The 57,671-nt window shown below is 33.7% G+C and carries 50 protein-coding genes and 1 pseudogene (1 of these 51 only partly in view); 28 read left to right on the top strand and 23 right to left on the bottom strand.

What is annotated here, in order from left to right; all coding sequences use genetic code 11:
• The first annotated feature begins 154 nt into the window (after positions 1-154).
• Positions 155-1,306, top strand: coding sequence for a sensor histidine kinase (locus JE46_RS06155; RefSeq protein WP_031454384.1), 1,152 nt, complete (start codon positions 155-157; stop codon positions 1,304-1,306).
• A 41-nt stretch (positions 1,307-1,347) separates the two neighbouring features.
• Here the strand turns inward: JE46_RS06155 and JE46_RS06150 are convergent, their stop codons facing one another.
• On the bottom strand, positions 1,348-1,737 hold the full coding sequence (locus JE46_RS06150) for an HIT family protein (RefSeq protein WP_031454383.1): 390 nt from the start codon (positions 1,735-1,737) through the stop codon (positions 1,348-1,350).
• A 10-nt stretch (positions 1,738-1,747) separates the two neighbouring features.
• Positions 1,748-2,224: a transcription elongation factor GreA gene (greA, locus tag JE46_RS06145; RefSeq protein ID WP_031454382.1), complete on the bottom strand. Its 477-nt coding sequence runs from the start codon at positions 2,222-2,224 to the stop codon at positions 1,748-1,750.
• Between the two features lie 156 nt (positions 2,225-2,380).
• Between greA and JE46_RS06140 the strand changes: the two genes are divergently transcribed.
• Entirely contained in the window at positions 2,381-2,794 is a 414-nt protein-coding gene (locus tag JE46_RS06140; protein ID WP_031454381.1) for a Rieske (2Fe-2S) protein, read from the top strand.
• 50 nt (positions 2,795-2,844) lie between these two features.
• Here the strand turns inward: JE46_RS06140 and JE46_RS06135 are convergent, their stop codons facing one another.
• The 5 genes from JE46_RS06135 to JE46_RS06115 form a co-directional block, all read right to left on the bottom strand.
• The gene (locus tag JE46_RS06135; RefSeq protein WP_031454380.1) at positions 2,845-5,067 is read right to left on the bottom strand and encodes a TonB-dependent receptor; all 2,223 of its coding nucleotides are present in this window, start codon (positions 5,065-5,067) and stop codon (positions 2,845-2,847) included.
• Positions 5,068-5,323: 256 nt separating this feature from the next.
• Complete coding sequence (arfB, locus tag JE46_RS06130; RefSeq protein WP_031454379.1) at positions 5,324-5,728, bottom strand: alternative ribosome rescue aminoacyl-tRNA hydrolase ArfB; 405 nt, start codon at positions 5,726-5,728, stop codon at positions 5,324-5,326.
• Complete coding sequence (locus tag JE46_RS06125) at positions 5,728-7,842, bottom strand: DUF4301 family protein (protein ID WP_031454378.1); 2,115 nt, start codon at positions 7,840-7,842, stop codon at positions 5,728-5,730. The genes arfB and JE46_RS06125 overlap by 1 nt, the downstream gene beginning before the upstream one ends.
• Entirely contained in the window at positions 7,803-8,426 is a 624-nt protein-coding gene (gene pnuC / locus JE46_RS06120; protein WP_031454377.1) for a nicotinamide riboside transporter PnuC, read from the bottom strand. The genes JE46_RS06125 and pnuC overlap by 40 nt, the downstream gene beginning before the upstream one ends.
• Before the next feature lie 20 nt (positions 8,427-8,446).
• The gene (locus JE46_RS06115) at positions 8,447-9,175 is read right to left on the bottom strand and encodes a geranylgeranylglyceryl/heptaprenylglyceryl phosphate synthase (RefSeq protein WP_031454376.1); all 729 of its coding nucleotides are present in this window, start codon (positions 9,173-9,175) and stop codon (positions 8,447-8,449) included.
• 93 nt (positions 9,176-9,268) lie between these two features.
• Here JE46_RS06115 and JE46_RS06110 point away from each other — a divergent pair, with 93 nt between their 5' ends.
• The 3 genes from JE46_RS06110 (at position 9,269) to JE46_RS06100 (ending at position 10,624) form a co-directional block, all read left to right on the top strand.
• Positions 9,269-9,865: a Crp/Fnr family transcriptional regulator gene (locus JE46_RS06110; RefSeq protein WP_031454375.1), complete on the top strand. Its 597-nt coding sequence runs from the start codon at positions 9,269-9,271 to the stop codon at positions 9,863-9,865.
• 82 nt (positions 9,866-9,947) lie between these two features.
• Positions 9,948-10,235, top strand: a complete 288-nt coding sequence (locus tag JE46_RS06105) for a hypothetical protein (RefSeq protein ID WP_031454374.1) — start codon at positions 9,948-9,950, stop codon at positions 10,233-10,235.
• Positions 10,232-10,624 carry a group III truncated hemoglobin gene (locus JE46_RS06100; protein ID WP_031454373.1) on the top strand — a complete coding sequence of 131 codons (393 nt, stop codon included), beginning with the start codon at positions 10,232-10,234 and terminating at the stop codon, positions 10,622-10,624. Before JE46_RS06105 ends, JE46_RS06100 begins: the two co-directional genes overlap by 4 nt.
• 181 nt (positions 10,625-10,805) lie before the next feature.
• Here the strand turns inward: JE46_RS06100 and JE46_RS06095 are convergent, their stop codons facing one another.
• Entirely contained in the window at positions 10,806-11,456 is a 651-nt protein-coding gene (locus tag JE46_RS06095; RefSeq protein WP_031454372.1) for a 4'-phosphopantetheinyl transferase family protein, read from the bottom strand.
• A gap of 277 nt (positions 11,457-11,733) precedes the next feature.
• On the opposite strand from JE46_RS06095, the gene ahcY reads away from it, so the two are divergent.
• From ahcY to JE46_RS06065, 7 genes and pseudogenes are all read left to right on the top strand, one after another.
• On the top strand, positions 11,734-13,050 hold the full coding sequence (gene ahcY / locus JE46_RS06090; protein WP_031454371.1) for an adenosylhomocysteinase: 1,317 nt from the start codon (positions 11,734-11,736) through the stop codon (positions 13,048-13,050).
• Between the two features lie 230 nt (positions 13,051-13,280).
• Positions 13,281-13,862 (top strand): uracil-DNA glycosylase family protein, encoded by a 582-nt coding sequence (locus JE46_RS06085; RefSeq protein ID WP_031454370.1) that lies wholly within the window; start codon positions 13,281-13,283, stop codon positions 13,860-13,862.
• A gap of 331 nt (positions 13,863-14,193) precedes the next feature.
• Complete coding sequence (locus JE46_RS06080) at positions 14,194-15,273, top strand: WG repeat-containing protein (protein WP_031454369.1); 1,080 nt, start codon at positions 14,194-14,196, stop codon at positions 15,271-15,273.
• A 264-nt stretch (positions 15,274-15,537) separates the two neighbouring features.
• Positions 15,538-16,386, top strand: coding sequence for a bifunctional helix-turn-helix domain-containing protein/methylated-DNA--[protein]-cysteine S-methyltransferase (locus JE46_RS06075; protein ID WP_031454368.1), 849 nt, complete (start codon positions 15,538-15,540; stop codon positions 16,384-16,386).
• 170 nt (positions 16,387-16,556) lie between these two features.
• Complete coding sequence (locus tag JE46_RS06070) at positions 16,557-17,270, top strand: 2OG-Fe(II) oxygenase (RefSeq protein WP_031454367.1); 714 nt, start codon at positions 16,557-16,559, stop codon at positions 17,268-17,270.
• Between the two features lie 201 nt (positions 17,271-17,471).
• A pseudogene (locus JE46_RS24620) lies at positions 17,472-17,663 on the top strand (Ada metal-binding domain-containing protein); the annotation flags it as partial.
• A 39-nt stretch (positions 17,664-17,702) separates the two neighbouring features.
• Positions 17,703-18,311 (top strand): alpha-ketoglutarate-dependent dioxygenase AlkB family protein, encoded by a 609-nt coding sequence (locus JE46_RS06065; RefSeq protein ID WP_031454366.1) that lies wholly within the window; start codon positions 17,703-17,705, stop codon positions 18,309-18,311.
• 276 nt (positions 18,312-18,587) lie between these two features.
• On the opposite strand, the gene JE46_RS06060 is transcribed toward JE46_RS06065, so the two are convergent.
• Positions 18,588-19,874: a UDP-N-acetylmuramoyl-tripeptide--D-alanyl-D-alanine ligase gene (locus JE46_RS06060; RefSeq protein ID WP_031454365.1), complete on the bottom strand. Its 1,287-nt coding sequence runs from the start codon at positions 19,872-19,874 to the stop codon at positions 18,588-18,590.
• Positions 19,875-19,989: 115 nt separating this feature from the next.
• On the bottom strand, positions 19,990-21,675 hold the full coding sequence (gene gldJ, locus JE46_RS06055) for a gliding motility lipoprotein GldJ (RefSeq protein ID WP_031454364.1): 1,686 nt from the start codon (positions 21,673-21,675) through the stop codon (positions 19,990-19,992).
• A gap of 213 nt (positions 21,676-21,888) precedes the next feature.
• Here gldJ and porU point away from each other — a divergent pair, with 213 nt between their 5' ends.
• The 8 genes from porU to JE46_RS06015 all read left to right on the top strand — a co-directional run bounded on the left by porU (position 21,889) and on the right by JE46_RS06015 (position 34,331).
• Positions 21,889-25,731 carry a type IX secretion system sortase PorU gene (porU, locus tag JE46_RS06050; RefSeq protein ID WP_031454363.1) on the top strand — a complete coding sequence of 1,281 codons (3,843 nt, stop codon included), beginning with the start codon at positions 21,889-21,891 and terminating at the stop codon, positions 25,729-25,731.
• 49 nt (positions 25,732-25,780) lie between these two features.
• The gene (gene porV / locus JE46_RS06045; RefSeq protein ID WP_031454362.1) at positions 25,781-26,995 is read left to right on the top strand and encodes a type IX secretion system outer membrane channel protein PorV; all 1,215 of its coding nucleotides are present in this window, start codon (positions 25,781-25,783) and stop codon (positions 26,993-26,995) included.
• A gap of 75 nt (positions 26,996-27,070) precedes the next feature.
• Positions 27,071-27,553 carry a cytidine deaminase gene (gene cdd, locus JE46_RS06040; protein WP_031454361.1) on the top strand — a complete coding sequence of 161 codons (483 nt, stop codon included), beginning with the start codon at positions 27,071-27,073 and terminating at the stop codon, positions 27,551-27,553.
• A gap of 170 nt (positions 27,554-27,723) precedes the next feature.
• Complete coding sequence (gene pdhA / locus JE46_RS06035; RefSeq protein ID WP_031454360.1) at positions 27,724-28,722, top strand: pyruvate dehydrogenase (acetyl-transferring) E1 component subunit alpha; 999 nt, start codon at positions 27,724-27,726, stop codon at positions 28,720-28,722.
• A 6-nt stretch (positions 28,723-28,728) separates the two neighbouring features.
• Positions 28,729-30,354, top strand: coding sequence for a dihydrolipoamide acetyltransferase family protein (locus tag JE46_RS06030; protein WP_031454359.1), 1,626 nt, complete (start codon positions 28,729-28,731; stop codon positions 30,352-30,354).
• 92 nt (positions 30,355-30,446) lie between these two features.
• Positions 30,447-32,294, top strand: coding sequence for a hydrolase/aminopeptidase (locus tag JE46_RS06025; protein ID WP_031454358.1), 1,848 nt, complete (start codon positions 30,447-30,449; stop codon positions 32,292-32,294).
• Between the two features lie 532 nt (positions 32,295-32,826).
• Positions 32,827-33,357, top strand: a complete 531-nt coding sequence (locus JE46_RS06020; protein WP_031454357.1) for a carboxymuconolactone decarboxylase family protein — start codon at positions 32,827-32,829, stop codon at positions 33,355-33,357.
• 95 nt (positions 33,358-33,452) lie between these two features.
• Positions 33,453-34,331, top strand: a complete 879-nt coding sequence (locus JE46_RS06015) for a helix-turn-helix domain-containing protein (protein WP_031454356.1) — start codon at positions 33,453-33,455, stop codon at positions 34,329-34,331.
• 86 nt (positions 34,332-34,417) lie between these two features.
• Here JE46_RS06015 and JE46_RS06010 read toward each other — a convergent pair whose 3' ends face one another.
• The 4 genes from JE46_RS06010 to JE46_RS05995 all read right to left on the bottom strand — a co-directional run bounded on the left by JE46_RS06010 (position 34,418) and on the right by JE46_RS05995 (position 38,273).
• Positions 34,418-35,086 carry a fibrobacter succinogenes major paralogous domain-containing protein gene (locus tag JE46_RS06010; protein WP_051872827.1) on the bottom strand — a complete coding sequence of 223 codons (669 nt, stop codon included), beginning with the start codon at positions 35,084-35,086 and terminating at the stop codon, positions 34,418-34,420.
• Between the two features lie 11 nt (positions 35,087-35,097).
• Complete coding sequence (locus tag JE46_RS06005) at positions 35,098-35,667, bottom strand: hypothetical protein (protein WP_031454354.1); 570 nt, start codon at positions 35,665-35,667, stop codon at positions 35,098-35,100.
• Positions 35,668-35,732: 65 nt separating this feature from the next.
• A complete protein-coding gene (locus JE46_RS06000; protein ID WP_031454353.1) occupies positions 35,733-36,851 on the bottom strand; it encodes a hypothetical protein in 1,119 nt (372 codons plus the stop codon).
• 174 nt (positions 36,852-37,025) lie between these two features.
• Positions 37,026-38,273: a glycosyltransferase gene (locus tag JE46_RS05995; RefSeq protein WP_031454352.1), complete on the bottom strand. Its 1,248-nt coding sequence runs from the start codon at positions 38,271-38,273 to the stop codon at positions 37,026-37,028.
• Between the two features lie 112 nt (positions 38,274-38,385).
• Here JE46_RS05995 and miaE point away from each other — a divergent pair, with 112 nt between their 5' ends.
• Complete coding sequence (gene miaE / locus JE46_RS05990) at positions 38,386-38,967, top strand: tRNA-(ms[2]io[6]A)-hydroxylase (RefSeq protein ID WP_031454351.1); 582 nt, start codon at positions 38,386-38,388, stop codon at positions 38,965-38,967.
• Between the two features lie 60 nt (positions 38,968-39,027).
• A complete protein-coding gene (locus JE46_RS05985; RefSeq protein ID WP_031454350.1) occupies positions 39,028-41,778 on the top strand; it encodes an AsmA family protein in 2,751 nt (916 codons plus the stop codon).
• A 364-nt stretch (positions 41,779-42,142) separates the two neighbouring features.
• On the opposite strand, the gene rpmA is transcribed toward JE46_RS05985, so the two are convergent.
• Together rpmA and rplU are read right to left on the bottom strand one after the other, a co-directional pair.
• Positions 42,143-42,403 (bottom strand): 50S ribosomal protein L27, encoded by a 261-nt coding sequence (gene rpmA, locus JE46_RS05980; RefSeq protein WP_017497241.1) that lies wholly within the window; start codon positions 42,401-42,403, stop codon positions 42,143-42,145.
• Between the two features lie 24 nt (positions 42,404-42,427).
• Complete coding sequence (gene rplU / locus JE46_RS05975) at positions 42,428-42,871, bottom strand: 50S ribosomal protein L21 (RefSeq protein ID WP_025539466.1); 444 nt, start codon at positions 42,869-42,871, stop codon at positions 42,428-42,430.
• A gap of 277 nt (positions 42,872-43,148) precedes the next feature.
• Here rplU and JE46_RS05970 point away from each other — a divergent pair, with 277 nt between their 5' ends.
• The gene (locus JE46_RS05970; protein WP_031454349.1) at positions 43,149-44,471 is read left to right on the top strand and encodes a M16 family metallopeptidase; all 1,323 of its coding nucleotides are present in this window, start codon (positions 43,149-43,151) and stop codon (positions 44,469-44,471) included.
• A gap of 10 nt (positions 44,472-44,481) precedes the next feature.
• Positions 44,482-46,530: an insulinase family protein gene (locus tag JE46_RS05965; RefSeq protein WP_031454348.1), complete on the top strand. Its 2,049-nt coding sequence runs from the start codon at positions 44,482-44,484 to the stop codon at positions 46,528-46,530.
• Positions 46,531-46,718: 188 nt separating this feature from the next.
• Here the strand turns inward: JE46_RS05965 and JE46_RS05960 are convergent, their stop codons facing one another.
• Positions 46,719-47,585: a DMT family transporter gene (locus JE46_RS05960; RefSeq protein ID WP_031454347.1), complete on the bottom strand. Its 867-nt coding sequence runs from the start codon at positions 47,583-47,585 to the stop codon at positions 46,719-46,721.
• A gap of 100 nt (positions 47,586-47,685) precedes the next feature.
• Here JE46_RS05960 and JE46_RS05955 point away from each other — a divergent pair, with 100 nt between their 5' ends.
• Together JE46_RS05955 and JE46_RS05950 are read left to right on the top strand one after the other, a co-directional pair.
• Entirely contained in the window at positions 47,686-48,066 is a 381-nt protein-coding gene (locus JE46_RS05955; protein ID WP_031454346.1) for a heavy-metal-associated domain-containing protein, read from the top strand.
• A 165-nt stretch (positions 48,067-48,231) separates the two neighbouring features.
• Complete coding sequence (locus JE46_RS05950) at positions 48,232-48,693, top strand: VOC family protein (protein ID WP_031454345.1); 462 nt, start codon at positions 48,232-48,234, stop codon at positions 48,691-48,693.
• Positions 48,694-48,754: 61 nt separating this feature from the next.
• Here JE46_RS05950 and gldD read toward each other — a convergent pair whose 3' ends face one another.
• From gldD to mutY, 4 genes are read right to left on the bottom strand one after another with little or no spacing between them, the layout of a single operon-like run.
• Positions 48,755-49,315: a gliding motility lipoprotein GldD gene (gldD, locus tag JE46_RS05945; RefSeq protein WP_031454344.1), complete on the bottom strand. Its 561-nt coding sequence runs from the start codon at positions 49,313-49,315 to the stop codon at positions 48,755-48,757.
• Position 49,316: 1 nt separating this feature from the next.
• The gene (locus JE46_RS05940) at positions 49,317-50,609 is read right to left on the bottom strand and encodes a gliding motility-associated protein GldE (RefSeq protein WP_031454343.1); all 1,293 of its coding nucleotides are present in this window, start codon (positions 50,607-50,609) and stop codon (positions 49,317-49,319) included.
• A 24-nt stretch (positions 50,610-50,633) separates the two neighbouring features.
• Positions 50,634-51,074, bottom strand: coding sequence for a single-stranded DNA-binding protein (locus JE46_RS05935; RefSeq protein WP_031454342.1), 441 nt, complete (start codon positions 51,072-51,074; stop codon positions 50,634-50,636).
• Positions 51,075-51,111: 37 nt separating this feature from the next.
• Positions 51,112-52,158 carry an A/G-specific adenine glycosylase gene (gene mutY, locus JE46_RS05930; RefSeq protein WP_031454341.1) on the bottom strand — a complete coding sequence of 349 codons (1,047 nt, stop codon included), beginning with the start codon at positions 52,156-52,158 and terminating at the stop codon, positions 51,112-51,114.
• Positions 52,159-52,287: 129 nt separating this feature from the next.
• Between mutY and JE46_RS05925 the strand changes: the two genes are divergently transcribed.
• Both JE46_RS05925 and JE46_RS05920 read left to right on the top strand, forming a co-directional pair.
• Positions 52,288-52,590: an HU family DNA-binding protein gene (locus tag JE46_RS05925; protein ID WP_255347995.1), complete on the top strand. Its 303-nt coding sequence runs from the start codon at positions 52,288-52,290 to the stop codon at positions 52,588-52,590.
• A gap of 397 nt (positions 52,591-52,987) precedes the next feature.
• Entirely contained in the window at positions 52,988-54,532 is a 1,545-nt protein-coding gene (locus JE46_RS05920) for an Rne/Rng family ribonuclease (protein ID WP_031454340.1), read from the top strand.
• A gap of 382 nt (positions 54,533-54,914) precedes the next feature.
• Here JE46_RS05920 and pbpC read toward each other — a convergent pair whose 3' ends face one another.
• Together pbpC and JE46_RS05910 are read right to left on the bottom strand one after the other, a co-directional pair.
• Entirely contained in the window at positions 54,915-57,290 is a 2,376-nt protein-coding gene (gene pbpC / locus JE46_RS05915) for a penicillin-binding protein 1C (RefSeq protein ID WP_031454339.1), read from the bottom strand.
• 68 nt (positions 57,291-57,358) lie between these two features.
• Positions 57,359-57,671, bottom strand: the 3' portion of a protein-coding gene (locus JE46_RS05910) for a transposase (RefSeq protein ID WP_035136430.1). 278 nt of this gene lie beyond the right edge of the window; the window shows 313 of its 591 coding nt (coding positions 279-591); its start codon lies off the right edge, out of view; its stop codon occupies positions 57,359-57,361.

Here is a 57,671-nt window from a genome sequence, read left to right as displayed (position 1 = left end):
TGTTTTTTAACTGAATCCCCTTTCAGCAAATACAAAAGTATAGAAATCGTTTATGCCAAAGAAATAGTTTTAGGCTTAAAAACAAAAATCTTTAAACATTCACAAAATATTAAATGTGTTTATTTCGTTATATTTATAGCTCAAAAATTACCCTATGCATTTTTCTGAAAGCAGAAATACGACCCGTTGGATTATTATTTTTATTTCCTTTTCAATCATTTCACTGATACTTTGGAATACCTATACCTTTTTTCAAATATTCAAAAACGAAGAGCGATTAAAAATGAATATTTTGGCCAATGCGCAAAAAACCATTATCAACGCCGATGAATATGCTGACCTTGATTTGCCTCTGGAAATCACAAACAGTAATTCTTCAGTTCCGGTAATGTTGGTGATGTATGATAAAGTGATAAATTCCAAGAATGTTCCTGATGAAATCCTAAATGACAAAGAAAAATTTAAGTCCTATTTAAATAAATTAAAAAATGAAAATGAGCCTATTATTTTTGAATACGCTCCGGGAAAACACCAAGAATTGTATTACGGAAATTCGGCATTACTCAATAAACTTAAATATTATCCTATTGCCCTATTATTGATCATCTTTTTGTTTGCGGCTTTGATTTATAATTTTTACAAAAGTACCAAAATGGCTACCCAAAACAAACTCTGGGCGGGAATGGCAAAAGAAACGGCACATCAAATTGGCACGCCTTTATCGTCTCTAATTGGATGGGTAGAGATATTAAAAACAGAAGAGATTGATCAAACCATTACATCCGAAATAGAAAAAGATGTAGAAAGATTACAAACTATTACAGATCGTTTTTCTAAAATTGGTTCTGTCCCAGTCTTGGAAAATCTGGATGTTGTTTCAGAAACTTTAAACACTTTTGAGTATTTACAATCTCGTTTTTCTAAGCAGGTTGCGTTTTCGTATCAAACTCCTGAAAAACCTATTTTTGCGCTGATAAATCCAATACTTCATAGCTGGACTATTGAGAATCTGATAAAAAATGCTATCGACGCTATGAAAGGAAAAGGAACTTTAGATCTCCAAATTGAACAGGATAATCATCATGTAAAAATAAACATAAAGGATTCCGGAACCGGCATCTCTAAAAACCAATTTAAAACTATTTTTGAACCTGGTTTTACGACCAAAAAACGTGGCTGGGGGCTTGGGCTTTCTTTAACTAAAAGAATTGTCGAAGAATATCATAGCGGAAAAATCAAGGTATTGAATTCTGAAATTGGTAAAGGAACTACATTTCAGATTTCACTAAATAAAAAAGTGCAGTAACTATGAACTACTGCACTTCTTTAATTTTTATTTCTTTTTGATTACAAATTTGCCTGAATACTTTTTGCCAAAGCTTCAAATTCATCTTTAGAAAGTGAAACTTTATTCAGAAAGCGCATTTCGTCCATTTCATTTAGCGGAATAAGATGTACGTGCGCATGAGGAACTTCTAAACCAACAACTGCAATACCCACTCTTTTGCAGGGAACTGTTTTTTCTAAAGCAATTGCAATCTTCTTAGAAAATTTCATTAGGCCCAGATACAATTCATCCTCTATGTCAAAAATCTTATCTATTTCTTGTTTTGGTATACAAAGAGTGTGTCCTTTTGCATTTGGATTTACATCTAAAAATGCAAGAAAATTATCGTCTTCGGCAATTTTGTAGGCCGGAATTTCTCCGTTGACTATTTTTGTGAATATTGAACTCATTGTTTTAGGTTTAATCTCTGGAAATTTCAAGGATTTCAAATTTCAAAACACCATTTGGTACTGTAATTTCAGCTACTTCTCCAACAGATTTCCCAAGTAAACCTTTTCCGATAGGAGATGTCACTGAGATTTTGCCGGTTTTTAAATCGGCTTCACTTTCTGCAACAAGCGTATATTTCATTTCCATTCCGTTGCTTTGATTTTTGATTTTTACATTCGATAAAACCAATGCTTTCGAAACATCTAATTGTGATTCATCAATTAATCGGGCATTAGAATACACTTCTTCGAGTTTAGAAATTCTCATTTCCAACAAACCTTGTGCTTCTTTTGCTGCATCATATTCGGCATTTTCAGATAAATCTCCCTTATCTCTTGCTTCAGCTATATCCTGAGATGCTTTTGGACGCATCACACTTTTTAAGTGTTCCAACTCCTCTTTTAATTTTTTTAACCCTTCTGCTGTATAATAAGATACTTTACTCATAACTTCATCGTTTATATAAATACAAAAAATCCCATCGGGACGGGATTTTCTTATTACAAATATACTATTATTTTTTACAGTACATAATTATATGTTAATGATATAGAATTCAAAAGCAAATAAATTATTTTTGTCTGACTAATTCCCTTTAAAACAATGAAAAAACTCTCGCTTTTTATACTATTTGTTTCTGTACTTTTTTCGTGTAGTGATAATGATATAAATAATAAAAATCCTTATATCCCAAAATATCCTGTGAATTTTACAATAGATATGAATTTACCATCATACTCTAATCTTAAATACCCCAGTAACGGCGTTATTATTTCAAGTTATGGTGCAAAAGGTGTTATTATTTTTAATACAGGAAGCGGTTACAATGCTTTTGATGCAGCGTGTCCTAATCAGGCTTTAACTTCTTGTAATGCTATGACTATTAAAGGCATTAATGCAGTTTGTTCCTGTGATGATTCAGAATACAGCTTGTTTACAGGTTTAGGCGGAAAAGAATATCCTTTGATACAATATCGTGTTGAAGTAAGCGGAACTATAATTCATGTTTATAACTAAAATATAAAAGCCTGAAAGTTTTAAATTTTCAGGCTTTTATATTTTAGTTATTAAAATTTCAATGTCAATCCGACTAAGAAGTTAGTTCCTGCCTGCGGATAATAACCTACACCCTCCATAGTCTTAACTGCCGGAGGATTAGAGTAATCATCATCGAAGGTGTAGAAAAACCCATTGCTTTCGTACTTTAAATTAAAGATATTATTAACTAAAGCCGATATCATTATTGATTTGAAAACTTTATTTGTTTTGAATTCAAACGATGCATTAAAATCATTTACAAAATAACTGTCCAGTTTTGAAAGTTCTGAATCTATATTTCCCATAAATTGTTCACCCACAAATTTAGATAATAACGATAATTGCAAGCTTTTAACTGGCATAAAAGTCAAACGATTCCCGGCAATTATATTAGGAGAAAAAGCGATATTGGTTTCTCCCAAATTTTGCAAAACACCATCTCTTGTAAAATAAAAGTCTTTATTTTTGTTTTGACTTAAAGTAACATTAGGCTGCAAAAACCATTTTTCTGAAAGCTTTAGTGTTGCATCAATCTCAATTCCGGCTCTGTAACTGTCACCACTATTGGCACGAAGAGGAGAACCGACATCGTTTAATTCTCCCGTTAAAACCAACTGGTCTTTGTATCCCATATAATAGAAATTGGTATTGAGTTGAAAGTAGTCTGAATTGAATCTCCAACCTAACTCAAAATCATTTAATTTTTCCGGTCTTACATTTCCGCCTTCATAATCAGTTCTGTTGGGTTCCCGATTGGCTTTGGCATAGGAAAAATAAAGTGTGTTTTTTTGATTGATTTCAAAATTCAAACCTGCTTTTGGATTAAGGAAACTAAAACTGTCATCTACCAGTCCGGTTTCCATGCTATTGGCTTTGTACTGAACTGTTCTGTACTGCAAATCACCGTATAAACTCAACTTTTTAAACAATTGATAATTGACTTTTAAAAAAATATTACCATCAACTTTTGTCGAAAAATCATTGTAATAATGGTCTCCCAGCTCAGATTGCGATGCATATCTTGCCCATATTACTTTTCCGAAATGGCTTCCTTCATATTTATTCCAGCCTTCTCCCAAAATAACATCCAGTTTTTCATCTTTATACTTTAATGAAAATGTTGTACCGTAAAAATCATTGTCCAGCCATTTTTGGCGAATCAAATCGGTAGTTGTTACGGTTCCAACTGGCGTTAGACCATAATCACCCATACCGGCATCTTCTTTATAATTTTCATAATAGCCCTTTCCTTTGGTATAATGAAAAGCTAAATTGGTACTCCATTTATCCGTAAATGATTCGTTCCAGTGCAATTGATAATGGTCCTGATTATAATTGTCGGTTTCATTATCATAAAAACGGTTTTTACCTTTCTCATCTGTAAACATACCCGCTGAGTTAAACCTACGGTTTTCCTTTAAAGTTACGGCATCAATTCCGTTCCAGGATTGATATGTCTTTTCAGTTCCGCCAAAAACTAATGCTTTAATTAAAGTTGTTTTACCAACATAGGTTCCCTGTAAGAAATACGATTTTAAATCAGAACTCGCTCTGTCAACGTATCCATCAGATTTAATAGTTGATAAGCGTCCGGCCAATTCAAAGTGATCGTTTAGCAAACCTGTACTGAATTTCACAGTATTTTTATTTGAATTAAAACTTCCATAAGAACTTGAGATTTCGCCATTTGCTTTTGTAGCATAATTATCTGTCAGCATATTCAAACTGGCGCCAAAAGCGCCTGAACCATTTGTTGATGTTCCAACACCACGCTGCAATTGCAAACTTTCTACTGATGAAGCAAAATCGGGCATGTTTACCCAAAATGTTCCCTGACTTTCGGCATCGTTATATGGAATTCCGTTTATGGTAATATTCACTCTTGTAGCATCGCTTCCACGCACACGAATTCCTGTGTACCCCATTCCGTTTCCGGCATCAGAAGTCGTTACTACTGATGGCAGATAGTTCATCAAAATTGGAATATCCTGACCCAGATTTCTGGTTTTAATGTCTTTTTTGTCAAGATTGCTAAAACTCACCGGCGTTTTTGTAGTGACACGAACTGCCGAAACCAATACATTATCCAATTGATTAACTTTGGTTGAATCCTGCTCTTGTGCGATAGAAAAAAGAGAATAGAAAATAGAAAATAGAAAATAGAAAATAGACTTGTAATTTGCCAATTTTTGGCTTTTAAAAACTTTGCAGCTTTGAGACTTTGCAGCTTTGAGACTTAAATAGTTTTTCATCCGTAAATAATTACGAATAAAAGGGGGAATTATTCTTTTGGTTAAATTAATAAATGTGTTCCCGACAAAATATAATGCAAACTAAAATTGTCGTTTTTCCCTTAGCAACATTACTTGCTCAGGTTCTTTGGGTATGATCTCAGCTCGTTATTTAGAGCACCCCTTTGAGACGGTGCAAATGTAATGTTAAAATATTTAAAACTCCAAAAAAGAAATTCCAAATTCCAAAACGATCGAGAAAGAATGTTTTTGGAATTTAATCCAATCTGGGTTTCTTTCGTGATTGTTTTATTTCAGAAATATTTTTCTTGTCTTTAATTCTCTTTTTAATCACCGATTTAGGAATTTTAGTTTCCTTTCGAACCTTTGGAACAAATAATCCCTTTTTGATAATTTCTACAAATCGTTTCGTAACAATCTCTTTATTTTTAAGCTGGCTTCTGTCTTCATCACAATTTAAGATTAGAATATTTTCAGAAGTCAAACGTGATGCTAAATTGTTTTGTAACAATAATTTCTGTTCTTCAGATAAAGCCTGAGAAGTATTCAGATCAAAAGTCAGCACCACTTTCGAAGATACTTTGTTAACATTTTGACCACCTGCACCACTGCTTCTAACCGCCTTAAAACTTAACTCTGATATGATTTTCTCTAAATCCATTATTGTGGTTGATGAGCAGGCTTTAATAAATCATTTACCGTTTTAACCGGATTAAAAGTAATCAACGGAACCGCAACAAAAATAGTTAGCCAGTTTGACATTCCACCGTTCCATAATCCCGGTAACTCATAATTTTTAACTATTTTACCTTCGGCGCTTTTTTCTACAATGAATCCTGTATTATGATCTACAAAATCTGCCAGATTAAACGGCTCTCCTTTGTAATTTTTAGTCCCGCAAACTAAATCAACCGGGTTAAAATGGGTTGCATCCTCTAAAATTGATTTTTGTTTTTTGTCGGTTAAATCAACTTGTGAACTTTCTACAATTTGCAATGAAACATCTCCTTTGTCATTTCTGATCCAAAAAGGCCCTCCACCTGCTTCACCTTCATTTTTAACCATTCCACAAACCCGAATTGGTCTGTCGAGAAGTTCTTTTATTTTACTTATTTTATTTTCATAAGTAAACTTATTAAAATCGTTAGTCATTTCGATGCTGAGATTTTGGATTAAAAACTCAACTATCTTGTCAATATCCTCTTCGCTAATCTGCCCCTTTTCTATAGCATTCAAATAACCAAAAACTTTTTGTTGTGTTGCTATTAAAACCCCTGCCAGCCCTTTTTTATAGAGTGTCGTTTTATCAATATTATTCTGGATAACATTATCTATGTTTTTTATGAAAATAATATCCGCATCAATTTTATCAAGATTTTCAATCAATGCTCCGTGTCCTCCAGGCCTAAAAATAAACGATCCTGTTTGACTTCTGAAAACATTATCTTTCACATCAACTGCAATAGAGTCTGTACGTTTGTTTTGGTAAGAGAAACTAATATTGATTCGAGTGCCTGATTCTGACTCGATTTTTTCTTTCACTTCTGCAATAGCTTTTTCAAATAGTTCCTGATGTGCTTCTGAAACTGTAAAATGTAAATTAGAAGCATTATTTGTCGCAGCATAATGCACACATTCGTTTAAATGTTCTTCTATTGGATTTGCAATATGCGTTTTATATTTATGGAAAGGCAACACCGCTTTTGGCTTATTTGCAAAATCAAAATAATCAGGAGATAATAATAATTTTATGAAATAATAATTTTTATAATCCCTGTCTAAATTATCAAAATTGGGATAAATTATTTTTAGTTGTTTATAGACAGCATCAAAAAAAGGAAACTTATCCATTGCAACAATAAAAATAGACAAATCGTTATCTTTTTTTCTATTGATATAAGAGTTAATGGTTTCTTTCTCGATATCATAAGTATTCAAAAAAGCAATTAAAAATTTAAACATTCGGGTTGCTGCACCTGAAGCGGGAATAAATTTACATATTTTGAAATTCTCCTTATGAATATCAAAAAAACTTGCTTTTTCTTCAAAATCATCAGTTGACAAACTTAAAATTCCGTTATCCACTGTTGCTGGACTTATTAAATTACTTTTAGAAATCCCTTTTTTAAAAATCTTAAGTTGTTTTAATATATTTTCGAAAGGTATTCCATGATTATAAATCTCCACAAAATCAGCAGATGAAAACCCTCTTTTTTTAGCAATTGTCAGATTATCGACAATCGCAGTCGCTTTTACTAAACGACTTTCTCTATCACCGGAAATAGTAATAAATGGCTTTTTACTATCAATTAAAGTTTGCTTAAAAACAGAAAAAACAGTTTCTCTTTTATTTGGATTGTCACGAATATCGTCTTTTTCCCAGGGAACATCAATATCTGTCAGAAAAAATAAATCGTACTCATGTGCTAAGGCAGCTTCATTTAAAAGTGGATTACAGACCCCATAATAGACCTCAGAAAAGACTTTGGTCACCATTAAATTAGTATCGCAAAACAGATATTTTTGAGCAGTTTCCAGTTTTTCATTTTCTAATGCTACTTGTCCATACGCAATTGGCATCATGTCTCCTTCCGTACAAATCTGCTTATTTTCTTCCCATTTTATCTGCAAATAATCACGTGCGAACTCAGGAACCCACTCCGTTTCATAATAATCCGCGAGCTGTTTTGCCAATGTGGTTTTCCCTGTGCTTTCAGGTCCAAATAAGGCAATTTTTATGATATTTGTTTTTTGCTGTCTAAGATTTTTCTCCATTCTAAATAAGCTGAAATAGCTAAAATTGTAAAAATTAAATACTGAAGTGACAACATTCCTAATCCTCTGTAGGCATAAAGCGGCACAACAATAATATCACCAATAATCCAAAGTGTCCAGTTTTCGATTTTTTTCTTGGCCATATACCACATTCCGGCAAAAAATATTCCTGACGAAATCATATCGACATAGTTGTCATTTTTAATCTCATAATCAAAATATTTATAAATACCGAAAACTACAAAAATGGTTACAAAAAACAATAAAATTCCTATTATTTTTTCATTATCATTTGTTCTTGTAATGGGTAAATTATCTTCAACAGTTCCTCCCCTTGCCCAAACATACCATCCATAAATACTCATAATAGAAAAATATCCGTTGATAATCATATCCCCAATATAACCGGCAACATACAACAGATAAACCGAAATTACAGTCGCTATTAAGCCAGTTGGATACACCCAGATATTCTCTTTTTTTGCAAACCAAACGCTCAATATTCCGCAGACAAACACCAAAAACTCTAAAGCGATATGCCATAGCGGCGCATTTTTATAACTGTCTAAAAAAAAATCAATCATTTTGATTATTATCTGGTTGTTTATAATTCAAAAAAATGGCTGTTGTTTTCGAAAGCTGTTCCAATTACTACTAAATCTGCACCCGCATTATAAGCATTTTTAATTCCTTCTAAATTTACAATTCCTCCACCAACAATTATAGGTATTTGGATATTTTGAGCAATTAACTGAATCATTTCCAAGGGCACTGCATTCTTTGCTCCGCTTCCGGCTTCTAAATAGATCAATTTATTCCCTAACATTTCTCCGGCCTGGGCTGTTGCCAAAACTAAATCAAAATCTTTTCGATTAAGCGGTTTTGTTTTACTAACACGTGCTACTGCTGTTTCATTTCCGCTCTCAATTAAAATATAACCTGTTGAAATTACTTCAAGATTCGTTTTTTTAAGAATAGGTGCTGCCTGAACCTGATATCCTATTAAATAATCAGGATTTCTGCCAGACAATAATGACAGAAACAAAATAGCATCAGCCTGAGGTGAAATCTGCGAAGGGTCTCCTGGAAATATAACAACGGGCAAGTTTGTTTTTTGTTTTAACTGCCTGATTAAATCTTCTAAAATTGTAGCCTGAACAATACTGCCTCCTACAAAAATATGGGTTGCTGGAGACTGGTTTATTTTATCTAATAAATGATTTAAATTTTCCCATACAATTTTATCAGGATCTAAAAGAATAGCCAGTAATTTCTGCCCCTCTTTTTTAGCCTCCAAAATTTGTTGGTGTATGTTGAGTAATTTTTGCTGCATAACAGCCGTAAAAGTAAAAGTTTTTTAATGCAGAAGAACTATTTGAATGAATTATATTTGTGAAATGGCCTTAGTTCAACAAATGAAACAATTATGATTACATCTGAATTATTGGAAAAATATGGTGCTCTGAAGAAATTCTTCAATAAAAACGAAGTCATTTTTGACGAAGGAAATCTACCCGCTTATTATTATCAAATTATTTCAGGGGAAATAAAAATGAGTAATTATAATGATGATGGACGAGAGTTCATTCAGGGAATATTTTATAAAGAACAGTCTTTTGGAGAACCTCCGTTGTTCCTGAATCAAAAATACCCTGCCAATGCTATTGCAGTTGAAAACAGCGAAATTTTTCTTCTTTCAAAGTCAAACTTCTGGAAACTTCTGGAAGAAAACTCAAAAATCAGCATTAAAATAATCGAAAACCTGGCACAGCGACTGTATTATAAATCGGTTATGGCTGCTGAAATCTCTACCCAGGAACCAGAGCACAGAGTTTTGAAATTAATCGATCATGGTATCGCTTATTTCAATTTCCAAAAAGATAAAAATGGCTATCTCATCAATTTCACCAGACAGCAAATTGGAGACCTGACAGGTTTACGTGTTGAAACCATCATCAGAACCATAAAAGCACTGGAGAAAAAAGGCGAATTGAAAATTATAAACAGAAAAGTATACCGATAAAAAAGTTTTCGTTTTATGATTTAAGTCATAAAATGCAGCGATATTGTACATGTACCTTTGTTGATATAAAAAACTCAATATCATGACACTATATCAAACAACATTCGACATTTTCAATAAAAACTATATGGGTTCTGCTGCAATGGCAGTAATTGGACAAAGCTGTTTAGGCGGCGCTGCAGCTATGTATGTTTTGAGTAACGGAACTTCAATTCCCCAAATGATTCAATTGGCTATAATTGTTTTAGCTTGTATCTTTGTAAATACTTCAATTTTGGCGCAAATGAAACACAAAGTTGTTTTTAATCTATTAATTACAAGTTCAATTTTAAGTGTATTATTCATTTTAATAAACACCCTTTTTCTGTGAAAAAACAAATAGAAGATAGAAATGACATTACTCTTTTAGTACATCAGTTCTATGCTAAAATAAGAGCCGATTCAGCAATCGGCTTTTATTTTAATGATATAATAAAAGACTGGGATGCTCATCTGGAAAAGCTGACCGATTTTTGGGAGATGAATTTGTTTGGAGCAAAAAAATATAATGGAAATCCACTGACTGTCCATAATGAAGTTGATGCTCATTTTGATGGCAGAATTACCTCTAATGAATTTGGGATCTGGCTAAATCACTGGTTTCAGACTATTGATGAATATTTTGAAGGCGAAAATGCTGATACCCTGAAAAGACGGGCCAGAAAAATGAGCACTTTTTTGTATATGAGTATGTTTGAAAATCGAAAAAAAGGAAATTAAGCTTAAATAACTCAAGACAAAGTGTGTCATTTCGACTTAAGGAGAAATCACACTAGAAGCTCCACAAAGTATGACTCCAATCTTTGTCGAATCCCGCATGTGATTTCTCCTTAAGTCGAAAAAGAATGTGGTTATTCTTAAATCTGCTAAGATTGGAATTTGTGATTTTTATATTGAATTTTCACTTTTCAAAAGCATAAACCAAAGTAAACTTACCCTCAAAATTATCAGACTCTATTTCCTGATAATGAACGTTAAAATCTTTTATCAAATTATCAAAATGAAGACTAGCCTGAGTGTGAGATTCCTCTAAAGAAAAATCATCAACCAAAATATGATCTTTAAAACTGATTCCTTTTTCATTTCTGATTTTAAAAATGGCTTCTTTGGCTCCCCAGATTACGGTAAGTTTTTTTATGTATTCTTCTGTAGACAAAGCATCTAAATAATCACATTCATAATCGGTAAATTTATCTGCAATTCTCTGAATTTTTTCCCGCTGCAGCTCCATATCAATTCCAACGGTTTCGTGGCTAATAATTATTGCCGCAAAATGATAGGAATGTGTTATAGAAATATAATTATGACAATCGAAATACGGTTTTCCGAATTCGTCATAATGCAAATCTTTATCTGTAAAACCCATTTCCTGAATCAGCATACGAACGCTCAAAAAAGCACGCTGATGTAATTGCGATTTCATACCATCCAGTCTCTTCTGCGTTTTCTCTTTTAAAACTACTTTGCTTCTTAGTTCGTCAAAAGATTCGGTTATTTCCCAAATTAAAATTCGGGTGTTTTCATTGCATTGTATGGTCTGAAATAGAGGCATTCTTTTTTAAAATTATGAATTATAAATAATTTTCTTTGAAACAAAACTTCTTATTGACTGCCTGTTCTTTCTAGCCCTGATGGGAACGGCATCCTTTTGTGGCGGGGTTCGCCATAAAAGATATAGTGAACAGCAGGATTAGCTTCTAAAAAACATTAATCAACTAATACACTAAAGATTAACAAATTAAAGATTTCACAAATCTTACTGAAAGTAGTAAAAATAAAAAGCTATTCCTTAAATTTGCAAAAATTTTACAATTACAAATATACTATAAATGAGTACAACGACTACGCCTTATGTGGCTTTCAAAGTAAAAGACATTTCTCTGGCTGCCTGGGGAAGAAAAGAAATTGAATTAGCTGAGGCTGAAATGCCAGGTTTAATGGCACTTCGTGCTGAATATAAAGACGAACAACCTCTTAAAGGTGCTCGTATCGCCGGATGTCTTCATATGACGATTCAGACTGCTGTTTTGATCGAAACTTTAATTGCTCTTGGTGCTGAAGTTACCTGGTCATCTTGTAACATTTTCTCTACTCAGGATCAGGCTGCTGCTGCTATCGCTGCTGCGGGAATTCAGGTTTATGCATGGAAAGGTCTTGATGAGCAATCATTTGACTGGTGTATTGAGCAAACTTTATTCTTTGGTGAAGACAGAAAACCATTGAACATGATTTTGGATGATGGTGGAGATTTAACTAACATGGTTATTGATCGTTTCCCGGAATTGGTTCCTGGAATCAAAGGATTATCTGAAGAAACTACAACTGGAGTTCACAGATTGTACGAAAGAGTAAAAGCCGGAACTTTACCAATGCCTGCAATCAACATTAATGATTCTGTTACTAAATCTAAATTTGATAACAAATACGGATGTAAAGAATCTGCTGTAGATGCTGTACGTCGTGCAACTGACTTAATGTTGGCCGGAAAAAGAGTAATCGTTTGTGGATACGGTGATGTTGGAAAAGGAACTGCTGCTTCTTTCAGAGGTGCAGGATCTATTGTAACTGTTACTGAAATTGACCCAATTTGTGCTTTACAAGCTGCAATGGACGGTTACGAAGTTAAAAAATTAAACACTGTAATTGCTAATGCTGATATCATCATTACAACTACAGGAAATAAAGATATCGTTCTTGGAGAGCACTTCGAGCAAATGAAAGACAAAACTGTAGTTTGTAACATCGGACACTTTGATAACGAAATTGATATGGCCTGGTTAAACAAAAACCACGGTGCGTCTAAAATCGAAATCAAACCTCAGGTTGACAAATATACTATCGCTGGAAAAGATATCATCATCTTGGCTGAAGGCCGTTTAGTAAACCTTGGTTGTGCTACAGGTCACCCAAGTTTTGTAATGAGTAACTCATTTACAAACCAAACTTTGGCTCAAATCGAATTATGGAACAACAGCGCTGCTTACAACAACGACGTTTATATGTTGCCAAAACATTTAGATGAAAAAGTGGCTGCTTTACACCTTGCTAAATTAGGTGTTGAATTGGAAGTTTTACGTGACGACCAAGCTGCTTATATTGGTGTTCCAGTTGAAGGTCCATTTAAACCGGAATACTACAGATACTAGATTTAATTTTAGATTTAAGATTGTAGATCTTAGATTTTTAATACATATTCAAACCCGACAAGTTTTTAAAAACCTGTCGGGTTTTGTTTTTTTATTTAACATTATTTAGCTTTTTTAAAATAAACAAAAACCAAATTTTAAATTAAAAACTTTACTTATATATTTAATATTTGTGATATTCTAATAGAAAATTTGAAGTTCTTAAAATTTTAATTTAAAAAAACTAAATTATGCCATGCAACCATCGATTTGAAGATCAATTAATTCCAGATTGGGAATTAGAATACCTATTTATTGGAACATTTAATCCTTCTTGGGATTATAATAATGCTGAACAAGCAGATTATTTTTATGGCAGAAACAGAAATTTTTTTTGGCGAATCCTACCTTTTGTATTTGGTGGAGATGATTTAAAAAACTCTTCAATTGAAGAAAAAACTGAATATCTATTAAATAAAAAAATTGGAATTACTGATTTGATTCTATGTATTAAAAACGCAGATGAAAATAGCGAAACCGACCGCAACAATCTTACAAAAGGATTTAGCGATAACATATTAAATACATACCAATTAGACTTTAATTCTGAAAAAATTAAAACACTGATAAACAAAAATCAAAAAACACTTAAAGGAGTTTTTTTAACCAGATCGACTTTAAATAACAACATTAGCCAAATTAGGGATTCTTGGAACATTATTGAAAATCATTGTTCAGTAATTAACATTCAAACTAATAAAATTTTAACTCCAGCTAGAATTTTTTCCGAAAAGAAAGTTGATGATTGGAAAGGAAAAATAGATAATATCTGAAATAAGCCAGAATGTCAAATTATCTTTAAATTTCTTTAATTCCATATTCAAACCCGACAGGTTTTAAAACCTGTCGGGTTTTGTTTTTTCATATACCATGAATAATCTAAAATCAGAAATCTAAAATTATTTAGGGCGTGCCACCATCCCAATAAAAGGGCAAAAATACTTTATGTTTATACGCCCTTTTATTGGGATGGTGTCGGACTATCCGCGCTACTTCGGTAGCCAGCTCCTATCCCTCACGCAAACATATACCAAGAAAGTTTTGAATTAATAAACTATTTCATTTTCAAAAACGTTATGTATCTTTAAAGTAAAAATATTCTTTATGAATCGTCTTCTTTTTGTCTTCACTTTTCTATCTCTAAATTTTTCTGTATTTGCTCAAAACAATGATATCTGGACTTCATTTCCAAACAAAGACACAACGCTTATTGGATTTAAAGACAAAAATGGAACAATCAAAATTGAACCTAAATTTTCAGGTTTTACAACGGCACGAAAATTTGAAAACATAATCGCAGTAACAGAAGAGTTTAATGAAAGCTGGAAAAGTTATTATTTGACTAAAACAGGGAAAATAATCGGGCGAGACAGTTTATACATCTTTGACAACAGTCCCGATTGCGAAAATGAAGGTTTCATCCGCTTTAGAGATCCTAAAACTGACAAAATGGGAATGTTTAACGGTGATGGAAAAATTGTAATTCCCGCTGATTATAGCAATTTAACCAAAGTTAGAAACGGAATGGTGATCGCCTTAAAAGATGCTAAAAAAGAAATCGATGGTGAGCATTTTTTCTGGACTGGAGGGAAAGAATTTCTAATTAATACCAACAATAAAATTCTGATTGAAAATTTTCCTTATAATGATGAACTGAATTTCTATTCTTTAGAAAAATCAAAAGAAAAAGGCAAAGATGAAACAAGAGAATATTTCTTAAGTGTCGAAGGCCAATATTATTCTTTCATCAATTATGAAAAAGAATTTACATATTGGCTCAAGAACACCTTACTTTCAGATTTATCCAAAACTAATTTAGAAAAACATTCTTTTGACAAAATCATCTATTGGAAAGAATCCAACGGGTGGATTAGTGAATCAAAAATTAAATTTATAAATCAGAATTTTACTTTCTTAAAGTTAAAACTTCAGGAACTGAAAAATCCAAAAACAGATTATTTTGTCTCTTCAAACGGACTCAATCAGTTTATTTTTGAATCAAGTGAATACGCTTTATATTTCAACAATTGCAATGAATCGAAAGAATGGCAATATCCAGTCAAAAGCATTGTAATTAATCCAAAAAACAAAACCGATAATGGACAAGACCATTTTGAATTTCTCCGAACTGAAAATGGATATAAATTAACAAGTGTTTCTTCTGCGAAAGATAATCTTAAATGATTTTTAGCCTTTAATTTTAATATTCAAGCACATTCATCTCAAGCCACAAGACGTAAAATTTAAATTTTCACTAATCTTTACAGGGTTATTTGCCAAGGCTCTCCCTTCATCAAATTGACGAAAAAGCTTTAGTCTTTGCTACTTTGCAGGCAAAAAACAACGTACTTTGCATACACCCTTTAGAACACTTCATTAAAAACAGAGCAAGTTTCGGATTTTATTCCTTGTAAAACCAATCGATATTTGTATTCTAAACTGAAGAAGATGAACACACAGGAAAACATCAATTATAATCGTATCGCCGAAGCTATAGATTATATCAAAACAAACTTTAAAGATCAGCCAAATCTTGATGATGTTGCTCAGAAAATAAATTTGAGCCCATTTCACTTTCAGAGACTTTTTAGCGAATGGGCAGGCACAAGTCCGAAGAAATTTTTGCAGTATACAAGTCTCGAACACGCCAAAAAGTTATTAAAAAAAAATCAGGCAACTATTTCTGAAACCGCTTTTGAAACCGGACTATCCGGAACAAGCCGTTTACATGATTTATTTATAAATATTGAAGGAATGACACCTGCAGAATACAAAAATGGCGGAAAAAATCTAAACATTAATTACAGTTTTGCCGAAAGTCCGTTTGGCAATATTATTGTAGCTTCTACAGAAAAAGGTATTTGCTTTATGGCTTTTGCCGAGAGTGAAGCAGTAGGTTTTGAAAATTTAAATCACAAATACCCAAATGCTGTATTTAATAGAAAACTAGATCTAATTCAGCAAAATGCGTTGTTCATTTTTCAAAACGACTGGAGCCAGTTATCTGAAATCAAACTGCATTTAAAAGGAACTGATTTCCAGTTAAAAGTTTGGGAAACGCTGCTAAAAATCCCAATGGGACAGCTTTCTACTTATATTTCTATTGCCCGGCAAATCGAAAAACCAAATGCTTCACGCGCTGTCGGAACTGCAATTGGCTGTAACCCTGTAGCCTTTTTAATTCCATGTCACCGTGTGATTCAATCTTCTGGAATCTTTGGGGGCTATATGTGGGGAAATACCAGAAAAACAGCTATTATTGGATGGGAAGGTGCACAGATAAATTCACAATTATAATTTATACACACAATATAATTCGCATAATATATGTGTAGAGACGCACAGCAGTGTGTCTAACGTTATGTATTTTTCTCCGCAATCTTTGGCGACAATCTTTGCGTAGACGCACTGCTGTGCGACTCTACAGATATGCTTTGTCAAAAATCAATTTCAACTTAAAATTATTTATGCAAAATATACAATCCAAAATTGCTTCTCAAAATTGGGAATGCATTACCGAATCTATGCACGAAAATGGCTTTGCAATTCTTGCAAACATTCTGAGTAATAAAGAATGCGAAACTTTAAAAATGAATTATTCAAACCCAGATTTATATCGAAAAACGGTTGTTATGGAACGTTATCGATTTGGTTTGGGCGAATACAAATATTTCAATTATCCCCTGCCCGATTTAATTCAAAATATACGTTCTTCCATTTATCCTAAATTGGCTCCAATTGCAAATGCGTGGATGAAAGCTTTAAATATCAATACCTTTTTTCCTGAAACCCATGATGAATTATTAAAAAAGTGTCACGATAATAATCAATTGAAGCCAACGGTTTTAATCTTAAAATATGGCGCACGCGGATTCAATACGCTTCATCAGGATTTGTATGGTACTATTTACTTCCCAATACAGATTGTATTATTTCTAAATGACCCTGATGAAGATTTTACAGGTGGCGAATTTGTTTTAACGCAGCAAACACCGAGAGCACAATCAAAAGCCATTGTTTTAAAACCTAAAAAGGGAGATATTTTGGTTTTTACAACGAATTTCAGACCTGTAAAAGGTACAAAAGGATATTATCGTGTGAACATGAAACATGGTGTGAGTGAGATTCATTCCGGAGAAAGATATACATTGGGAATTATTTTTCATGATGCGTTAAGTTAAGGCGCAAAGGGACAGAGGTGCAGAGGTTTTAAAAACAACGTATATCTGTAGAGAGACGCACCGCAGCCCGTCTACGCGACGATTGTCATTATAATTAATTTCAATTTCAATAAAAAATCGATAATTTTTTCACGAAGATTTTAGCAGATTTTTTTTTAATCATTTTAATCCTATAATTTGTGGCAAAAAAATGATAAACAAATGATTCAACACAATAAAATTTCAGATTCAGAACTTCGAAATAAAATTAAAAATGCAGAAATTTGTTTCGGTGGCAACAAAAAATTAAAAATCTACGGAACTCTAAAATGTTCTTCTGGAAAAAGAATGAAACGTGAGAATCGTGTTTTCTTTTTATCTGGAAATGAAGCTAAAGAAAACGGTTTCAGACCTTGCGGACATTGTATGAAAACCGATTATCAAAACTGGAAAATGGACTTATTTAATCCCCAGACAGACGAAAATACTAATTTGCTTCCCAAAGATGGAACGGTTAATTATTATGGAAAATTGTTTTCGAGATCCGAATCTGATTTTTATCGTGATACATTTCTGAACAGCATTGAATGGAAAAATGACGAAGCCATTATCTTCGGAAAATTAATTTTCACTAAAAGAAAAGTAGCCTGGTACGGCGATCAGCAATTTGAATACACGTATTCTAATACTACAAAAAAAGCTTTGCCCTGGACTGCTGAACTTTTAGAATTAAAGAAAATCATTGAAGAAAAAACTGGAGAAACTTTCAATTCCTGCCTCTTGAATTTATATCATTCTGGTGAAGAAGGAATGGCATGGCACAGCGATGCTGAAAAAGATTTAAAAAAAAATGGTGCGATTGGCTCCGTAAGCTTTGGAGCAGAACGTAAATTTGCTTTTAAACATAAAGAAACCAAAGAAACGGTTTCTTTAATTTTAGAACATGGCAGTGTATTGGTTATGAAAGATGAAACTCAAACACATTGGCTACACCGTCTTCCTCCAACAAAAACCACTTCAAAACCAAGGGTAAATCTAACTTTCCGAACAATTCTTGGATAGCATAAATTTGAATTTTACTATTAACCTGAGTTCGATTATTCAATAATTTGTTATTTATTAGATATCCTGCAAGGTTTCAACCTTGTAGGTATGAATACTGATGATAAGCGATAACTACAAGGTCTCAAAAAAGACCTTGCAGGAACATTAACTGATTTTCATTTACTTCTTTTTTGCTTTGCAACATTCTCATACAAACAAAACTATTTTTTTTTAATTTTCGATCAAGACCTTAGATTTTAAATCCTAATTTAAGATCTAAATTTAATCCCTATATTAAAGAAAATCCAAAGTCCTTTCTAATGCCATACCACGTGATCCTTTAATTAATAGGGTGCTTTTTACTTTAAATTTATTATCTCTTAAGTATTCGGAAAAATCTTCAAAAGTTTCAAAAAAATGAATATTTTCTTTAGAAATACGATTTTCATAAAATGATTTTCCAATCAAATAACAAACAGATTTATCCTGATCTTTCAAAGAATCAACAATAACTTTATGCTCTTGCTGACTTTCATTTCCAAGCTCAAACATGTCTCCTAAAATCATCACTTTATTTTGATTATCTAATTGTAAAAAATTAGTTATCGCCACAGCCATACTACTCGGGTTAGCATTATAGGCATCCAGAATAATTTCAAATGATTCTTTTTTTAATAACTGGGATCGATTATTGGTTGGAGTATAATTTTCAATTGCAATTTTAATATCTCTATCTTCAACTTTAAAATAATTTCCGATAGCAACTGCCGCATTAATATTATTAGCATTATAAAGTCCAATCAAATTAGATTTTACAAAAAAATCTTCATAATTAATCTCAACAAACGGATTTGCCTGAATCTCCTGAACATTAATATCAGCAAGATTATTCTGCTGACCAAATGTGAATAATTTGATTTTTTTTGATTTTTCAACCTGAATAGGATCATCCAAATTAACAAAAGCCAATTTATCGTTTTCAAATAAATATTTATACATCTCACTTTTTCCTTCAATCACACCTTCAACACCTCCAAAACCTTCTAAGTGAGCCTTTCCAAAATTTGTAATATAACCATAATCAGGCCGGGCTATTGAACATAAAAACTCAATTTCTTTTTTATGATTAGCTCCCATCTCTACAATTCCAATCTCAGTTTCACTTGTAAAAGATAATAAGGTCAACGGAACTCCAATATGATTATTTAAGTTCCCAACAGTTGCCTTAGTCCTATATTTTTGCGCCAAAACAACATTTATAAGTTCTTTTGTAGTTGTTTTACCATTACTTCCTGTCAATGCAACAATAGGAATTTTTAAATATTGCCTATGAAATTTTGCTAACTCCTGTAAAGTTTCTAAACTATTTTCTACCAGAATTGTCCTCTCGTCAATTACATATGACGGATTATCAATTATTACAAACAAAGCCTCACGTTCAAGTGCTTCCTTAGCAAAAGTATTGGCATCAAAATTTTCTCCTTTGATAGCAAAAAACATAGAATCTTTTTCAATTTTACGAGTATCAATTGAAAGAGATTTACATTTTAAAAATAAGTTATGAATTTCTTTAATATTCATTTTATAAGCAATTATTTAGATTATAAAAATAGAAAAAAACAATAAAAAAATTCCAAATTCCGTACTGAAAGCAGCTTTGGAATTTGGAATTTTTTTATTTTGGAATTTCTAAAATTTAATTCCTTGGTGATTTTCTTCTTTCAGTTTTAGCACCTACTCTAGACATTGCACATCTGAATCCGATGTAGTCAGTTGCCATATCCTGAGGGAAGTATCTTCTTTGCGCAGGATCTAACCAGTAAGCTCTGTCTCTCCAAGAACCTCCTTTATAAACTCTTGCGTTATCGTTTATCAAAGTTGTTCTTTTGCTAGAATTGTCATATTTTCTCACCATATTACCTAAACTATCTGTAGTAACATTGTGTATTGGAGAATTGTACATAGCTACTTTAGTGCTGTCACCTGATTCAGAATCACCAAAGTCATAATATCTTGAAGATTGTTTATCACCATCTCTATAATTGATGTTATCACTTTTGCTGAAATTTTGTCTCAAATAAGTCTCATTTTCATCAACAGGAACACGAGCTATTTCTCCAGGTAAATTTGTAGCAACTACTTTACCATTGCTTAAAGTTTGGTATTTGATATTATCTTTTGTGATAATTTCTAACTTACCATCTTTACCAATTTTATTTTTAGCGTATTGATTACCTCTGTAATAGTTAAAATCATTTGCTTCGTTATCGATTATTGGTCTGTAAACATCGGCAACCCATTCTGCTACGTTACCCGCCATATCATATAAACCGAAATCATTTGCAGGATAACTTTTTACATTATTTGTAATATCTGCACCATCATCTGACCATCCGGCGATTCCACCGTAGTCACCATTTCCTTGTTTAAAGTTGGCCAATTGATCTCCTCTGTTTTTACGTTTTGCTGAACGAGTATAATCCCCAGACCAAGGGTATTTCTTTTGTCCTTTGTAGATATTATATTCTCTTTGTCCAACATCTGCAGCTGCTGCATATTCCCATTCAGCTTCTGTAGGAAGTCTGTATTCTGGCAAAATAACACCTGAAGAACGTTGTGCATAAACATTTTTTTGTTCTTCTACAGTACCATCTTTACCTTTTTTAGGTCTTCTTCCATTAGGGCTTTTCTTTAGAACTATTTCTTCATTTCCTCCATAAGAAGTAGATGGAGATGCAAGATAAGCTTCTGTATTAAACAAACTTTCAGCACTAACATCTTGTGTTTTGGCACCTCTTTTAATATATCTTTCTTTTTCTAAAACAGCTTCGTTAACACGGTCAGTTCTCCATTTACTAAATTCAACTGCCTGAATCCAATTAACACCAACTACCGGATAGTTCGCATATGCAGGATGTCTTAGATAATTATTTGTCATCGTTTCGTTGTATCCTAAACGATTTCTCCATACCAACGTATCAGGTGATGCCCCGGCATAAATATTTTTATAGGTTTCTTCTGTAGGTGGGAAAACTTTTTTAAGCCACTCAAGGTATTCCAAATACATACCATTAGTTACTTCTGTTTCATCCATGTAAAATGACTGAACGTGTTGTTGAGTTGGGGTGTTATTCCAATCATGCATAACATCATCCTGTACTTTACCCATAGTAAATGTACCTCCTTCAACGAAAACTAAACCAGGTCCAGCCTGTTGTTTTTTTCCTGCATTTCTAGCAGCCGTTCCATTTTGACTGTCAACGTCCCAACCTGTTGCTCTTGAAGCTCGGCTTGAACTTGATTTTTTGCTACAACTAGCCGTGCCCAACATCAATACTATTGACATCATTACTTGCAAGGCTACAATTTTGTTTACTTTCATACTCATTCTTAGGTGATAAATTTAGGTGCTGCAATATAATAATTAACATTTAATTAGCAACATGTGTTCTAATAATTTTATTTAGCTGTTTTTTACCAGAAAATAACCTATAGTTTCGAAACGCAAAAATATACTTTTTATTATTACTATAACATTAAATACTATATTTTTACTTACTAAAATATTTAAAAATTAATTTCGTTTTCTTTAGCTATGAAACAAACCCTACTTTTATATCTTTTTTTAGCTCCTTTTTTTGTGTTTTCCCAGAAAAACGGCAGCCTCACAATAGATTGGCAAAATAAGAAAGAAATGAGTTTTGGGGATTTCAAAACAACAATACCTTACTTTACGGGTAATAATTTTCGATACGACCTTACTAAAAAAAACATATCATTATTGTTTAAGCCTAATTATTCGGATTATTCAAGCAACAATGACGTTCAAATTACCAACATAGTTTACGAATCTGTTTCAGCTACAGATTTAGGCGATTTATCATTAACAAACATCCCAAAGCAACCAAACGAGACTCTTCTAATTGCTACTTCCCGGGATGAAAAACAAGGTTTCATATCTTTATCCCCGATTATATCTGAAGGAAATGGTTTTAAAAGAATCAAATCTTTCTCTTATTCCATAATAATAACCGGCAACTCTTCAAAAAGCAACAACTCTGCTTCAACTTTAAAATCAAATAGTATTTCAAATTCGGTTTTATCCTCTGGTGACTGGTATCGTTTTTATATTGAAAAATCAGGTGTCTATAAAATTTCAAAATCTTTTTTACAAAGCCTTGGTTTTGATGCAGGCAAAAGTGATCCTAAAAAAATTAAAATTTATGGAAATGGAGGAAGAATGCTTCCTTTATCTAATAACACTTATTATCCTGAAGATTTAATCGAAAATGCAATTCAGGTTATAGGTGAAAACGACGGCAGTTTTAATAACGAAGATTACATTCTTTTTTATGCTGAAGGAGTTAACAACTGGAATACTGAAAGCCAAACCAACATTAACTTATACGACACTAAATCTTATTACTATATTACCACACAGGGAGGTGACGGGAAAAGAATTTCAAATATGATCCTTCCTACCGGAAACAGTACTTTAGAATTAAACACTTTCGACGACCATCAATTTCACGAAATCGACAAAATCAACATTGTAAACACTGGACGACAATGGTTTGGTGAATCTTTCGAAATTAATCAGGAACAGGAGTTTGAATTTAATTTTCCAAATATTGAAACTTCGACCCCTGTAAAAATAGAAGTTTTGACAGCTTCTGCCGCATTTACAAATACTTCTTTTGATATTTCTGCAAACGGTCAAAGCATTGGAAACATATCCTTCAGCTCACTTAACTCCGGCTCTGAATCGAAATTTGACCCTGGAAATCTACCCGGAAACACAAGCTTTACCGGATCTGAAAATGTAAAAATAAAACTCACCTATAATAATAATGGAGTACCAGGCTCTAAAGGATACCTTGATTATATTAATTTAACAGCAAAAAGGAAATTAACAGGTTATGGCAAACAATTCCAATTTCAATATGATCTGGCAGGCTCAACAACCGGCATTGTAAATTATAATGTTTCGAACACTTCAAGCATTTCACAAATTTGGGATATTACAGACCTATATAATGTATCGAAAATTGAAAACAGCAATTTGAACAATTTAAGCTTCAAAGCTTCTTTAGGCGAAATTCGAAAATATATAGCAATTGATCCGGCAGATTATTATACTCCTTCAAGAGAAGGACAATCAAAAATTGCAAATCAAAACTTAAAAGGAACACTTTTAAAAAATTCTCAAAACAACTTTCAAGATGTTGATTATTTAATCATCACACCAAAATCTCTACTTTCACAAGCTGAAAAATTAGCTAATTTTCATAGAACTTATTCAAAATTAAATGTAAAAACTGTTACACTTGAAAATATCTATCAGGAATTTTCTTCAGGGAAACAAGACGTTGCAGCAATAAGAAACTGCATAAGATATGTTTACAAAAACGCTTCATCTACAGACAAAAGAGTACGATATATAAATCTATTTGGCGACGCCTCATTCGATTACAAAAACCGCATTTCTAACAACAACAACATTGTACCTATCTATCATGCACTAAACAGCGAGACTGTTGCAGAACGTTCATTTGCATCTGATGATTTTTATGGACTAATGGATGACAGTGAAGGAAATATAACCAGCTACGCATTTGGAATTGATATTGCAGTAGGAAGAATGCTTGTCTCCAACAACACCCAGGCTGAGGAAATGGTTAATAAAGTTTTAGAATACCACAATGCCAAGTCATATGGAAACTGGCGAAATAATTTTGTTTTAATTAGTGATGATTCTGACAAAGCTTCGGATGCTACATTACAATCACGTCAAAACACTTTAGCCGATAAAATCGCTGTAGAGAAACCTTTTTTCAATATTGACAAAATTTTTCTGGACTCGTATACTGAAGAAGCATCCGCAGGAGGTTCAAGGTATCCAAAAGCAAGATCAGATTTTTTTAATGCTTTTGAAAAAGGCGCATTGGTTTTTAACTATTTAGGTCATGGTGGAGAAGACGGGCTATCTAGTGAAAGAATTTGGGAAAAATCAGATAGTCAAAATTTAAGCAATCAATACAAATATCCTTTATTTATAACTATTACCTGTGAGTTCTCACGCTTTGATGACCCAACACATCCAACAGCTGGAGAGTATACTTTTTGGAATCCAAAAGGTGGTGCAATTGCATTAGTAACAACTATCCGCTCAATCTTACAATACAATGCCGAAAATTTTAACGACATCTTAGCAAAAAACCTCTTGTCTTACGGAGCTAATCAATACACATCTATTGCCGATGCACTTCGAGTTTCGAAAAATGAAAGCCCAAGTACTTCGAGTAATGTTGTTTTGTACTTAGGAGATCCTGCAATAATGCTAGCCATTCCTAAGCCCAAAATTAACTTAACAAAAGTAAATGACATAGCTGTTTCCGGAACCATTGAAGATTTTAAATCTTTAGCAAAAATTAAAATATCAGGTGAAATTACTGACGAAAACAACAATGTTCTAAACAACTATAATGGAGAACTTTCGACTGCTATTTTTGACAAATTAATTACAAACACCACATTAAATAATAATGGTTCCAGCCCTCCAATACAGTTTAAAACCCAGGGCGAAACTATTTTTAGAGGAAATGCTTCTGTTATAAACGGGCAGTTTGAATTTAGTTTTGTAGTCCCAAGAGACATAAGAATCCCTGTTAATAATGGCAGAATTAGCTTTTATTCAAAAAAAAGCGATGTTTTAGAAAACCAATCAGGCTATAATGACGTTATAAAAATTGGAGGAATTAACGAAAATGCTCCTCAGGACAATATTAGTCCAAAAGTGCAGTTATATATGAATGATGAAACTTTTGTGTCTGGAGGAATCACAAATGATTCCCCATTTCTGGTAGCTCTTCTTGAAGACGAAAACGGGATTAACACAGCAAGTGGAATTGGTCATGATATTATTGCTATTTTAGATGGAGATGTTAGTAATCCTTATATTTTGAATGATTATTATCAAACAAAATTAGACGACTACACTAATGGAAATTTACGTTTCCCATTACGTAATTTAAGTGCTGGAATACACACTATCAGTTTTACCGCCTGGGATGTTTACAACAATCCGGTAACAAGTGAAATACAATTTATAGTTGTTGGTGACGAATCACTTACATTGACTCACGTTCTTAATTATCCAAATCCGTTTTCTACCTATACTCAATTTTGGTTTTCTCATAACAAACCTTATGAGCCTTTAGATGTTCAGGTACAGGTAATGACTATAACAGGAAAAGTAGTCTGGACAAAAAATCAAATTATAACTACTGAAGGTTTTTTATCGAGAGAAATTACCTGGGACGGAAAAGACGATTTTGGAGATAAAATTGGAAAAGGAGTTTATATTTATAAGCTCACCGTTAAATCCAGTTTAACAAATAAAAAAGCAGAAAAGTATGAAAAACTTGTTATTCTATAATATATATTTGCACAACCAACAACATAAACTAACACCTTACTTAATATAAATGAAAAAAATATCCCCTTTATTATTATTTTATTTTATTATTATATCGTTTGCCAACGCACAAACCAGACCAATTACAACAGGAGTTCCTTTTTTACAAGTTGCTGCTGATGCCAGAGCAGCCGGTCTTGGCGATCAGGGAGTTGCAACATCTGCAGATGTATTCTCCCAACAATGGAATCCTGCAAAATATGCTTTTTCTATTGACAAACAAGGATTCTCAGTAAGCTATACTCCTTATTTGACTGATTTGGTAAACGATATTTCGTTAAGCCAGGTAACTTACTACAACAAAATCAACGAACGAAGTGCTTTTGCCGGTAGTGTACGTTACTTTAGTATTGGCGATATTGAACTAAGAGAAAACGCAACCGATGTACCCAATACCGTTAAACCTGCAGAGTTTGCCATTGACGGCTCCTATTCCTTAAAATTAAGTGAAATGTTCTCGATGGCAGTTGGCGCCAGATTTATTAATTCAAATTTAGGAATTACAACTGGAGGACAAAGCTTGTCTGCAGCAAAATCATTTGCCTTTGATGTTGCCGGATTTTACCAATCAGAAGAATTTGCCTATAGAGATTTTAACGGAAGATGGAGAGCAGGTTTTAATTTTCAGAATCTTGGACCAAAAATTAATTATGATTTGAGCGAAGAAACCAACGGAGCAGGATCTAACTTTTTACCAGCCAATTTAAGATTAGGCGGTGGTTTTGATTTTATATTAGATGATTACAACAAAGTAGCCGTAAGTGTAGAACTTACAAAACTACTTGTGCCTACTCCGCAAATTCCTGTTCCTACTGCAGCCACCGACCTAAATGGTGATGGTGACACATTAGATCCGGGAGAAGGAGCAAGTGACGGCGTACAGGAAGCCAATAATAAATATAATTCTATAGGCTGGGTACCCGGAATCTTCAAGTCTTTTAGCGATGCCCCGGATGGCTTCAGTGAAGAAGTGAAAGAAATCACCTATAGTTTAGCCGGAGAATATACTTATCAGGATTCATTTTCGATGCGTGCCGGATATTATCACCAAAGTCCTGAAAAAGGTGCTGTACAATTTTTCTCATTAGGCGCCGGATTCAAATACAATGTCGTAAAAGTGGATGTTTCGTACTTATTCTCTGCTTCGAAAGTTAAAAATCCGTTAGAAAATACACTTCGCTTCTCATTAACCTTTAATTTTGGTGAAAAATACGAAGAGTATTAATTAAATAAGAAAATAAAAAATAACAGATCCAAATTCCTAGAAATAGAAATTTGGATTTTTTTTCCCTTAAAAAAAATGAAAGAAATAAGCATAACATCATCATTTTTGGTTTTTGACACCTTAGAAGAATTACCAAATGACATTCAGAATTTAATGAATCAGGCTGTAGCCATTCGCAAAAAAGCATATGCACCCTACTCACAATTTAGAGTTGGCACTGCATTATTATTGGATAATGGAAAAACAGTTTTAGGTTCAAACCAGGAAAACGCAGCCTATCCATCCGGATTGTGTGCAGAACGTGTGGCAATTTTTCATGCGGGAAGCGTTTATCCGGAAGCTAAAATTTTAAAAATGGCCATTACGGCAGCTTCTGATACAAACCAAACACAAGCCCCTATTCCACCATGTGGTTCATGCAGACAATCAATCGCAGAATATGAAATCAAACAGGACACCCCTATAGAAATCTATTTTATGGGAGAAATAGGCACAATTTATCAGTCGGCATCCCTCAAAAATCTACTTCCTTTCATGTTTGACAAAAAGTTTTTATAAAAAAAACAAAAAAAGCCAAAAAGTACCTTTTAAATTTTAGTTCTTAAATCTAATGTCTTATTTTTGCATCCCGACCCTTGGGGCGCAAATTTGTGGGAGGAAACTATTTTTGCGTTATAGGTTAACAATTGATAACACAAAAAACAACTTTAGCAAAAGAAAGAATTCAGATGAAAGAAGTTACAAAAGAGGTTTACTTAAAGTGGTATGAAGACATGCTGCTTTGGAGAAAGTTTGAAGACAAACTTGCAGCATTATACATCCAACAAAAAGTCAGAGGATTTCTTCACCTCTACAACGGTCAGGAAGCAGTATTGGCGGGAGCCTTACATGCAATGGATTTGACTAAAGACAAAATGATTACTGCATACAGAAATCACGTTCAGCCAATAGGCATGGGAGTTGATCCAAGACGAGTTATGGCTGAACTTTTAGGAAAAGCAACCGGAACTTCTAAAGGTATGGGAGGTTCTATGCACATTTTCTCAAAAGAACACCGTTTTTACGGAGGTCACGGAATCGTTGGAGGACAAATTCCTGTAGGAGCTGGTTTAGCTTTTGCTGATAAATATTTTGAAACAGGCGGTGTAACCATGACTTACTTTGGTGACGGAGCTGCAAGACAAGGTTCATTACACGAAGCTTTCAACATGGCTATGTTATGGAAATTACCAGTTGTATTTATCGTTGAAAACAATGGTTATGCAATGGGAACTTCTGTAGAAAGAACTGCAAACCATACTGATATCTGGAAACTTGGTTTAGGATACGAAATGCCTTGCGGACCAGTTGACGGAATGAATCCTGTAAAAGTTGCTGAAGCAATGCACGAAGCTATCGAAAGAGCACGTCGTGGAGACGGACCAACTTTCCTTGAAATGAAAACGTACCGTTACAGAGGTCACTCAATGTCTGATGCACAATTATACCGTTCTAAAGAAGAGATTGAAGAATATAAAAAAATTGACCCTATTACTCAGGTTTTAGATGTAATCATAGATCAAAAATATGCTACAGAAGAAGAAATTGAAGTAATTGACCAAAGAGTAAAAGATTTGGTTGAAGAATGTGTGAAATTCGCTGAAGAATCTCCATATCCGGACTTACAACAATTATACGACGTAGTATACGCACAAGAAGACTATCCATTTACACCTCATAAACTATAATATATTATGGCGATTAAAGTAACAATGCCTCGTTTGAGCGATACTATGACGGAAGGAACGGTAGCGACTTGGTTAAAAAAAGTAGGCGACAAAGTTAGCGAAGGAGATATCTTAGCTGAAATTGAAACAGACAAAGCAACAATGGAGTTCGAATCTTTTAACGAAGGAACTCTTTTACATATTGGAATTCCAGCGGGAGAAACTGCCCCGGTTGATTCATTATTAGCAATTATTGGAAACGAAGGAGAAGACATTTCAGCTTTATTAGCTGGCGGTGATGCTCCGGCTGCTCCAAAAGCTGAAGCTGCTCCGGCTGCTGAGGCAAAAACTGAAGCTGCTCCTGCAAAAGCTGCAGCTGAATTACCAAAAGGTGTTGTTGTCGTAACGATGCCTCGTTTAAGTGATACAATGACAGAAGGAACTGTAGCAACCTGGTTGAAAAAAGTTGGTGATGCCGTTTCTGAAGGTGATATTTTAGCAGAAATTGAAACAGACAAAGCCACTATGGAGTTTGAGTCTTTCAATGCCGGAACATTATTATACATCGGAATTCAGGAAGGAAATACTGCTCCTGTTGACAGCTTATTAGCTATCATTGGACCTTCAGGAACTGATATTTCCGGAATTGCTGACGGTTTTACTGCCGGAGGTACTGCAACTGCAAGCGCTCCTGCCGAAGAGACAAAAACTGCTGCTCCTGCTGCTGAAAAAGCACCTGAAGCTGTTGCCGAAACTTCAAATGGAAGAGTTATTGCTTCACCATTAGCTAAGAAAATTGCTTCTGACAAAGGAATTCAATTATCACAAGTTAAAGGTTCTGGAGAAAATGGGCGTATCGTAAAAAGCGATATCGAAAACTTTACTCCATCTGCACAGCCTGCTGCCAAAGCAGCTTCTGATGCAAAACCACAAGAATCTGCCGCTCCAAAAGTATTTGTTCCTGCCGGAGAAGTTTACACAGAAGAGATCAAAAATTCTCAAATGCGTAAAATCATCGCAAAACGTCTTGCTGAATCATTATTTACAGCCCCTCACTACAACTTAGTGATCGAAGTAAGCATGGACGAAGCAATGGGTGCAAGAGCAACAATCAATACGGTTCCTGATACAAAAGTATCTTTCAACGATATGGTAATTAAAGCTTGTGCTTTAGCATTGAAAAAACACCCAAAAATCAACTCTCAGTGGAAAGAAGATGCTATCATCATCAACCACCACGTAAATATTGGTGTTGCTGTAGCGGTTGAAGACGGATTAGTAGTTCCTGTATTGAAATTTACAGATGCGATGAGTTTATCTCAAATTGGTGCTTCTGTTAGAGATCTTGCGGGAAGAGCTAAAAACAAAAAATTAGGACCACAGGAAATGGAAGGAAGTACTTTTACAGTATCTAATCTTGGAATGTTTGGTATTACTGAATTCAATTCAATTATCAACCAGCCAAACTCTGCAATCCTTTCTGTAGGTGCAATTGTTGAGAAACCTGTAGTTAAAAATGGTCAGATTGTAGTTGGAAACACCATGATGTTATCATTGGCTTGCGACCACAGAACAATTGACGGTGCAACTGGTGCTCAGTTCTTACAAACATTAAAACAATACATCGAAAGCCCGGTTACTATGCTGGCGTAATTCTTTGTTAATTTTATATTTAAATCCCGTTTTGTTATTCAAAACGGGATTTTTTGTTTAATTTTCATCCTCAAAATTCAATTCTTCACAATATGAAAAAGCTAATTCTTTTAACTTTATTTCTGACTGCCATCGCCTGCCAGAAAAAAGAGCAAACTGAAAAACCAGCAGTTGTTACCGATGAACACAGTTATTCTAAACCAGAACTTGCAGTTGTTAAACATCTTGATCTTGACGTTAAAGTTGATTTTGATACGCAGACTATTTCAGGAAAAGCTTCCTGGCTGATTGACAATATCAGCAAAGGAAATGAAATCATTTTTGACGAAAATACTTTAAACATTACCAAAGTAACTTTGGGGGACGAAGAAAAAGAAACCAAATTTGAACTTGGTACAGCCACTGAATTTCACGGAAAACCACTTCATATTACAATTGAACCGAATACAACCAAAGTAAATATTTATTACAGCACAACAAAAGACGCTATTGCTTTACAATGGCTAAAACCGGAACAAACTGCAGATAAAAAGAAACCATTTTTATTTTCTCAGGGAGAAAGCGTTTGGTCCCGTACCTGGATTCCATGTCAGGATTCACCGGGAATTCGTTTTACTTATAATGCAAAAGTTACGGTACCTAAAGATTTATTAGCTGTAATGAGTGCCGTAAATCCGCAGAAGAAAAACGATACCGGAGTTTACACTTTCAAACAAGACAAAGCAATCCCTTCTTATTTAATGGCAATTGCAGTTGGAGATATTGAATTTCAGTCTATCGATAACAGAACCGGAGTTTATGCTGAACCTTCCATGCTAAAAAAATCAGCCTGGGAATTTGCTGAACTCGGAAAAATGGTTGTTGCTGCCGAAAAATTGTACGGACCATACCGCTGGGGACGTTATGATGTACTCGTTTTACCACCAAGCTTTCCTTATGGCGGAATGGAAAATCCAAATTTAACATTCTTAACTCCAGGCGTAATTGCGAGAGACCGTTCCCTAACAAGTTTGTTAGCACACGAATTAGGTCATAGCTGGAGCGGAAATTTAGTTACCAACGCAACCTGGGATGATATTTGGCTAAACGAAGGTTTTACCACTTATGTTGAACACCGCATTGGAGAAGCAATATTCGGCAAGAAAGAATTTGAGATGCAAAACGTTATCACCAATAAAGAACTAACTGATAATGTAGCAGAATATGGCGATACAAGTCCAGATACAAGACTAAAAGTGAGTTTGACCGGAAGAAATCCTGATGATGGTATAAGTATGATTCCGTATGTAAAAGGTTATGCCTTTTTAAGAGTTATTGAAAATGCTGTAGGACGTGAAAAATTCGATTCGTTTATCAAAAATTATTTCGATGCTCATGCATTCAAATCCATTACAACAGAGGATTTCGTTAAATATATTAACGAAAATCTTATCAAAGGAGACAAAGCTTTAGCAGATAAAATCAAACTGGAAGACTGGATTTACAAACCTGGAATCCCATCAAACATTGTCCCTGTAAGTTCTGCCGATTTTGACGCAATCGATAAAATCCAAAAAAGCTGGAGAGAAACGGGTGTTGCGGGTTTGAGTAAAAAAATTACAACAACTGCAGAAAAACAGCATTTTATAGATCATCTTCCAGCTGATATTACAACAAAAGAAATGGAAGCGATCGATAAAGAATTCAACTTTACAAAAGGAGGAAATTTTATCATTAAACGTCAATGGTTCGTTCAGGCAATTCGCCATCAATATAAAGCTGCAAATTCTGCAATTGAACAATTTCTAATTGGAAGCAGCAGAACTGGCTCTATCATGATGCTTTATAAAGAAATGATTAAAACTCCAGAAGGAAAAGTTTGGGCTAAGCAAGTATTTGATAAAGCTAAATCTGGTTATCATGCAACGACAATTCAGGATGCTGAAGGTGTTTTGAAATAAAATTGTAAAAACTATAATCTTCAAAGAGGTTTTTCCTAGGAAAAACCTCTTTTTTATACACAATATTTGTCATTTCGAGGAACGAGAAATCTTCGCAAATAACTCCGCAACGAGTATCCAATCTTTGTCGAGCTTCTCGCGAAGATTTCTCGTTCCTCGAAATGACAAAATTGCGGAAGAGCTTTACGACGAACTTTACTAAAGTTTGTCATACCTGACAAAACAAACAAAGAAAGCTCTTATGAAAACGAGTGCCCTAGCCCCGATTACTTCACTTAATTTTTATTTTTAGCGGAGTTCAGTGAACTTCGTTTGTAGTGAAAATCCTTTTGTGCCGGGGTTCGGCACAAAAAATTGTAACGGATAGCGGGATTAGCTCCTGAAAAAAATCATACTGTTTTACCCCAAAATAAAGAGAGGGAAAATTGTCCATCACATAGCGTATATTCTCCATGTTCTAAAATCTGTAATCGTCGCAACTTTGTAATGTCAAAAGACAACACCAAATAATAACAATTAAAAATCAAATAAAATGACACGATTAACAGCATTAAACCCGGAAGAAGTAACAGGAAAAACTAAAGATTTATTCAACGCTGTACAAGCAAAATTAGGCGTTGTTCCGAACATGATGAGAACAATGGGAAATTCTCCTGCAGTTCTTGAAGGATATTTGAATTTGAGCGGCGCCTTGAGCCACGGAAAATTAAGTGCAAAAACAGGTGAATTAATTGCTTTGGCAGTTTCAGAAAGCAATTCATGTGATTACTGTTTAGCAGCCCATACTTTTATTGGAGAAAAATTAGTTAAAGCAGATCCTGCAGTTTTAAAAGCAGCAAGAACTGGAAATTCTACTGACGCTAAAACAGAAGCCATTTTACAATTTGCTAAAACATTAATCAGTAAAAATGGTTTAGTGAACGATGAAGATGTAAACAAAGCCAAAAACGCAGAAGTTACTGATGCTGAAATTGCAGAAACTATTGCTCATGTAGCTTTGAACGTTCTGACAAACTACTTTAACAACGTTGCAAACACTGAAATTGACTTTCCTGCAGTTTAATTAAGAAATACGCAATCACTATAACAAAAATCAATTTATAAAGATAGTTGTGAATTCTTTTCATGACTATCTTTATATTTCTAAAACAGCACTTTATGAGTTCTCAAAATGGTTCCACTTTAATAAATCCGCAAACCGGTAATTTAGCATTCAAAATTCTTTCATTTGAGGACAACGTTCATTTTGATCATTTACAACGCAATAATTATTACTCTTTAATTTGGGTAACCAAAGGAAAAGGGAAAGTCAAAGCCGATTTTTCAGAACATTCTTTTGAAGAAAACTCTCTCCTTGCCTTTTCTCCGTACCAGCCTTTTATGCTTTGTGTAAGCGAACCCATTGAAGGAATTGCGATTCACTTTCATCCTGATTTTTATTGTATTCATATGCATCAAAAAGAAGTTTCCTGCAATGGTGTTTTATTCAACAACATTTACCAGCCACCTTATGTAAAGGTTACAGATCAAGCTGCGCAGACTTTTAAAATGGTTTTAGAACAAATGAAAGCTGAGATTAAAAATGCAGAATTGGCACAATATGAATTGCTTATTTCGTATTTGAAAATATTTCTGATTACCGCTTCAAGATTAAAAACAGAACAATTAGAGGAAATAAATGCTGTTCCTAATACAAAAGAACCTGTTATTCTTCAAAATCTAAAAGATGCGATTGAACTAAATTTTAAGACCAAACATTCAGCAGGAAATTATGCTGATTTATTAAATATCTCTCCAAAGGCATTAGCCAAATTATCCAAGAATTATTTCAACAAAACACTAACCAATTTAATTTCGGAAAGAATTATTATTGAGGCGAAAAGAGAATTGTACATGACCAATAAGACAGTCAAAGAAATTGCCTACGAATTAGGTTATGACGACGAGCATTATTTTAGCCGATTCTTTAAAACGAATGCAGATGTTTCACCTCAAATTTATCGTGAAACCGTTGGATTTGGAAAAATGCAGGCTTAATTTTATTATTAGACCCAATCCATAATTCATTTTGCCTTATATTTTGTACTTTTTAAAGTAGGATGAGCAACAGGCTTCCCATAAAACTATTCCTCTTTAATACATTTGATCGAAAAACCATATCGCTTAAAAACACTGTCTCTTCTTACATCTGCAAAAGCCTGAAACATTCTGTCACTCCAATTGTAAAATTCAAAACTTCCATTTGTAGTCCAATAATATCCGTTAGATCTAAGCATATAAAAAGCCCCTTCATCGTCCCGATATCCTCCTGGTAATGCATTAAAACCTGTTGCATTATTTCCGACCGTATTAGACGGCAACCAATGTGAATTTCCTTTTTCTTTCAAAAAAATCCCTATTGAATTGGAATTAATAAAAGACTCCAGTTCCCTTAAATCTTCTTCTGTCGGAATCCTCCAGCCTTTTGGTGCAATACGTCGGATATCTTTAAGGCAATTGTAATTGTATAAAAATCCATACTCTTTTACAAAAGCAACATCATTATTATAGAAAGAATAACCCGCTTGTTCTGTCTTTTTCCAATCTTTATTACTTACGATTTTTTTAATCGAATCTCCATTATTAAACCGGGTGACTTTAAGGTTTTCCATCATCCAGGTCTGCTTTCCAATCTTCGTTGTATGATATATGTTACCGTCTAAATCTTCTACTGTTTCAGCATTTTTACAAGAAAAAAAAGAAAAGAAAAAAAGAAGAACAGCTATTTTGTAAATATCTTTAATTTGTGTCATTATCAATTATTCTAGAGCATTTTAAACATCTTTATTTCTTTATTCGTTTCATAAAATATAAAACAATCCTGTTCTAAATTCTTTAAAAGAAATCCGTTTTTCTTTATTACAAGCGATTCAGGTACTTTTTTTACAACATCTGTTCTTCCAGCAGGTTTTACGGAGATACAAAAATGCACTCTTTCAGGTTTTATATTTTGCATTGAAAAGGGAGAAATCCAATATGAATAATCTTTATGTGAAGAAAAGATAATTCCTAATTTTAATTGATTACCATCCTTTATCAGCACAGCATAATCAAGTATTTGATCATTATTAATATCCGTATAACATTCATTTGGAATCATATTGCGATCATAAAAATCCCAAAACAGATTAGAATACTCTTCTTTTTTTATCATTTCAAGCTTTGGGAATTTTTGCAGAAAATCATTTTTTACCTTTTGAGGAATTGTAAAAAGATTATTTTGCTTCGGAATAGACCTTTCAAAATCTATAATACGTTCTTTAGAAGAATCTTTACATCCGTAAAAAGATAATAGAAAAATAAAAAAAACAAATCGGCTTATTGATCCATTCATAGAAAGAAATTTATAATAAAAGCGATGTGAAAAAATCACATCGCTTTGTTTTTTAAACTATAATATTACCATGTTCCGTTCACAGCCGTATAAGTCTGACCATTTACCTTCGTACTGCAATTCGTTGCACTTTGATGCTGAACATTAGGATGCCCATTACTTACTGTACCTGCCAAAACCTTAGTATTACTGGCATTTTGCAACAAAATACCCTGAATGGCTGTATTGGCAATATCAACAGTATTTACTGTACAACCGTTGCTGCCAGTAACACTAAAGAAACCGCGTCCGCTGCCTCTGGAATATACTTTAGCACAAACTACATTTGGTCCGTTATTATTGGCACAACGAAAAGTCGCATAACCTGTAACTGAACCTGTTGTACTGTTATTGGTTCCTGTAACCGTACCCACAGTTCCATTTTTGGATTGATTGAGTAATACTCCGCAAGCCGCATTATTGCTGGAAGTTACGTTGCCAATAGAAAAACCGTCAACACCGTAGGTTTCAATAGAATTATCTCCGCCAGTAATATTAATAGTACCGCTGATAGTCAAATTGCTGGTTGCAGCTGTACTGTTATCAACCCTGATTCCTAATCCTAAATCAGCCTGAGGCACACCAATATTCATGGTAATATTACTGATATTCATAACCGTACAGCCTTTAAACCAAATACCGTAACGCGGTTTTCCCGAAACTTTAAGGTTTTTCACTTCAATATTTGTTTTTCTGTCTGCCCAAACAGGAATAACCAAAGCATCGCCACTATTGGCATTGAAAGTATTATTTGCAAAATCCAGCCCGGTATAACTGGCCATATTTACATATTTCAGAGATCCGCCAGTTGATCCCGATGCACCTGAAACACGAACGGTTACCCACTCTTTTGTATCTCTGCCTGAAGTAAGATTGTTAATCGCAGACTGAATAGCCGCCACATAATCAGAACCAGTGTATTTGGTTACACCATTTACTTTAGCAACATAGGCACCTGTTGAACCGGTTACTTCACCAGATAAATCGCCTCCTTTTGCAGTTGAAACCTGATAAGTTTCATTTTGTGCCACAGCTTCAGCTTCAGCATTTGTTTCTTCACTGTCACTTGTACAGCCTGCAAAAAAACTTAAACCAACGAATAACACTGAGGCAAAAAACTGCCTCTTAAACATTTCTTTTTTCATAATAAATTTTGGTTGATAGTTAATACGGTCAGTAAATTATTACTATTTACACCAAAAACTATCCTGTACAATCTTGCTTACAAAAAATACAAACATTTAAATATCAAACACATAAAATATTCTTTAAAATTAACAACTATATTGAATTGCAGATTTAAAAAAACAATAGAAAAATTAATCTTTTTTATTCTTGGCTTCTATCCATTTTGCCATGTATTTGGTACTCTTCAGCGTATGATGCTGAAGCAGACTTCCCATAAAATTATGCAGACGATGATTTTCAGAATCAATCAATAATAAACTAACTATATCAATTAATTTATTTGAATATTTATTTTTTTGATAGCATTCATTAATAATTGCAACACCATTTTTTTGTGATTGTTTCCAAATATTTTCTTCCCCGTATAATAAAACTGCCTGTTTTGCAAACTTCGCAATATCATTTTCTATAAAACCATTCCAGGGTAAATTGGCATGCATGGCTTCTGAACCAATACTTGTTGTAACACTTGGTGTTCCGCATTGCATCGCTTCTAATAATTTTCCTTTTAATCCGGCTCCGAAACGAATTGGCGCTAAAACCACTCTGGCTTTTTTCACGACTTCATTTGCATCTACTGCCCTTCCCACAATAAAAAAACCATCTTTAGGCTGATGCAATTGCAGGACTTTTTGCGAAGGATAAGCTCCGTAAACTTCTAAAACAGCTTCCGGAAATTGTTTTTTTATTAATGGCCAAATAGCTTCTTTTAAGTATTGAACCGTATTCCAATTCGGTTCATGAAGAAAATTTCCGATGAAAACAAAATGCTCACGATCTTCAAAAGTAGGTAATTTTAAAAAATCTTCTTCCTTTATTTCCTCCACTAAAAAAGGAAGATAAAACAATATTTCTGAATCTATTTTGAAAACATTATTTAAAACTTCCATTTCAAATTCTGAAATCATCAAAGATAAATCGCATCTTAAAATACTGGCAATTTCTCGCTTTGCCACTTCTTCAGATAACAAATCATTCAGTTCAAAAGTTCTGTTTTCTTTGAAGGCTTTTTGGCGTGCTGTTCTTAAACAATGTAAATCCTCAGTATCTAATAATCTAATGGCTTGGGGACAATTTTCAGTCACACGCCAGCCAAATTGTTCTTCGATCATAAAACGGTCAAATAAAACAACATCCGGATTTAGTTCGATTATAAAATCATCAAAACTGGAGCTATTCAATTCTATACTTTTCTTTTCAACTCCAAATTCTGTCAAATCAATCATAAAATCACTATCTAAAGCCGGACTTGCAAATGTAATTTCAAAACCATTTTCTTTGAAAATAGAAATTAATTGCATCATTCTTCCGCCTGCTGCAGAAGAATTGGGTTCCGGCCACACAAAACCAATTATTAAAAGTTTTTTTGTTTGATTCATTTTGATTCTTTGAAATACAAAATAATGCATTTTTACGCTTAATTACACGATATTTCCTGATTTTAGCTGATAAAAAAGAACTAATTTTGCAAAATATAAATCTGCAAAAATTATGTTAGGATTAAAATTAGCCACAGATCCACGCTGGGTGAATATCGTCGAATCAAATATCGAAGAAATTTTAACGGATCATGCCTGGTGTGAGCAGAAAGCAGCATCTAATGCGATTAGTTTAGTTACGTACAATTCTGAATTAGAAGAACTTGTAACAGAAATGCTTGTAATTGCGAGAGAAGAACTGGAGCACTTACAAATGGTGCATGACATAATTAAAAAAAGAGGGCTGACTTTAGGACGCGAAAGAAAAGATCATTATGTAAATGAGCTTTTTAAATTCATGAAAAAAGACGGCAGCCGTAAAGACGCACTTTGTGATCGCTTGTTATTTTCGGCTATGATAGAAGCCAGAAGCTGCGAACGCTTTAAAGTGCTTTCAGAAAACATAAAAGATCAGGAATTAGCCAAATTTTACCGTGATTTGATGATTTCCGAAGCAGGACATTATACCACATTTTTAGGATTCGCCAGAAAATATGCTGACAATGTTGATGTTGATAAACGATGGGCAGCATGGATCGAATACGAAGGTTCCATTATTACCAATTATGGAAAAAATGAAACAGTACACGGATAAATCACTGTACTTTTCTCATTTTTAAACTATACACAATAAAATAATACTAACATTTTTGTTATGTCAAAAAACAAAACCAAATCCATTTTATTTAAAATTGCAAAATATTCAGGAATTACCTTTTTTGTAATTTTAGGATTGTTGTTTATTACCCCTATCATTTTTGCTGATAAAATTAAAGAGCAAATCAAAAAAACTGCGAACGAAAAACTTAGTGCCGAACTTAATTATTCAGATGTTTCGCTTTCCTTTTTTCATCATTTTCCTTCGTTAACTTTAACTTTAAATGATTTAAACCTGAACGGATCATCACCTTATGCTACCGAAAAATTCATTACTGCCAAAGAAGTTTCTTTTGGAATTAACGTTGCCAGTCTGATCTTTAGCAAAGCGGTAAAAATTGATCAGATTTATTTATCGGATTCGTTTATTAATGTAAAAGTTAATAAAAAAGGAGAAGCAAATTACAATATTTACAAATCTTCGTCACAACAGGAAAAATCAAAAGACAGCTCAGATACTGCCTTAAAATTAGAAAGAATTGAAATATTAAACAGTAAAATAATTTATGACGACCAATCGACCAAAGTGCATTTTGATGCTTTAGGTTTCAATTACTTAGGCAAAGGCGACTTAAACAAAGCGGTTTTCGATTTGTATTCGAAAGCTAAAATTGAAAAACTAAATATTGTTTATGAAGATGAACCTTATTTAATGAACAAAAAGATCGATGCTGATTTGATTACGAAAGTTAATGTAAATTCCCTGTCTTTTTATTTTCAGCAAAACAACCTGAAAATTAATCAGCTTTTGGTTGATTTTAAAGGAAATTTTGACTTTTTGAAAGAGGGTTACAATATGAATTTTGTTATCAAATCTGACAACAGTGATTTGTATGATGTTTTTACTGCCTTTCCTCCAAAATACATTAGCTGGCTTTCTAAAACCGAATTAAAAGGAAACACCAATTTACTTTTTACACTTAAAGGAAATTATATAGCCTCTCAAAAAATTGCACCGGATTTAAATTTAGATGTAAAAATAGACAACGGATTTGTGAATTATGACAAAAGCGCCTTTCCTGTTTCAAACTTAAATTTAGACATTAAGACAAAAGTTCCATCTTTGAATCCGGATCTTTTAATTGTTGATGCAAAAAATCTATCCTTAAACATTAATAAGGATTACCTAAAATCAAAATTCTATATAAAAGGAGCAAACACTTCTGATATAAATGGCGATTTTAAAGCCAAAATTGATCTTGACAAATTAAGCAGCGCTTTAGGAATTCCTGGCATTACATTAAAAGGTGCATTGACCGGAGACATTAAAACCAACGGAAAATTTGATAAAAAAAACAGATTATTCCCTACTACCAAAGGCCTGATCGAATTGAACAATGGATATATAAAAACAAAATATTATCCAAATCCGATTACCAATATCATGGTAAAAACCTCAATTGACAATCAAAAAGGAACTTTTGATGATTTAAAAGTAAAAATAAAACCTGCTCAATTTACCTTTGAAGGAAAACCTATTTTTATGTCGGCAGATTTAAGCAATTTTGATGATTTGAATTATGATGTAAAAGCAAAAGGAGAACTAAACATTAGCAAAATATATAACGTTTTTTCGCAAAAAGGACTTGATCTGGATGGCTTTATAAAGGCAGATTTAGTTTTAAAAGGAAAACAAAGTGATGCCACAAAAGGAAATTACAGCAAGCTTCAGAATAAAGGGACTCTTGAATTACGAAACATTGGAATTGCATCCGAACATCTTCCTAAAAAATTCATCATTAAGGAAGGTATTTTTAAAATCAATCAGGATAAAATGTCTTTCAATAACTTTTTGGCCGCTTACGGAGAATCAGATTTTAAGATGAATGGCTATTTACAAAATGTTTTTAATTATGCCACTACCAAAACCGGAGTTCTAAAAGGTTCATTTACAGTTTCGGCACGATATATTAATGTAGACGAATTTATGTCGAATACTGCTGCAATTACTTCTCCAGCGCCAACTAAAACAGAAGCTTCAACTACTCAGGTTAGCCAAACCGGAGTTATCATTATTCCTACGAATTTGAATTTACAATTGATGGCAAATGCCCAAAAAGTATATTATGACAAACTAATTCTTCGAAATGCCAGTGGAAATTTAAAAATGAATAAAGGCAAACTGAGCATGCAAAACACAGGTTTTAATTTAATAGGCTGCAAAGTCGTCATGAATGGCAATTATCAGTCTGTAACTTCCCAAAAAGCCAATTTCGATTACAACATAAAAGCTTCGGATTTTGATATTAAAAAAGCTTATAACGAAATTGATGTTTTCAGAAAAATGGCCAGTGCAGCCGAAAAAGCACAGGGAATTGTGTCTTTGGATTATCAACTAAAGGGACGCCTTAACGAAAACATGGAACCCGTTTATCCATCATTAGTTGGAGGAGGAACTCTTTCTGTAAAAGATATAAAAATAAGAGGATTGAAAATGTTTAATGCAGTGAGCAAAAAAACAAATTCTGAATCAATGAAAAACCCTGATGTTTCTAAAGTAGACATTAAAACTACGATCAAAAACAACATCATGACTGTAGAACGTTTTAAATTTAAGTTTGCGGGCTTCAGGCCACGAATCGAAGGAACAACAAGTTTAGACGGAAAACTTAATTTAAAAATGCGTTTAGGATTACCTCCATTAGGTATATTTGGAATTCCACTCACTGTCACCGGAACTCAAAATAATCCAAAAGTAAAAGTGGGCCGCAATACGGAAGATCTTGAGGAAACTAAAGATATTGAGTAAATTTTCAATGGCAATAACAATTTCAATGGCAAAATTCAATTGAAAAACGTAATACTTAAAATATAAATTTCAAATTTCAAATTTCCAATATTACAAAGTGTTTAAGGTACAGAATTGCAAGAAACTGTAATCTTATTAAACCTACAAGTCACTTTATAATAAAACTAACCATACCATTTAGACATTTATAATCTTTTTATTTTTATGTCACACGGGAGCATTGAGCGGAGTCGAGATGTATGGCTCGTTCTCAACCGCTCAAACTGACAATTGTATAATACATAACAAAGGATATAAAATAAATTATATAAACAAAAAACCCGATCTTTTCAGATCGGGTTTTCTATAATAATTTATCTAATGATTATGCTTCGAATGGAAGAATAGATACATAAGATTTGTTATCTTTTTTCTTTTGGAACTTAACAACACCAGCTACTCTTGCGTGTAGTGTGTGATCTTTACTAATGTAAACGTTTTCACCTGGATTATGTTTTGAACCTCTTTGTCTAACGATGATGTTCCCAGCAATAGCAGCCTGTCCACCAAAAATCTTAACGCCTAAACGTTTTGATTCTGATTCTCTACCATTCTTCGAACTACCGACACCTTTCTTGTGAGCCATGACGTATGAGTTTAAATATTGTTATTATTCTTCTTTAGCTTCTTTTTTTGCTTTTGGAGCTGCTGCTTTTTTTGCTTTTGGAGCTGCTTCAGCTTCAGTAGCCGGAGCTTCTTCTGCTACAACTGCTTTTTTAGCTGCTGCTTTTTTAGTTCCACCTGCTGCAGTAATACCTTCGATTACAATTTGAGTAAGATATTGTCTGTGACCATTTCTCTTTTTGTATCCTTTTCTTCTTTTCTTTTTGAAAACGATAACTTTATCACCTTTTAAGTGTTGTAACACTTTAGCTTCTACTGAAGCACCTTCTATAGCTGGGGCGCCTAAAGTTACGCTTCCGTTATCATCTAATAAAAGAACTTTGTCAAAAGAAACTTTTGAACCTTCTTCATTAGCTAAACGGTGAACATAAACCTTTAAGTCTTTGCTTACTTTAAATTGTTGCCCTGCTATCTCTACGATTGCATACATACCAAATTGATTTATTGATTTTTAAGGTTGCAAATATACAATTAATAATTTACTGTGCAATCTCTTATTTCAAAAATATTTTTCATTCTTTAAAGTCTGCTTTTCAAGTCTTTCCGGCACCTTTCTAAAATGATTCAGAAGTAAAAGATTGTTAAAATACAACCAAAATAAACACCTGTTCTTAAATGATGACTAAAAAAACTTATTTTTGATGTAACATAAATCAACTCTTGAACACCTACACTTATTATAGGTAAAATATAAATTATTAATCTTTATGAAAAATTCAATAATGATGTTAAGTGCTGCAATAATGCTCGGCGGAGTAGCTCATGCCCAAAAAGTAGCTTTCGAAGAATACAATTTAGATAATGGCATGCATGTTATTTTGCATAACGATCCCTCTGCCCCTGTTGTTATTACATCTGTAATGTATCATGTAGGATCAAAAGACGAACGCCCTGACCGAACAGGATTTGCACATTTCTTCGAACATTTATTATTTGAAGGTACCGAAAACATAAAACGAGGCGAATGGATGAAAATCGTTACCGCAAATGGTGGCGTAAACAATGCAAATACATCTGATGACAGAACTTACTACTATGAAGTTTTCCCTTCTAACAGCCTTGAACTTGGTTTATGGATGGAATCAGAACGTTTGATGCACCCTATTATTAATAAAATTGGTGTTGACACTCAAAATGAAGTTGTAAAAGAGGAAAAAAGAATGCGTTACGACAACCAGCCTTATGGAAATATTTTGCCTGAGGTTAAAAAATACATGTTCAAAAACCACCCATACCGATGGACAACTATTGGTTCGATGAAAGATCTTGACGCTGCCACTCTGGAAGAATTTCAGGCTTTCAACAAAAAATTCTATACTCCAAATAATGCCGTTTTGGTTGTTGCCGGAGATTTTGACAAAACTAAAACCAAAGAATGGATTCAGAAGTATTTTGGACCAATTCCGAAAGGAGAAGTATTGAAAAAACAAACTTATACAGAAGAACCGATTACACAAACCATAAAAGCTTCTTATGAAGATCCGAATATTCAGATTCCAATGGTGGTTGCCTCCTATAGAACTCCATCAATGAAAACCAGAGATGCCAGGGTTTTAGATTTAATTTCTTCTTATTTAAGTGACGGAAAAAGTTCTAAACTATACAAAAAAATAGTAGATGACAAAAAAATGGCACTGCAAATTGGCGCTGTTGGTTTTAGCCAGGAAGATTACGGAATGTATATTTTGTACGGCTTACCGATGGGAACTTACACTACAGCTGACATCTTAAAAGAAATGGACGAAGAAATTGTAAAAATCCAAACCGATTTAATCTCTGAGAAAGATTATCAAAAATTACAAAATAAATTTGACAATAATTTTGTCAATGCAAATGCGAGCGTTGAAGGTATTGCAGAAAACCTGGCTTCTTTTTATTTGCTTTATGGTGATGTAAATCTTATCAATACAGAAATCGACTTATACCATTCTATCACCAGAGAAGAAATCAGAGAAGTCGCTAAAAAGTATTTAAACCCTAATCAGCGTTTAATTTTAGATTATGTTCCTTCAAAAAAAGCTCAAAACTAAGCCCCGAATCATGAAAAAAATACATACAATTTTAATCCTTTTATTCCTTACCGGAATTATGCAAGCACAAGATCGTCCACAACCCAAACCAGGAAATTCACCAGTAGTCAACATCAAAAAACCGCAAACTTTTGTTTTGGCAAACGGCATGAAAGTTTTGGTCGTTGAAAATCATAAATTACCAAGAGTAAGTTTTAATCTTACACTGGACAACGCTCCTTTTACCGAAGGAAATAAAAAAGGCGTTGATGAACTAACCAGCAGTCTGATTGGAAACGGTACAAAAAAAACAACCAAAGAAGCGTTTAATGAAGAAATTGACTTTTACGGAGCAAACATCAATTTTTCATCACAGGGAGCTTCTGCAAGTGCTCTTTCAAAATACTCAGGACGCATCTTAGAACTTTTGGCAGAAGGTGCTTTACAGCCAAATTTCACTCAGGATGAATTTGATAAAGAAAAAGCAAAAATGCTGGAAGGCCTAAAAGCGGATGAGAAAAGTGTTCCCGCTATTGCTGGCCGTATTGTTGATTTACTAGCTTTCGGAAAAAACCATCCTTCAGGAGAATTTGTTTCTGAAGAGACACTGAAAAATGTTACTCTTGCTGATGTTCAGAATAATTACAATACTTATTTCGTCCCTGAAAATGCTTACTTAGTTATAGTTGGAGACATTAAATTTAAAGAAACTAAAACTGCTGTAGAAAAACTTTTTAACGGATGGAAAAAACAGACTGCACCAAAAAACACCTATCCAAATCCTGAGAACATTTCTAAACTTGAAATTGATTTCGTAGATGTTCCAAACGCAGTTCAATCTGAAATTTCATTGGTCAATACTGTAAATCTAAAAATGAGTGACCCTGATTTTTTCCCTGCAGTAATTGCAAATCAAATTTTAGGAGGCGATTTCAACAGCTACCTTAATATGAATCTACGAGAGCAGCATGCCTGGACCTACGGTGCGAGCTCAAATATTGGAAGCGGGAAATATGTATCCAAATTCAAAGCTTCCTCTGCTGTCAGAAACGCTGTTACCGATAGTGCTGTAGTAGAATTTGTAAAGGAAATCAAACGAATCAGAACTGAAAAAGTTTCGGAAGACGTATTAAAAAATGTAAAAGCAGGTTACATCGGACGTTTTGTGATGCAGGTTGAAAAACCTCAGACCGTTGCGCGTTATGCTCTAAATATTGAAACAGAAAAACTTCCGGCTGACTTCTACGAAAAATACATTCAGACTATCAACAATGTTACAATTGATGATATTAATCGTGTATCGAATAAATATTTCCAAATCGACAATATGAGAATTGTAATTGTTGGTAAAGGATCCGAAGTACTTCCTGGTTTAGAAAAACTTGAAATTCCAATTTCCTATTTTGATAAATACGGAAATCCTGTTGACAAACCTGTTACTAAAAAAGAAGCTCCGGCAGGAATTACCGCAAAAAGCATTTTTGACAATTATATCAAAGCAATTGGCGGAGAGAAAGCTGTTTCTGCGGTAAAAACATTATTCATGAACGGAACAACTACAATTCCTCAGGCACCAAGTCCTTTAAGTTTTGTTTCAAAATTAGATTCGAGAGGAAAAATGATGGTTTCTCTTTCTATGGGAAGTATGGCTTTGATGAAACAAGTTGTAAACGAAAAAGGAGCGTATGTAGAGCAGCAAGGGCAACGTAAAAATTTAGAAGGCACAGATTTAGCCGAAATGAAAGCTAATGCAGCTCCTTTTGAAGAGTTACAATTGAGCAAAAGAGCGGATTTAACCATAAGCGGAATCGAGCAAATAAATAGTAATGACGCATACTCCATAAAAGACGGCAAAACAATTTATTTTTATGATGTAAAATCAGGGTTAAAAGTAGCCGAAACCAAAATAAAAGAACAAAGCGGCCAATCGACTACACAAACAACCTATTTTAATGATTACAAAGAAGTAAAAGGTGTAAAAGTTCCTTTTAACTTAATACAAAATGCAGGTTTTGAATTAGATATTAAAATGTCTGATATTAAAATCAATGAAGGAGTTACTGAGAAGGATTTTCTTTAAAAAGGTTCTGAGTTGCTAAGGCACTGAGATTCTAAGATTCTTTTTAACACAAAGGCTGTCAACTACGACAGCCTTTGTTATTTGTATTTTGTCAGGCTGAGCAGAGTCGAAGCCCTTTCCAATTGGGACGCCCTTCGACTTCGTTCAGGGTTACACGACAACAACATTTCACATTTCACAACCAAAAGTTACTTCTTCGCAGACAAATAAACTCCAATCAAAATAACAAAAGCTCCAAAAAACTGAATTGGAGTGAGCATTTCGTTATCCAACAAACCCCAAAAGAAAGCTACTATCGGAATCAAATAAGTCACAGAAGTTGCAAATACAGGCGAAGACATTTGTATTAATTTAAAGAACAAAACATTGGCGATTCCTGTGCCTAAAACTCCCAAAATGATCACAAATAAAACAGAATGCTGTGTAGCGTCCAGATTTATTCTTTGTGTAAAATCTGTTGTACTTAAAATAATTAAAGCAGGTAAAAGCAATACTGCAAAATTTCCTGTGGTAATGCTCAACGAATTCAAATCGGATAAATATCTCTTGATCAGATTTACATTAATAGCATAACACAACGTTGCGATTACTACCAAAATTAAATAATAATAATTTTGTCCTGTATTACTAGATGCGCCATTCAAAACCAGTAACAAACAGCCAATCAGTCCGATAAAAACACCTAAAACCTGGCGTTTTTGAAACTGAATTCCAAAAAATATAATCCCTAAAACCAATGTATTTAAAGGCGTGAGCGAATTCAAAATGGCCACAATCGAGCTATCAACCTGAGTTTCGGCAATGGCAAAAAAGAATGCAGGAATGAATGTTCCAAAGAATGAAGTCAGAGCAACAAATTTCCATTGACGCAGCGAAATTTTCTTTAAACTCGAAAACCCGACTACAAGCAGAAACAAACCGGCAAAAATGATTCGGAGGGAACCTACCTGAATTGCCGTTAAACCTACTAATCCCTTTTTGATTAGAATAAATGAACTTCCCCAAATTAGCGAAAGCAGCAATAAATAAAACCACTTTAATTGTTTTGCATCCATAAATCGTATTTTACTACAAATTTGTAATAATTTTAGGAACTGACCTTTGCTTTTTTATTAATTTTGCAACAAACATATTGACAAACTAAAATTATATATAATGAAATTTGCAAAAATAATAGCCTCGTTAGCCGTTGCAGGCTTAGTATTGGTAAGCTGTAAAAAAGAAGAAGACAAAAGTCTGGCAGTTGCAAAAGGAGAAAAAACAGAAACTGCAAAAGAACACAAACCAATCGCTGCAGAAAATGTACAGACAGCAAGTTTTACAATTGAAGGAATGACTTGTGCGATGGGATGTGCCAAAACTATCGAAGAAGAATTAGCTAATCTTGACGGTGTTGAAAAAGCAGCTGTTGATTTCGACAAAAAAACAGCAACCGTAACTTTTGACAAAACAGTTCAAAATACTGAATCTTTAACAAAGGTTGTTCAGGAAACCGGAGACGGAAAAACATATAAAGTTTTGAATTTTAAATCGTAATTAAGACGATTATCTAATTCTGATAATAAACAATTTTAGACAGTATTAAACTCAGGTTTACTACTGTCTTTTTTTTCTGAATTATATTTCAATTACATTTTAACTGCATAATCCTCTTGAGAATAGCGGTAAAAAAATCATCAATTTACACTACATATAAAAAGAATGAATATTAAGTTTAGTCACATAGATATTTTAGTTAATGACCTTGAATCAGCCTGCAGTTATTACGCAAAAACACTTGGTGCTGAGATCTCAAAAAAATTTACATGGGAAAGAGATGAACTTCATGTCACATATGCTGTTGTAAAAATTGGCCAGGAACGATTTATGCTTGTAGAGCCTTTTTCAGGAAATTTAAAAAATCTGTTAGACTCCAAAGGCGAAGGAACGATATATCGCCACTGCTATTCTACTCCGGATATTGAAGCTGCATTTGATGAATTGATATCCAACGGAGTTCAGCCAGAGGACGAAAACGGAAAGCCTTTATCACGGGAAAGCCTTAATTCTCCCAGTGGAGTCAGAATTATTTGGCTTCCAAAACGTTTTGGAGAATTCTCAATTGAAATACTTGAAGAAGAAGGTCTTCAACAATTCATAAAAGAAGCATTTTCAGAAAAATAAACATTAATAGCTGATATTTCAAACAAAAGGCGCTCAAAATTGAACGCCTTTGTTTTTAATTTTATTTCCATTTTAATGTTTCCATCAGCCTTTGCATATCATTTTTAATATAACTCGCTGCAGGCATTATAGAATCAAAATTGGGTTTAGTATAAAAATAAACCGATCCGGTAATGAAATGCTTAGTACTATCCGTCACATAAAATTGTGAGTTGGTAGCTGCATTTCCATTCACCTGATAAAACATTCCGTATACTTTTTTTTCAGGGTTTAAATACGGCTGTTCTAATATATCATCTGCCTTAATAACATGCTCGTAAGTTAGTTTTTGAGCATCTTTCAGCAGTTTTTCTATGTTATTATTTACGGGTTTATAGGTCAGATAAATAGTCGCTTTCATCTTTGGATACGTAATTGCAAAACCACATTCCTTTTCTCCTTTAATTACTGCTGCCTCGTTCATCTGAAAAGCAAAGGGGCATGTGTTTTCAAAGTTTACATATTTAGCTACCGGATAATCCAAACGTAAAAAACCGGCCGGTTTTGGCAATACATCGTCTTTACAGCTTATAACAGTCAGGCTCAGCAAAATTATTGCTATCCAAATTGCTTTTTTTAACATCTTATTCTATTGTTACTTTTATTTGTTTAATACGTTTTTTATCAACTGCTTCTATTTCGAAGACACAATTTTCAAACGTTACTTTTTGGTCTTTTTTAGGAAAATTGCCCAGAATTTCAAGTATAAGACCTGCTAACGTTTCTGCCTCACCCTTGTGTGATTCAAATATGGCTTCATCAACATCAATAATCCTGTAAAAATCCTTTAAGTTAATTTTCCCTTCAAAAAGAAAATTCTTTTCATCAATTTGAGAAAAATTCAAGTGTTCGTCATCAAACTCATCACTGATATCTCCTACGATTTCTTCAATTACATCTTCTAAAGAAACCAAACCTGAAGTTCCGCCATATTCATCAACCACAATCGCCAAATGACTTTTCAGGCTCTGAAAATCTTTCAGCAGGTTGTCTAATTTTTTATTCTCAGGAACAAAAAAGGCCTCTCTGATTAATACTGTCCAGTCAAATTCGACCTTGTCAATATGAGGCAATAAATCTTTAACAAACAAAACGCCTTCAATCTGGTCAATATTATCACGATATACCGGAATTCTTGAAAATCCTTTCTCAATTATCTTTGTGTAAATTTCTTCAAAAGATTCTGATATTTCCAATGCAAAAACATCAATCCTGGGACTCATTACCTGTTTGGTATCTGTATTTCCAAAAGAAACAATTCCTTCCAGTATTTTTTGTTCCTCGCTCGATGTTCCTTCAGAATCAGTAAGTTCTAATGCCTGCGAAAGCTGGTCAACCGAAAAATTTGTTTTTTGCTTTCCTAATTTATTGTGCAAATATAGCGTAAGTGCACGCATTGGCAAACTTACAGGTGAAAGTAATTTATTTAAAAAAGCAATTGGGTAAGCGACACGTTTGGCAAATTTTATATTGTTCCGGCTGGCATAAACTTTAGGAAGAACTTCTGCGAAAAGCAAAATCAGAAAAGTAACAAGAATTACTTCTAAAACAAATTTGAATAAAGCCGAATTGATATCTGCAAAAATATTTCTGCCGATAAATGAAAACAGGATTACTACTCCAATATTCAAAAAATTGTTAGTTACTAATAATGTTGCTGCGAGTTTTTTTGGTTTATCTAAAAGATTGGAAATTATTTTTCCCTTCGGATCATTTTCCTGCAAAACATCTTCAATTTCTTTTTGAGACAAAGAAAAAAAGGCAACTTCAGCACCAGAAACAATCGCTGATAAAAAAAGTAAAATAAATATTCCTACAAAACCTATAATCAGATTAGTGTCGGCAGACGCAAAAAATAAACTGGGCTCCGGGTCCAAATTAAAAAAAGATTAGTTAAACAATTAAAAAGGCAAATCATTAATAGGTAAGCCTTCATTCGTATTTTCAAAATTAGTGTTTTTTGGTAATTCTGAAGCCTGATGTGGCCTATTGTGTTCTGTTTCTTTTTTGGTTGTCAAAAAAGTAAATTCGGTTACCTGAATTTCGGTAGTATGTTTTATCGTTCCGTCTTCGGCCTGCCATTGCCTTGATTTTATACGTCCTTCGATATATATTTTATCCCCTTTAGACAAATATTTTTCGCAAATTTCCGCAGCTTTATTACGCACAACTAAGTTATGCCATTCTGTAGAAGTAATTTTTTCGTTTGTTGTCTTATTGATATATACTTCATTTGTTGCCAACTGAAATCGGCCTATGCAATTACCTCCGTCAAAATAATGCATTTTAACATCGTCGCCCAAATGGCCTATCAACATTACTTTATTTAATGTTCCATTCATGATATAACATTTGTGTTTGTATCAAAGGTAATTTTTTTTAACGATTTAGTTCTTCCTTTTCGATAAAATTATAAATAACAATTGGGAACGGAAACGATTTTAAATCACTAAATTTCAATCCATTACCCAAAAAGTCATTGACTTTTATTTTCCAGAACTGTATATGCAAATGCTGATGTGAAAGTTTATGAATAATTGTTGCGTGAGAACATGCCTCAATACCTGTAATTTTATAAGAAGACAAAATACCCTGCTGAACAGTTTTTGTAATAAAATCAAAGCTGACAATTTCATCTGTTTCTAATAAAGGAAATTCATATAAATTATGCCAAATACCCTTTGCAGTCCTCTTTTGAATTAATGTATTTCCTTCTATATCCTCTAATATCAGATAATTAAAGAAGCGATTTGTAATTTTTAGCTTTTTAGATTTTACCGGTAAAACTCCCACCTTCTTCTTTTGTAATGCCAGACAGCTGGTGTTGAAGACACAAACACCACAATTTGGATTTTTAGGAACGCATTGTATGGCACCAAATTCCATTATTGCCTGATTAAAAATTGCAGGGTTATCTTTAGGCATCAATTCATGCGCTAAGGTGGTAAATTCTTTTTTAGTCGCAGGCAACGCAATATCGGATTCAATATCAAAATAACGGGAAAGCACTCTGAATACATTCCCGTCTACCACAGGAACAGCTTCATTATAGGAAAAAGAAGCAATTGCAGCAGCTGTATATTCACCGACCCCCTTTAATTTTAAAAGATCATGATAAGTAGCCGGAAAAACTCCATTTAAATCATTTGCAATAAACTGAGCTGTTTTATGTAAATTTCTTGCCCTGGAATAATATCCTAGCCCCTGCCAAAGTTTTAAAACTTTCTCTTCATCCGCATTAGCTAAATCAAAAACAGTAGGAAATTCCTCTGTAAAAGAAAAAAAATAAGGCATTCCCTGAGCGACTCTTGTCTGTTGCAGCATAATTTCTGAGAGCCAAATATGGTACGGATTGACAGTATTTCGCCACGGCAAATCACGTTTGTTTTGTAAATACCATTTTATCAACAGGTTATGAAATTTCATTGCAAAATACTTAGAATGCAAAAGTAAATGTTTATGTAATTAAAATTTAACGAATTAGCTTGATTAATTATTTTTTTAATTCCTATATTTGCAAACTCAAAAAAATAGTACATCATTTATAAAATAAAAATAGGAAAGAAAATGACGAAAGCAGATATCGTAGCAAAGATTTCAGAGAAACTAGGTCTTGAAAAAGGAGATGTTCAGGCAACAGTAGAAACTTTTATGGAAGAAGTTAAAACTTCATTAGAAACTGGTGACAATGTTTACCTAAGAGGTTTCGGAAGTTTCATCGTAAAGACCAGAGCTGAAAAAACAGGAAGAAACATTTCTAAAAATACCACAATCAAAATTCCTGCACACAATATTCCTGCTTTTAAACCTGCAAAAGTTTTTGTAGAAGGAGTTAAAACAAACAACGAAGCAAAATAATACTATTAATTAATCATAAAATCGACACGATATGCCAAGTGGTAAAAAAAGAAAGAGACATAAGGTAGCTACTCACAAAAGAAAAAAAAGAGCGAGAGCTAACCGTCACAAAAAGAAAAAGTAGTTTTAAACTACTTTTTTCTTTTTAAACCGTTCATTGAAATTGAAAAGCAGACATCTTAGACTACTTAGATCAGTTAGACAAAAGAAATTTTCTTTAAATCTAAAAATCTAATTTTCTAAAATCTAACTTTTCCCCGGGTTCAATACCTGTTAAAATATTGTTTAATCCATCCTTGCTTGAAAAGTTGATGGTTGGCAGTTGATAGTTGATGGATTTTCCAACAACCGACAACCAACAACCGACAACCAATAAGTTCGGATAAAAATTTACAGAGTGAATAAAGAATTGATCATTAGGTCTGGTTCTGAAGCCGTAGATTTTGCCTTATTAAAAGATGGAAAACTAATTGAATTACACAAAGAACAAGAAACAAGCAACTTTCAGGTTGGTGATATTTTTATTGCCAAAATCAGAAAACCAGTTGCCGGACTTAATGCTGCTTTTGTAAATGTGGGCTTCGAAAAAGATGCTTTTTTACATTATCACGATTTAGGGCCAAACTTAGCTTCCCTACTGAAATTCATAAAACTTGTAAGCGCAGGTAAATTAAAAGATTTCTCCCTAAAGACCTTTCAGTTTGAAAAAGAGATTGACAAAGATGGCATCATTACTGATATTTTAAGTGCCAATCAATCTGTCTTAGTACAAGTTGTAAAAGAACCTATATCTACCAAAGGTCCAAGAATAAGCGCTGAGCTTTCATTGGCAGGAAGATTTATCGTTCTCGTTCCGTTTTCTGACCGTGTTTCTATTTCACAAAAAATAGAAGACAAAAAGGAAAAGGATCGTCTAAAAAAACTTGTATTATCGATCAAACCTAAAGGATTTGGTGTTATTGTTCGCACAGTAGCCGAAGGCAAAAATACAGCCGAATTAGAAAAAGATTTGCAGAACCTGCTTGGCAGATGGACTGCAATGTGTAAAAAATTACCAACTGCTCATCATCCATCCAAAGTATTAGGAGAACTTAACAGGGCTTCTTCAATATTAAGAGATGTTTTTAATGATACTTTTAGTGGTATCCAAATAGATGATGAAGAGTTGTACCATCAAACGAAGGATTACCTGCAAGAGATTGCACCTTCAAAACAATCAATTGTGAAGTTTTATCAATCAAACGACACTCCGATTTTTGAGAAATACAATATAGAGAGACAAATCAAAACTTCATTTGGAAGAACGGTTTCGATGAGCAAAGGAGCTTATCTTATCATAGAACATACTGAAGCTCTTCACGTTATAGACGTAAACAGCGGAAACCGTTCTAATAAGGCGACCAATCAGGAAGATACCGCCATGGAAGTAAATATGATTGCTGCCGCTGAAATCGCCAGACAACTTCGTCTGCGTGATATGGGCGGAATAATCGTAGTTGATTTTATCGATATGTCTAATCCTGAAAACAGGAAAGTTTTGTTCGACTTCTTGCGAGAAGAAATGAGCGACGATAAAGCAAAACATAAAATATTACCGCCAAGTAAATTTGGTTTAGTCCAGATTACAAGACAGCGCGTAAGACCGGAAGTTAATATTAAAACCAGAGAAGAAGATCCAAACAATGAAAATGGCGAAATTGAAGCGCCAATTTTAATCATTGATAAAATCGCACTGGATTTAGACCGACTTTTAAAAACCCACAAAAATGTTGTGCTTAATGTACATCCGTTTGTGGCTGCTTACCTCAGTAAAGGTTTTCCATCCTTACGTTCAAAATGGTTTTTTGAGCATAAGAAATGGGTGAAAATCATACCTCGTGACGCTTACACGTACTTAGAATATCATTTCTACGATAAAAAAGGAAATGTTATTTCAGAATAAAAAACAAAAACCGCCTCTCGAAAGATTGGCGGTTTTTTTATGTGTCATTGCGAGTAAATCTCGTATTCAAAATTTGGAACTTGGGTTTTTAAAATTGGAAGTTGTTTTATTAGGAGCTATTTCCAGCTATCCACTTGTATCTTTTCCTGGCTAAAGGAGCCAGAAAAAGGATACCGCTCCTATCTGGGCTAGGGCTCTCATTTTCATAAGATGATTTTATATCAAAAATATTCTAATAAATCATAATGTCATCCTGAGCGGAGTCGAAGGCTTTCCGGTACAAAATGGCTTCGACTCCGCTCAGCGTGACAAACAATATATTATTTCTAAAAATTGGAATTTGGAATTTATTCAGCAGTTTTGGAATTGGAATTTTAAAAATTTATTCCCTCACAATTTCTATTCTCCTTCTAATTTCATTCCCAAAAGCATCCACAACCGTAATATAATGCACTCCCGAAGTTGGATTGATAGGCAGTTCATGAAACGTTTTTGTCGTTGCTTTATAAACATCGTCCACGTACCAAAACAATTCTTTATCTCTTTCAGAATATGCTACTTTCAAAATTACCGGCTGTACTTCGCTGTTAAAATTCTTCGTTAAATAAATTTTACTATTTGTTTTCGGGTAAATAAAATCCATTGTTTTAGATTGAATTCCTTCACAGCCTTCCTTAAACGGAGGTAAAGGCAAATATTCAATATGCTGACTTTTATAATACCAGGCCATGACCGGAGGCAAAACAAACCAGCTTTTAGTCACGATATCATCAACACTTTCACAACTGCTATTCACCTGAAATCGCTGCGATTTATCTAAATGAACTCTTTTATGATACGGACAAATAGCAGTCGATTTTCCTCTTTTAGAAACCCATTGTTTGATTTTCGGACAATCTTCTTTGGCTAAATACCCGCTTAAACGGCAAACGGCAACATTTTCTAAATCTTTATAAGGCGTTTCAAACCACTTTTGCCTTGGCAATAAATTAAAAACGTCAAATAAAATAGGTGCTGCACTTGTAACCCCTGTTAGAGTTGGCCTTCCCTCTCCTGTTGCATTTCCAACCCAAATCCCAACTACGTATTTTGAATTTGTTCCAATCGCCCACGCATCTCTGTTTCCAAAACTTGTTCCGGTTTTCCAGGCAATTTTCAACGAACTGTCATAAAATTTCCACGCTTCATCGCCTTCCGGCCGGTTCACTTCTTCCATTGCGTTATAAGTCAGCCAAATGGCTCCTGCGCCCATTATATTTTTTTGATCCGTTTCTGAACCAAAATCGGGTTCAAAATCATTTTTATAATTCAGTTCTGCAAATTCTTTTGTTCTGTACTTTGCTTGATTTTTAGTATAATAATTCACTGTCGAAGACAAACCTGCATAAGTTCGGCATAAATCCCATAAATTACTTTCTGCACCGCCCAAAATAAGTGATAATCCATAGTGATCCGGTGTTTTATTAATATCCCTTAATTTAAATTTCTGCAATTCTTCATAAAATTTATTCACGCCAAAATCCTGCAGCATCAAAACAGCCGGAATATTCAATGATCGCGACAAAGCCCGATGTGCGGGAACAGCTCCATCAAATGTGAGATTAAAATTCTGAGGTGTATATCCTGCAATTTGCGTTGGTACATCAGCCACTAAAGTATTTGGCAGTAATTCGCCGTCATCTAACATTCCCGCATACAAAAGCGGTTTCAAAATACTTCCGGTGCTTCTGGGAGCATCAATAATATCTACATCTTTTTGATGATTATTATCTGTTGGAGCATTTCCAACATAACTCATTACATTTCGATTCGAAACATCAATTACCAAAATCGCCAGATTGTTTACTTCATTCTGTTTGTACTGGTTGTAATAATATTTCGCTATCTGATTGACTCTATTCTGTAAAGCATAATCAATCGTAGTTTTTACTCGGGTTCCTTCTTCATTTTTTGCCACGCGCTGTAACAAATGAGGTGCAATCTGAGGTAAATCATAAGGTTTTTGCGGTAATGGCTCTTCTACAGAAAGTTCATAAGTCTGCTTATCGATTATTCCTTCATGATGCAATTTCAATAAAAGCCTATTGCGCTTATTCAATAACTTTATTTGATTCTTTCCCGGATAAATTAAGCTTGGCGCATTGGGTAAAACTGCCAATGTCGCATTCTCCGCCCACGACAATTGATTCGATTGTACTCCAAAATAGCGCCAGGAAGCCATTTCTAAGCCAACGACATTTCCTCCAAAAGGCGCGTGTGCTGCGTACATTTCTAAAATTTCATTTTTAGAATACCCCAATTCAAGTCTTGTAGAAAGAATAATTTCAATGATTTTTTCAAAATAAGTTCTTCCTTTGCCTTTTCTGGACAATCGAATAACCTGCTGTGTCAACGTACTTCCTCCTCGAACCACTTTCCCTGCCTTTTTATTCTGCCTAATGGCATTTACCATCGCCACGGGATTAAATCCAGGATGTTTATAGAAATATTCATCTTCAAAATAGACAATACATTTTTTGAATTTATCAGGTACGCTGTCTTGGGCAGGAAAACGCCATTGCCCGTCATCGGCTATTTTCGCGCCAAGCAGTTCTCCTTCTTTGCTTTCAATTACCGTTGAATAGGGTTCCTGAAATAATGTTCGGGGTATGGAGAAATAATAAATCAGCAAAAGCACAAATGCAATTGCCGATTTTATTTTATTCTTTTTTATCCAATTTATAATGCGTTGTGAAAACGCTATTAATTTATTTTTCAAAGTAATTCGAAAGTTTTTAGTATCCTAACAGGTTTTAGAAACCTGTTAGGATAACGGAATACAATTTTCTATTGGTCAAGTAAGTTTACATCATTAAGTACTCCTTCATAAACTAACCTTTTTTCATCATGGCATAATATAAAATTTTCTAAATCTTCAAACAATCCCACAATAAACTCCCGATCAATACTACTTTGTTTATTCGATAAATAAGAACGATAGGATGAATGTTTGTACGATTGAAAATCTTTAGAAAATTTATGCTTAACAGGATTCAAATGAATATACAAGATTAACTGCTTCAAATACGCTTCGTTTTCAATTTTATTTCTCTGCAAATGTTCCTGAAACAGACTTCCAGTTCTATCATAAGCCTTGTTT

Source organism: Flavobacterium chungangense LMG 26729, from assembly GCF_000735715.2.
GTDB classification, from domain to species: Bacteria; Bacteroidota; Bacteroidia; order Flavobacteriales; family Flavobacteriaceae; genus Flavobacterium; species Flavobacterium chungangense.
Note: the sequence above shows the minus strand (reverse complement) of the source record. Positions and strands in the feature narration are given on the sequence as shown.

Bases quoted from the DNA above. Each gene is read 5' to 3' on its own strand.
- JE46_RS06155 (WP_031454384.1), top strand. From the start codon at position 155: ATGCATTTTTCTGAAAGCAGAAATACGACCCGTTGGATTATTATTTTT.
- JE46_RS06150 (WP_031454383.1), bottom strand. From the start codon at position 1,737: ATGAGTTCAATATTCACAAAAATAGTCAACGGAGAAATTCCGGCCTAC.
- greA (WP_031454382.1), bottom strand. From the start codon at position 2,224: ATGAGTAAAGTATCTTATTATACAGCAGAAGGGTTAAAAAAATTAAAA.
- JE46_RS06140 (WP_031454381.1), top strand. From the start codon at position 2,381: ATGAAAAAACTCTCGCTTTTTATACTATTTGTTTCTGTACTTTTTTCG.
- JE46_RS06135 (WP_031454380.1), bottom strand. From the start codon at position 5,067: ATGAAAAACTATTTAAGTCTCAAAGCTGCAAAGTCTCAAAGCTGCAAA.
- arfB (WP_031454379.1), bottom strand. From the start codon at position 5,728: ATGGATTTAGAGAAAATCATATCAGAGTTAAGTTTTAAGGCGGTTAGA.
- JE46_RS06125 (WP_031454378.1), bottom strand. From the start codon at position 7,842: ATGGAGAAAAATCTTAGACAGCAAAAAACAAATATCATAAAAATTGCC.
- pnuC (WP_031454377.1), bottom strand. From the start codon at position 8,426: ATGATTGATTTTTTTTTAGACAGTTATAAAAATGCGCCGCTATGGCAT.
- JE46_RS06115 (WP_031454376.1), bottom strand. From the start codon at position 9,175: ATGCAGCAAAAATTACTCAACATACACCAACAAATTTTGGAGGCTAAA.
- JE46_RS06110 (WP_031454375.1), top strand. From the start codon at position 9,269: ATGATTACATCTGAATTATTGGAAAAATATGGTGCTCTGAAGAAATTC.
- JE46_RS06105 (WP_031454374.1), top strand. From the start codon at position 9,948: ATGACACTATATCAAACAACATTCGACATTTTCAATAAAAACTATATG.
- JE46_RS06095 (WP_031454372.1), bottom strand. From the start codon at position 11,456: ATGCCTCTATTTCAGACCATACAATGCAATGAAAACACCCGAATTTTA.
- ahcY (WP_031454371.1), top strand. From the start codon at position 11,734: ATGAGTACAACGACTACGCCTTATGTGGCTTTCAAAGTAAAAGACATT.
- JE46_RS06085 (WP_031454370.1), top strand. From the start codon at position 13,281: ATGCCATGCAACCATCGATTTGAAGATCAATTAATTCCAGATTGGGAA.
- JE46_RS06080 (WP_031454369.1), top strand. From the start codon at position 14,194: ATGAATCGTCTTCTTTTTGTCTTCACTTTTCTATCTCTAAATTTTTCT.
- JE46_RS06075 (WP_031454368.1), top strand. From the start codon at position 15,538: ATGAACACACAGGAAAACATCAATTATAATCGTATCGCCGAAGCTATA.
- JE46_RS06070 (WP_031454367.1), top strand. From the start codon at position 16,557: ATGCAAAATATACAATCCAAAATTGCTTCTCAAAATTGGGAATGCATT.
- JE46_RS06065 (WP_031454366.1), top strand. From the start codon at position 17,703: ATGGACTTATTTAATCCCCAGACAGACGAAAATACTAATTTGCTTCCC.
- JE46_RS06060 (WP_031454365.1), bottom strand. From the start codon at position 19,874: ATGAATATTAAAGAAATTCATAACTTATTTTTAAAATGTAAATCTCTT.
- gldJ (WP_031454364.1), bottom strand. From the start codon at position 21,675: ATGAAAGTAAACAAAATTGTAGCCTTGCAAGTAATGATGTCAATAGTA.
- porU (WP_031454363.1), top strand. From the start codon at position 21,889: ATGAAACAAACCCTACTTTTATATCTTTTTTTAGCTCCTTTTTTTGTG.
- porV (WP_031454362.1), top strand. From the start codon at position 25,781: ATGAAAAAAATATCCCCTTTATTATTATTTTATTTTATTATTATATCG.
- cdd (WP_031454361.1), top strand. From the start codon at position 27,071: ATGAAAGAAATAAGCATAACATCATCATTTTTGGTTTTTGACACCTTA.
- pdhA (WP_031454360.1), top strand. From the start codon at position 27,724: ATGAAAGAAGTTACAAAAGAGGTTTACTTAAAGTGGTATGAAGACATG.
- JE46_RS06030 (WP_031454359.1), top strand. From the start codon at position 28,729: ATGGCGATTAAAGTAACAATGCCTCGTTTGAGCGATACTATGACGGAA.
- JE46_RS06025 (WP_031454358.1), top strand. From the start codon at position 30,447: ATGAAAAAGCTAATTCTTTTAACTTTATTTCTGACTGCCATCGCCTGC.
- JE46_RS06020 (WP_031454357.1), top strand. From the start codon at position 32,827: ATGACACGATTAACAGCATTAAACCCGGAAGAAGTAACAGGAAAAACT.
- JE46_RS06015 (WP_031454356.1), top strand. From the start codon at position 33,453: ATGAGTTCTCAAAATGGTTCCACTTTAATAAATCCGCAAACCGGTAAT.
- JE46_RS06010 (WP_051872827.1), bottom strand. From the start codon at position 35,086: ATGACACAAATTAAAGATATTTACAAAATAGCTGTTCTTCTTTTTTTC.
- JE46_RS06005 (WP_031454354.1), bottom strand. From the start codon at position 35,667: ATGAATGGATCAATAAGCCGATTTGTTTTTTTTATTTTTCTATTATCT.
- JE46_RS06000 (WP_031454353.1), bottom strand. From the start codon at position 36,851: ATGAAAAAAGAAATGTTTAAGAGGCAGTTTTTTGCCTCAGTGTTATTC.
- JE46_RS05995 (WP_031454352.1), bottom strand. From the start codon at position 38,273: ATGAATCAAACAAAAAAACTTTTAATAATTGGTTTTGTGTGGCCGGAA.
- miaE (WP_031454351.1), top strand. From the start codon at position 38,386: ATGTTAGGATTAAAATTAGCCACAGATCCACGCTGGGTGAATATCGTC.
- JE46_RS05985 (WP_031454350.1), top strand. From the start codon at position 39,028: ATGTCAAAAAACAAAACCAAATCCATTTTATTTAAAATTGCAAAATAT.
- rpmA (WP_017497241.1), bottom strand. From the start codon at position 42,403: ATGGCTCACAAGAAAGGTGTCGGTAGTTCGAAGAATGGTAGAGAATCA.
- rplU (WP_025539466.1), bottom strand. From the start codon at position 42,871: ATGTATGCAATCGTAGAGATAGCAGGGCAACAATTTAAAGTAAGCAAA.
- JE46_RS05970 (WP_031454349.1), top strand. From the start codon at position 43,149: ATGAAAAATTCAATAATGATGTTAAGTGCTGCAATAATGCTCGGCGGA.
- JE46_RS05965 (WP_031454348.1), top strand. From the start codon at position 44,482: ATGAAAAAAATACATACAATTTTAATCCTTTTATTCCTTACCGGAATT.
- JE46_RS05960 (WP_031454347.1), bottom strand. From the start codon at position 47,585: ATGGATGCAAAACAATTAAAGTGGTTTTATTTATTGCTGCTTTCGCTA.
- JE46_RS05955 (WP_031454346.1), top strand. From the start codon at position 47,686: ATGAAATTTGCAAAAATAATAGCCTCGTTAGCCGTTGCAGGCTTAGTA.
- JE46_RS05950 (WP_031454345.1), top strand. From the start codon at position 48,232: ATGAATATTAAGTTTAGTCACATAGATATTTTAGTTAATGACCTTGAA.
- gldD (WP_031454344.1), bottom strand. From the start codon at position 49,315: ATGTTAAAAAAAGCAATTTGGATAGCAATAATTTTGCTGAGCCTGACT.
- JE46_RS05935 (WP_031454342.1), bottom strand. From the start codon at position 51,074: ATGAATGGAACATTAAATAAAGTAATGTTGATAGGCCATTTGGGCGAC.
- mutY (WP_031454341.1), bottom strand. From the start codon at position 52,158: ATGAAATTTCATAACCTGTTGATAAAATGGTATTTACAAAACAAACGT.